General features: G+C 58.7%; 58 protein-coding genes (2 of these 58 running past the window's edge). 35 read left to right on the forward strand and 23 right to left on the reverse strand.

What is annotated here, in order from left to right:
* The 4 genes in view from ACFWW4_RS13165 to ACFWW4_RS13180 are tightly spaced (at most 30 nt apart) and all read left to right on the forward strand, a layout consistent with a single transcriptional unit that may run on beyond the window.
* A protein-coding gene (locus ACFWW4_RS13165; protein ID WP_411891271.1) for an aldehyde dehydrogenase family protein crosses the window boundary here: on the forward strand, positions 1-892 show its 3' portion. It extends 551 nt beyond the left edge of the window; 892 of the gene's 1443 nt are visible here — the last part of the coding sequence; the start codon falls outside the window, past its left edge; its stop codon occupies positions 890-892.
* Between the two features lie 30 nt (positions 893-922).
* Positions 923-1423 carry a hypothetical protein gene (locus ACFWW4_RS13170; protein ID WP_411891272.1) on the forward strand — a complete coding sequence of 167 codons (501 nt, stop codon included), beginning with the start codon at positions 923-925 and terminating at the stop codon, positions 1421-1423.
* Positions 1420-2157, forward strand: coding sequence for an SDR family oxidoreductase (locus ACFWW4_RS13175; RefSeq protein WP_411891273.1), 738 nt, complete (start codon positions 1420-1422; stop codon positions 2155-2157). The genes ACFWW4_RS13170 and ACFWW4_RS13175 overlap by 4 nt, the downstream gene beginning before the upstream one ends.
* Positions 2141-3160 carry a P1 family peptidase gene (locus ACFWW4_RS13180; RefSeq protein ID WP_411891274.1) on the forward strand — a complete coding sequence of 340 codons (1020 nt, stop codon included), beginning with the start codon at positions 2141-2143 and terminating at the stop codon, positions 3158-3160. Before ACFWW4_RS13175 ends, ACFWW4_RS13180 begins: the two co-directional genes overlap by 17 nt.
* On the opposite strand, the gene ACFWW4_RS13185 is transcribed toward ACFWW4_RS13180, so the two are convergent.
* Entirely contained in the window at positions 3155-3745 is a 591-nt protein-coding gene (locus ACFWW4_RS13185; RefSeq protein WP_411891275.1) for a TetR/AcrR family transcriptional regulator, read from the reverse strand. The two genes, ACFWW4_RS13180 and ACFWW4_RS13185, sit on opposite strands and share 6 nt — an antisense overlap.
* 118 nt (positions 3746-3863) lie before the next feature.
* Here ACFWW4_RS13185 and ACFWW4_RS13190 point away from each other — a divergent pair, with 118 nt between their 5' ends.
* A complete protein-coding gene (locus ACFWW4_RS13190) occupies positions 3864-4304 on the forward strand; it encodes an MAPEG family protein (RefSeq protein ID WP_411891276.1) in 441 nt (146 codons plus the stop codon).
* A gap of 89 nt (positions 4305-4393) precedes the next feature.
* Here ACFWW4_RS13190 and ACFWW4_RS13195 read toward each other — a convergent pair whose 3' ends face one another.
* The 8 genes from ACFWW4_RS13195 to ACFWW4_RS13230 form a co-directional block, all read right to left on the reverse strand.
* Entirely contained in the window at positions 4394-5266 is an 873-nt protein-coding gene (locus ACFWW4_RS13195) for a hypothetical protein (RefSeq protein WP_411891277.1), read from the reverse strand.
* Between the two features lie 127 nt (positions 5267-5393).
* The gene (locus tag ACFWW4_RS13200) at positions 5394-6386 is read right to left on the reverse strand and encodes an ABC transporter substrate-binding protein (RefSeq protein WP_393933504.1); all 993 of its coding nucleotides are present in this window, start codon (positions 6384-6386) and stop codon (positions 5394-5396) included.
* Positions 6387-6429: 43 nt separating this feature from the next.
* A complete protein-coding gene (locus ACFWW4_RS13205; RefSeq protein ID WP_411891278.1) occupies positions 6430-7281 on the reverse strand; it encodes an ABC transporter permease in 852 nt (283 codons plus the stop codon).
* Complete coding sequence (locus ACFWW4_RS13210) at positions 7278-8198, reverse strand: ABC transporter permease (protein ID WP_411891279.1); 921 nt, start codon at positions 8196-8198, stop codon at positions 7278-7280. Before ACFWW4_RS13210 ends, ACFWW4_RS13205 begins: the two co-directional genes overlap by 4 nt.
* Before the next feature lie 51 nt (positions 8199-8249).
* Positions 8250-9089, reverse strand: coding sequence for an ABC transporter ATP-binding protein (locus ACFWW4_RS13215; protein ID WP_411891280.1), 840 nt, complete (start codon positions 9087-9089; stop codon positions 8250-8252).
* 426 nt (positions 9090-9515) lie between these two features.
* Positions 9516-10970 carry a dihydropyrimidinase gene (hydA, locus tag ACFWW4_RS13220; protein WP_411891281.1) on the reverse strand — a complete coding sequence of 485 codons (1455 nt, stop codon included), beginning with the start codon at positions 10968-10970 and terminating at the stop codon, positions 9516-9518.
* A 45-nt stretch (positions 10971-11015) separates the two neighbouring features.
* Positions 11016-11306, reverse strand: coding sequence for a GIY-YIG nuclease family protein (locus ACFWW4_RS13225; RefSeq protein ID WP_411891282.1), 291 nt, complete (start codon positions 11304-11306; stop codon positions 11016-11018).
* 129 nt (positions 11307-11435) lie between these two features.
* Positions 11436-12686 carry a Zn-dependent hydrolase gene (locus ACFWW4_RS13230; RefSeq protein WP_411891283.1) on the reverse strand — a complete coding sequence of 417 codons (1251 nt, stop codon included), beginning with the start codon at positions 12684-12686 and terminating at the stop codon, positions 11436-11438.
* Positions 12687-12858: 172 nt separating this feature from the next.
* On the opposite strand from ACFWW4_RS13230, the gene ACFWW4_RS13235 reads away from it, so the two are divergent.
* From ACFWW4_RS13235 to ACFWW4_RS13255, 5 genes are all read left to right on the forward strand, one after another.
* Complete coding sequence (locus ACFWW4_RS13235; RefSeq protein ID WP_411891284.1) at positions 12859-13461, forward strand: TetR family transcriptional regulator C-terminal domain-containing protein; 603 nt, start codon at positions 12859-12861, stop codon at positions 13459-13461.
* 331 nt (positions 13462-13792) lie between these two features.
* Positions 13793-15133 carry an NAD(P)-dependent oxidoreductase gene (locus ACFWW4_RS13240; protein ID WP_411891285.1) on the forward strand — a complete coding sequence of 447 codons (1341 nt, stop codon included), beginning with the start codon at positions 13793-13795 and terminating at the stop codon, positions 15131-15133.
* A gap of 8 nt (positions 15134-15141) precedes the next feature.
* Positions 15142-16008, forward strand: a complete 867-nt coding sequence (locus ACFWW4_RS13245) for a class I SAM-dependent methyltransferase (protein ID WP_411891286.1) — start codon at positions 15142-15144, stop codon at positions 16006-16008.
* 23 nt (positions 16009-16031) lie between these two features.
* On the forward strand, positions 16032-17336 hold the full coding sequence (gene preA, locus ACFWW4_RS13250; protein ID WP_411891287.1) for an NAD-dependent dihydropyrimidine dehydrogenase subunit PreA: 1305 nt from the start codon (positions 16032-16034) through the stop codon (positions 17334-17336).
* 52 nt (positions 17337-17388) lie between these two features.
* A complete protein-coding gene (locus ACFWW4_RS13255; RefSeq protein ID WP_411891288.1) occupies positions 17389-17652 on the forward strand; it encodes a Rho termination factor N-terminal domain-containing protein in 264 nt (87 codons plus the stop codon).
* Positions 17653-17718: 66 nt separating this feature from the next.
* Here ACFWW4_RS13255 and ACFWW4_RS13260 read toward each other — a convergent pair whose 3' ends face one another.
* Positions 17719-17964 carry a hypothetical protein gene (locus tag ACFWW4_RS13260; RefSeq protein ID WP_411891289.1) on the reverse strand — a complete coding sequence of 82 codons (246 nt, stop codon included), beginning with the start codon at positions 17962-17964 and terminating at the stop codon, positions 17719-17721.
* A gap of 35 nt (positions 17965-17999) precedes the next feature.
* Positions 18000-18668, reverse strand: coding sequence for an FAD-binding oxidoreductase (locus ACFWW4_RS13265; RefSeq protein WP_411891290.1), 669 nt, complete (start codon positions 18666-18668; stop codon positions 18000-18002).
* A gap of 132 nt (positions 18669-18800) precedes the next feature.
* On the opposite strand from ACFWW4_RS13265, the gene ACFWW4_RS13270 reads away from it, so the two are divergent.
* From ACFWW4_RS13270 to ACFWW4_RS13310, 9 genes are all read left to right on the forward strand, one after another.
* Positions 18801-19760 carry an MBL fold metallo-hydrolase gene (locus ACFWW4_RS13270; protein WP_411891291.1) on the forward strand — a complete coding sequence of 320 codons (960 nt, stop codon included), beginning with the start codon at positions 18801-18803 and terminating at the stop codon, positions 19758-19760.
* A 190-nt stretch (positions 19761-19950) separates the two neighbouring features.
* Entirely contained in the window at positions 19951-20856 is a 906-nt protein-coding gene (gene truB / locus ACFWW4_RS13275) for a tRNA pseudouridine(55) synthase TruB (protein WP_411891292.1), read from the forward strand.
* Between the two features lie 42 nt (positions 20857-20898).
* Entirely contained in the window at positions 20899-21408 is a 510-nt protein-coding gene (locus ACFWW4_RS13280; RefSeq protein ID WP_411891293.1) for a DUF1643 domain-containing protein, read from the forward strand.
* Positions 21409-21499: 91 nt separating this feature from the next.
* Positions 21500-22342, forward strand: a complete 843-nt coding sequence (locus ACFWW4_RS13285; protein ID WP_411891294.1) for a calcium-binding protein — start codon at positions 21500-21502, stop codon at positions 22340-22342.
* A gap of 134 nt (positions 22343-22476) precedes the next feature.
* On the forward strand, positions 22477-22746 hold the full coding sequence (gene rpsO / locus ACFWW4_RS13290) for a 30S ribosomal protein S15 (protein ID WP_411891295.1): 270 nt from the start codon (positions 22477-22479) through the stop codon (positions 22744-22746).
* 230 nt (positions 22747-22976) lie between these two features.
* The gene (locus tag ACFWW4_RS13295) at positions 22977-24740 is read left to right on the forward strand and encodes an OmpA family protein (RefSeq protein ID WP_411891296.1); all 1764 of its coding nucleotides are present in this window, start codon (positions 22977-22979) and stop codon (positions 24738-24740) included.
* 25 nt (positions 24741-24765) lie between these two features.
* A complete protein-coding gene (locus ACFWW4_RS13300; RefSeq protein WP_411891297.1) occupies positions 24766-25014 on the forward strand; it encodes a hypothetical protein in 249 nt (82 codons plus the stop codon).
* Positions 25015-25374: 360 nt separating this feature from the next.
* Positions 25375-27510: a polyribonucleotide nucleotidyltransferase gene (gene pnp / locus ACFWW4_RS13305; protein WP_411891298.1), complete on the forward strand. Its 2136-nt coding sequence runs from the start codon at positions 25375-25377 to the stop codon at positions 27508-27510.
* A gap of 194 nt (positions 27511-27704) precedes the next feature.
* Positions 27705-28328 (forward strand): hypothetical protein, encoded by a 624-nt coding sequence (locus ACFWW4_RS13310; RefSeq protein WP_411891299.1) that lies wholly within the window; start codon positions 27705-27707, stop codon positions 28326-28328.
* 46 nt (positions 28329-28374) lie between these two features.
* On the opposite strand, the gene ACFWW4_RS13315 is transcribed toward ACFWW4_RS13310, so the two are convergent.
* Positions 28375-29028, reverse strand: coding sequence for a peroxiredoxin (locus ACFWW4_RS13315; RefSeq protein WP_411891300.1), 654 nt, complete (start codon positions 29026-29028; stop codon positions 28375-28377).
* Between the two features lie 126 nt (positions 29029-29154).
* Here ACFWW4_RS13315 and ACFWW4_RS13320 point away from each other — a divergent pair, with 126 nt between their 5' ends.
* The 4 genes from ACFWW4_RS13320 (at position 29155) to ACFWW4_RS13335 (ending at position 33344) form a co-directional block, all read left to right on the forward strand.
* The gene (locus ACFWW4_RS13320; protein ID WP_411891301.1) at positions 29155-30600 is read left to right on the forward strand and encodes an aldehyde dehydrogenase family protein; all 1446 of its coding nucleotides are present in this window, start codon (positions 29155-29157) and stop codon (positions 30598-30600) included.
* 69 nt (positions 30601-30669) lie between these two features.
* Complete coding sequence (locus ACFWW4_RS13325) at positions 30670-31710, forward strand: phosphotransferase (RefSeq protein WP_411891302.1); 1041 nt, start codon at positions 30670-30672, stop codon at positions 31708-31710.
* 106 nt (positions 31711-31816) lie between these two features.
* On the forward strand, positions 31817-32746 hold the full coding sequence (locus ACFWW4_RS13330; protein WP_411891303.1) for a VOC family protein: 930 nt from the start codon (positions 31817-31819) through the stop codon (positions 32744-32746).
* 1 nt (position 32747) lies between these two features.
* Positions 32748-33344: an alpha/beta hydrolase gene (locus ACFWW4_RS13335; RefSeq protein WP_411891304.1), complete on the forward strand. Its 597-nt coding sequence runs from the start codon at positions 32748-32750 to the stop codon at positions 33342-33344.
* On the opposite strand, the gene ACFWW4_RS13340 is transcribed toward ACFWW4_RS13335, so the two are convergent.
* Together ACFWW4_RS13340 and ACFWW4_RS13345 are read right to left on the reverse strand one after the other, a co-directional pair.
* Positions 33341-33988, reverse strand: coding sequence for an RluA family pseudouridine synthase (locus ACFWW4_RS13340; RefSeq protein WP_411891305.1), 648 nt, complete (start codon positions 33986-33988; stop codon positions 33341-33343). The two genes, ACFWW4_RS13335 and ACFWW4_RS13340, sit on opposite strands and share 4 nt — an antisense overlap.
* Positions 33985-34638 carry a YggS family pyridoxal phosphate-dependent enzyme gene (locus ACFWW4_RS13345; protein ID WP_411891306.1) on the reverse strand — a complete coding sequence of 218 codons (654 nt, stop codon included), beginning with the start codon at positions 34636-34638 and terminating at the stop codon, positions 33985-33987. The genes ACFWW4_RS13340 and ACFWW4_RS13345 overlap by 4 nt, the downstream gene beginning before the upstream one ends.
* 228 nt (positions 34639-34866) lie before the next feature.
* Here ACFWW4_RS13345 and ACFWW4_RS13350 point away from each other — a divergent pair, with 228 nt between their 5' ends.
* The 5 genes from ACFWW4_RS13350 (at position 34867) to holA (ending at position 40749) form a co-directional block, all read left to right on the forward strand.
* Complete coding sequence (locus ACFWW4_RS13350) at positions 34867-36081, forward strand: porin (protein ID WP_411891307.1); 1215 nt, start codon at positions 34867-34869, stop codon at positions 36079-36081.
* 157 nt (positions 36082-36238) lie between these two features.
* Positions 36239-36631, forward strand: coding sequence for a DUF3576 domain-containing protein (locus ACFWW4_RS13355; RefSeq protein WP_411891370.1), 393 nt, complete (start codon positions 36239-36241; stop codon positions 36629-36631).
* A gap of 74 nt (positions 36632-36705) precedes the next feature.
* Positions 36706-39255 carry a leucine--tRNA ligase gene (leuS, locus tag ACFWW4_RS13360; RefSeq protein ID WP_411891308.1) on the forward strand — a complete coding sequence of 850 codons (2550 nt, stop codon included), beginning with the start codon at positions 36706-36708 and terminating at the stop codon, positions 39253-39255.
* A complete protein-coding gene (gene lptE / locus ACFWW4_RS13365; protein WP_411891309.1) occupies positions 39245-39730 on the forward strand; it encodes an LPS assembly lipoprotein LptE in 486 nt (161 codons plus the stop codon). Before leuS ends, lptE begins: the two co-directional genes overlap by 11 nt.
* Positions 39727-40749, forward strand: coding sequence for a DNA polymerase III subunit delta (holA, locus tag ACFWW4_RS13370; protein ID WP_411891310.1), 1023 nt, complete (start codon positions 39727-39729; stop codon positions 40747-40749). Before lptE ends, holA begins: the two co-directional genes overlap by 4 nt.
* A gap of 4 nt (positions 40750-40753) precedes the next feature.
* Here holA and ACFWW4_RS13375 read toward each other — a convergent pair whose 3' ends face one another.
* The 5 genes from ACFWW4_RS13375 to ACFWW4_RS13395 all read right to left on the reverse strand — a co-directional run bounded on the left by ACFWW4_RS13375 (position 40754) and on the right by ACFWW4_RS13395 (position 44527).
* Complete coding sequence (locus ACFWW4_RS13375; RefSeq protein ID WP_411891311.1) at positions 40754-40891, reverse strand: hypothetical protein; 138 nt, start codon at positions 40889-40891, stop codon at positions 40754-40756.
* Between the two features lie 268 nt (positions 40892-41159).
* Complete coding sequence (locus ACFWW4_RS13380; RefSeq protein WP_393934081.1) at positions 41160-41372, reverse strand: hypothetical protein; 213 nt, start codon at positions 41370-41372, stop codon at positions 41160-41162.
* 68 nt (positions 41373-41440) lie between these two features.
* Complete coding sequence (locus ACFWW4_RS13385; protein WP_393934079.1) at positions 41441-41653, reverse strand: hypothetical protein; 213 nt, start codon at positions 41651-41653, stop codon at positions 41441-41443.
* A gap of 103 nt (positions 41654-41756) precedes the next feature.
* Positions 41757-42416 carry a YjbF family lipoprotein gene (locus tag ACFWW4_RS13390; RefSeq protein ID WP_411891312.1) on the reverse strand — a complete coding sequence of 220 codons (660 nt, stop codon included), beginning with the start codon at positions 42414-42416 and terminating at the stop codon, positions 41757-41759.
* Complete coding sequence (locus ACFWW4_RS13395; protein ID WP_411891313.1) at positions 42413-44527, reverse strand: YjbH domain-containing protein; 2115 nt, start codon at positions 44525-44527, stop codon at positions 42413-42415. Before ACFWW4_RS13395 ends, ACFWW4_RS13390 begins: the two co-directional genes overlap by 4 nt.
* A 296-nt stretch (positions 44528-44823) precedes the next feature.
* Here ACFWW4_RS13395 and ACFWW4_RS13400 point away from each other — a divergent pair, with 296 nt between their 5' ends.
* Positions 44824-45384: a hypothetical protein gene (locus ACFWW4_RS13400; RefSeq protein ID WP_411891314.1), complete on the forward strand. Its 561-nt coding sequence runs from the start codon at positions 44824-44826 to the stop codon at positions 45382-45384.
* Here ACFWW4_RS13400 and ACFWW4_RS13405 read toward each other — a convergent pair.
* Genes ACFWW4_RS13405 through ACFWW4_RS13420 form a run of 4 tightly spaced genes read right to left on the reverse strand, consistent with a single transcriptional unit; the run spans position 45366 to position 49221 of the window.
* Entirely contained in the window at positions 45366-46529 is a 1164-nt protein-coding gene (locus ACFWW4_RS13405) for a TIGR03862 family flavoprotein (RefSeq protein ID WP_411891315.1), read from the reverse strand. The two genes, ACFWW4_RS13400 and ACFWW4_RS13405, sit on opposite strands and share 19 nt — an antisense overlap.
* Positions 46526-47836 carry a mechanosensitive ion channel family protein gene (locus ACFWW4_RS13410; protein ID WP_411891316.1) on the reverse strand — a complete coding sequence of 437 codons (1311 nt, stop codon included), beginning with the start codon at positions 47834-47836 and terminating at the stop codon, positions 46526-46528. The genes ACFWW4_RS13405 and ACFWW4_RS13410 overlap by 4 nt, the downstream gene beginning before the upstream one ends.
* A gap of 24 nt (positions 47837-47860) precedes the next feature.
* Positions 47861-48475 (reverse strand): enoyl-CoA hydratase/isomerase family protein, encoded by a 615-nt coding sequence (locus ACFWW4_RS13415; RefSeq protein ID WP_411891317.1) that lies wholly within the window; start codon positions 48473-48475, stop codon positions 47861-47863.
* The gene (locus tag ACFWW4_RS13420) at positions 48472-49221 is read right to left on the reverse strand and encodes an SDR family oxidoreductase (protein ID WP_411891371.1); all 750 of its coding nucleotides are present in this window, start codon (positions 49219-49221) and stop codon (positions 48472-48474) included. The genes ACFWW4_RS13415 and ACFWW4_RS13420 overlap by 4 nt, the downstream gene beginning before the upstream one ends.
* Before the next feature lie 129 nt (positions 49222-49350).
* Between ACFWW4_RS13420 and ACFWW4_RS13425 the strand changes: the two genes are divergently transcribed.
* From ACFWW4_RS13425 to ACFWW4_RS13450, 6 genes are all read left to right on the forward strand, one after another.
* Complete coding sequence (locus ACFWW4_RS13425; RefSeq protein ID WP_411891318.1) at positions 49351-50853, forward strand: DUF2125 domain-containing protein; 1503 nt, start codon at positions 49351-49353, stop codon at positions 50851-50853.
* A gap of 70 nt (positions 50854-50923) precedes the next feature.
* Positions 50924-52441 carry a DUF2125 domain-containing protein gene (locus ACFWW4_RS13430; protein WP_411891319.1) on the forward strand — a complete coding sequence of 506 codons (1518 nt, stop codon included), beginning with the start codon at positions 50924-50926 and terminating at the stop codon, positions 52439-52441.
* Positions 52442-52493: 52 nt separating this feature from the next.
* Positions 52494-53840 (forward strand): TldD/PmbA family protein, encoded by a 1347-nt coding sequence (locus tag ACFWW4_RS13435; RefSeq protein ID WP_411891320.1) that lies wholly within the window; start codon positions 52494-52496, stop codon positions 53838-53840.
* Positions 53827-54615 carry a 3'(2'),5'-bisphosphate nucleotidase CysQ gene (locus ACFWW4_RS13440; RefSeq protein WP_411891321.1) on the forward strand — a complete coding sequence of 263 codons (789 nt, stop codon included), beginning with the start codon at positions 53827-53829 and terminating at the stop codon, positions 54613-54615. Before ACFWW4_RS13435 ends, ACFWW4_RS13440 begins: the two co-directional genes overlap by 14 nt.
* Positions 54616-54655: 40 nt before the next feature.
* A complete protein-coding gene (locus ACFWW4_RS13445; RefSeq protein ID WP_393934131.1) occupies positions 54656-54901 on the forward strand; it encodes a DUF4170 domain-containing protein in 246 nt (81 codons plus the stop codon).
* A 9-nt stretch (positions 54902-54910) separates the two neighbouring features.
* Positions 54911-55824, forward strand: partial view of a 3-deoxy-D-manno-octulosonic acid transferase gene (locus tag ACFWW4_RS13450; protein ID WP_411891322.1) — the 5' portion only. The gene runs 289 nt beyond the window's last position; only the first 914 of its 1203 coding nucleotides appear in the window; it begins with the start codon at positions 54911-54913; its stop codon lies beyond the right edge, outside the window.

Genomic DNA, 55824 nt, shown 5'->3' on the forward strand with positions numbered 1-55824 from the left:
TCTGACGGCACTGGCCTTTGCCGCGCTGGCAATGCAGGCGGGGCTGCCTGCCGGTGCGCTGAATGTCGTGACCGGGCTAGGGGCTGAGGCCGGGGCGGCGCTGGCCGCGCATCCCGGGGTGCAGCATATGTCGTTTACAGGGTCGGTCCGCACGGGGGAGGCGATACAGGCGGCGGCTGCGCGCAATGTGATCCCGGTCACGCTGGAATTGGGGGGCAAATCCCCGCAACTGGTGTTTGACGATGCCGATCTGGACCGAGCGCTGCCGTTTCTGGTGAATGCGGGCATCCAGAATGCGGGGCAGACCTGTTCGGCGTCGAGCCGGATTTTGGTGCAGCGCGGTGTGTATGATCAGGTGCGGGATCGGATGGCCGCCGCCTATCGCGATCTGAAGGTTGGCCCGGCGATGGACGACTTGAATGTCGGCCCGCTGATATCGGCCCGGCAGAAGGAGATTGTGGAGGGGTTTCTGGCGCGGGGCGCTGACCTGACCATCGCCGCAGAAGGACAGATCGTTACAGATGCGCCGGGGCATTATGTGCGCCCGACCCTGTTTGCGGATGTCCCGCCGGATCATGTGCTGGCGCGCGACGAAATCTTTGGCCCGGTGCAGATCATCATTCCGTTCGAGGATGAGGCTGAGGCGCTGCGCATTGCGAATGGCACAGACTACGGGCTGGTTGCATCCATCTGGACCCGCGATGGCGGACGCCAGATGCGACTGGCGAAGGCGCTGCGGTCGGGGCAGGTGTTCATCAATAATTACGGGGCCGGAGGTGGTGTGGAACTGCCTTTTGGCGGCGTCGGCAAATCGGGGCATGGGCGCGAAAAAGGGTTCGAGGCGCTTTACGGGTTTTCAACGCTCAAGACTGTCGCAGCCTGGCATGGGTGAGTCGCGTTGAAATGGGTTTTGTTTCCCCTCATGATCGTCATTGCCTGTCTGGCGGCGGGGCTTTACGGGGCCATGCATAATCAGATCAGCTATGCGGTTGCGCCGGAGTATTTTCACGTGCTGAAGTTCCCGCAATTCGGCATCCCTGCGGATCTGCACAACCGGCTAGGTGCAGCCGTGGTCGGCGCGGCAGCCAGTTGGTGGATGGGCTTGGTGATCGGGGTGCCGGTGATGGCGCTTGGGCTGCGCATTCAGGGCAATGCCCGGTACTTTCGGACCGGGATGCGCGCGATCGGGCTGGTCATCGGGATCTCGGCCATTTGTGCGATCACAACGCTTGGCCTGCTGACCCTGATCGCAACGCCGGAGCTTGCCGCGCAATTCAATCTACCGCCCGGTGTGACCGGCCGGGTTGCGTTCCTGCGGGCGGGGGCGATGCATGAGGGCAGCTATGCCGGTGGTCTGCTGGGCCTTTTGGCGGCGTTGTTCTACACTTATCGGGTCGGACGGAAAGCGGGGACGGGACAATGAGGTTGAACGAAAAGACGGCAATCGTCACAGGGGGCGGATCAGGCTTTGGCGCGGGCATCGCCCGCAAATTTGCTGCCGAAGGCGCGCAGGTGATTATCGCCGATATCAACGCCGATGGCGCACAGCATGTGGCGGATGAAATCGGCGGGCGCGCCCTGACCTGCGATGTGTCCGACGGCGCCTCGGTCAACTATCTGGCCAAGACTGTGCTGGGTTCCGGGCCGCTGGATATTCTGGTGAACAACGCTGGTGTCACGCATCTGCCCAGCCCGATGGAGGATATCAGTGAGGCGGATTTTGACAGGGTTTTCAATGTGAACATGAAATCGGTCTACCTGATGGCGCGCGCCTTTGTGCCTCATTTCAAGGAACGCGAGGCGGGGGCGATCCTGAATATCGCATCCACCGCCGGAGTGTCGCCGCGCCCTCGACTGAACTGGTACAATGCCTCCAAAGGTTGGATGATCACGGCGACCAAGGCGATGGCGGTGGAACTGGCCCCGCATGGCGTCCGCGTCAACGCGCTGAACCCGGTGGCGGGGGAGACGCCGTTGCTTGCGTCGTTCATGGGCGAGGACACGCCCGAGATGCGGGCGAAGTTTCTGGCGACTATTCCATTGGGCCGGTTTTCGACACCGGAGGATATGGGGAACGCGGCCTGTTTCCTGTGCTCGGACGAGGCCAGCATGATCACCGGCGTGGCGATGGAGGTGGACGGTGGGCGCTGTATCTAAAGGACCGCGGAACCTGATCACCGATGTGGCCGGGCTCCGCGTCGGGAATGCGCAGGACGATGGGTTGAAATCCGGCAGCACGGTGCTGGTGGGCGACAAACCGTTCGTGGCGAGTGTGCATGTGATGGGGGGGGCGCCGGGCACGCGCGAGACCGATTTGTTGGCCCCGGACAAGACCGTGGCGGCGGTGGATGCGCTGGTTCTGTCAGGCGGATCGGCCTTTGGGCTGGATGCCTGTTCCGGTGTGATGGATGGGTTGCGCGCAATGGGGCGCGGCTATGCCGTCGGGTCCATGCATATCCCCATTGTGCCGGGGGCTATTATCTTTGATCTGATCAATGGCGGTGACAAGGATTGGGACGAGAACCCCTATCGGGCCTTGGGTCGTGCCGCATTGGACGCGGCGGAAGATACATTTGCCTTGGGCTCTGTCGGGGCAGGCACCGGGGCCATGGCTGCGATGCAGAAGGGCGGATTGGGGTCCGCCTCGATGGTTTTGGCGGACGGAACCACGGTCGGCGCACTGGTGGCTTTGAATTCATTGGGCAGCGTGACAACGCCGGGGGATCGGCATTTCTGGGCGGCCCCGTTTGAGATGGAGGGCGAATTCGGCGGCATCGGCCCCGACCCGGCCGCAGGGCTGGTGACACCCCAACCCAGCCGCAAGGAGAAGGCGATGTTCATGCACGCGACCGGGCAGTTTGCGAATACAACAATCGCGATTGTCGCCACCGATGCCCCCTTGAGCAAATCGCAATGCCACCGCATGGCGGTCACGGCCCATGACGGGCTGGCGCGCGCGATTGTACCGGCGCACACCCCACTGGACGGGGACCTTGTGTTTGCCGCATCGACAGGAACGGGCGACATCGTTGACCACCAGGCCATGCGCGATATCGGGGCCGCTGCGGCGATCTGCCTGAGCCGGGCGATCTGCCGGGGGGTGTATGAGGCGACTGCCGCGGATGGGGATATCATCCCGACCTATCGCGAGATGCTATGAGGCCATACCAAGAGTTTCCAAGGCGGAGGTGCGGGCGGCAGTCCTGACCTCTTCCGACAATTCCGGGTCCCCGACCGTGCGGGCCAAGACCATGCCGCCAACGCATGTGGCCGCCAGTGACAAGGCTTTTTGCCGCTGCGAGCCTTTGTCCGAACCATTATGTTCAAAGAGCCAGACCATCGCGCGCAACAACTCGGTATAGGCATCCCGCACCTTGTCTGATGCACGGGCCGTATCAGATGGCAATGCGATCATCGGGCATTGACCATCAAGATCACCCAGATGCGCGGAGGACAGGTAGCTTTCGATCATGTCCCGGACGCTGCCTGCATCGGCATTCTGCGGATCAACCCCGGCTTCATCCCGCCACGCCTTGCCGCGCCCGTTCAGAAAGCTTGCAACGGCTTCAGCATAAAGCTGATCCTTGTTGCGAAAGTGGTTGTAAAAGCCACCACGAGTCAGTCCGGCCTCGTCCATGATCCGATCAATCGACACTTCCGAAAAGCCTTCGCGATTAAACAGGATGCGGGCGGTTTCGACGATTCGCTTGCGGGTTTCGGCCTTGTGAGCGGCGGTGTAGGGCATGATCGCGGTTCCTTTGGCATTCGGAAAAAAGGCATATCACAGTTTAAAATATGTTCTTTAACATATTTTGATTGCTGACATGGTGATGATCAAATAGTTCACCGCGAAAGGCCCTGACATGACCACACTCTTTGACACATTGCCTTATCTGGAGGCATATCGCCCCGCTTTGATGGTGCTTGCCATCCTCTCACTGATGACATTGATCCAGAACTTCCTGACCGCACCGCTCGCCTTTGTGAAGGAAGAACAGGTGCCGGGAATGCCATTGCGATTCGATCATACTAAACTCAGCTTCCGGGCGTTGCGCACATATCAGAACTCTGCCGAAAGCCTGCCAGCCTTCGTGGCGGCTCTGCTGGTGGCGATCATTGCGGGCAGTGCAGCGGTGGTGATTAACATTGCAGCAGGCGTTTATCTGGCGGCTCGGATCGCATTCTGGGCATTCTACTACGCCGGTGTAGGCAAGATCGCAGGTGGTCCGCGCACCCTGTCATTCGTGGTGTGCCTGCTCGCGAATATTGTCATCGCAACGGCGGCTTTGGTCGCGCTTCTTTGAACAGGAAGAAGACCCGAAGCCTTATCTGTATGAGGTATCGGGACAAGCCCCGTACGGGTTTCACGCTTTGCTCAACTTATAGCCCGTGATCACCTCGTTGATTTGTTCCCGCGCATGCGGGCACGGCGCAGCTCCCGGATATCCTTTGTGGTGAGATTGCTCTGTTCCCCTTGATGGCCGGGTTTGCCTTGCGGCACCTGCGCGTAACGTTCCCATGTCAGCACGGCGGTCGCGAAATACCAGCTGGATGCCCAGGCCATGATGAGCGTGCCGCGCAAGGCCGTGAACGGGGCAAAGTCCGTGTCCCATGGCAAGCTCTCACCTTCGACAATGGCCCATATCATGGTGACGATCAGGCCAAAGCCGGTCCAGATTTCGCCAAAGATCGAGAAGATATGGCCACTGAACAGCCAAACCGCCATGACGATCATCAGCCCGATTACGCCTTGGCCGCAACCTGCAAATGCCTTGTAATTCCAGCCGCCCGGGCCTGTCGATGCAGCGGCAGCCGTCAGGGGGACAGCAAAGGCGGCGGTGGTGAATGCGAGCGGCGCAAGGACTGCAAGGAGCGCCGCGCTCCAATAAGGTGAAACACCGAATAGCCCGGCAAACAGACCGAGCGGGTCAATCGTCAGCCCCGCCTGCTGTACCAGCCAGAATACCGCCGACATGAAGAGATTAAGGATGATCCCGACACCGAGGAAAATAACGCTGAAGTAAAGACAGACCGTCAACAGCGTTCCGCCGTCGATACCTTGGGTATAGCCGCGGGCCGCAAGGGCACAGCGCAGACCCATCACGGTCAACCAGACGCTGATCATCCCCGGTACCAGCCAACCGACGAAAGGGATTATGCTGGCGAAATGGAAAATGATCGAAACGATCGCCAGGAACGGCATCAGGATCAGATAGCGCCAGAAAGTGGAAAGTGAGAGCGGAAGCGATTGTATAAAAATGGGCATAGTAATTAGGTAAGTACTACTGCCATTTTTTCAAGAGACGGGCCCTAAGTCATTGAAAACACAAGCCGCGCAAATGACAGACAGGCGCCGCATATCGCAGCGCCCGCCCAAACCGTCGTTGGTCCGTTTAGTTCAGCGCCTGATCGGTGATCATGCTGGTCCACGCCCCTTCGGGCTGGGCCGTGATCACAGGGTCTGACCCGCCGGCCAGCAATGTGTCGACGGTCCGTTGGAAATCCGCCGGGTCAAGCGACCCGTTGGACCCCGCCGTCAGCTTGGCAATCTCGCCCATCATGCGGATCTGCGCAGCCTCTGACTGCGCCCCGGTTTCGTCATTGTCCAGAACGATGCCCGCGGCTTCTTCGGGGTTTTCCTCGGCCCATTTCCAGCCTTTCATCGATGCGCGCACAAAGCGGACCATCTTGTCCACGAACACGGGATCTTCGAGGTTCTCCTCGAGCACATAAATCCCGTCCTCAAGGGTGGCCACGCCCTGATCCTCGTATTTGAAGGTGATCAGTTCATCCTCGGACACGCCCGCATCCAACACCTGACCATATTCATTATAAGTCATGGTCGAAATGCAGTCGGCCTGTCGCTGCAGCAGCGGATCGACGTTGAAGCCTTGCTTAAGCACGGTCACGCCATCCTCGCCCCCGTCGGTCGGGATGCCGACCTGGCTCATCCAGCTCAGGAACGGGTATTCGTTGCCGAAGAACCAGACGCCGATGGTCTTGCCCCGGAAATCCTCAACCGTTTCGATGCCCGTGTCCTTCCAGCAGGTCAGCATCAGGCCCGATGTCTTGAACGGCTGGGCGATATTGACCACGGGCAGCCCCTTTTCACGGGCGGCGAGCGCGGAGGGCATCCAGTTCAGCATCACATCGGCACCGCCACCGGCCAGCACCTGAGGTGGGGCGATGTCGGGACCACCGGACAGGATGGTCACATTCAGCCCTTCCTCTTCGTAAAACCCCTGATCCTGGGCCACATAATAGCCCGCGAATTGGGATTGGGTCACCCATTGCAGTTGCAGCGTCACGTCATTGGCGTGCCCGTCCGCATGGGCTGTCCCGCCCAGACCTGCGGCAAGTGCTGCGGCAATCAGTAGTCTTTTCATATTGACCTCCAAGTCAGTTATGCGCCCACTTTACGGGGCTTGGTTATTTCCGTTGTGACGGGTGCCAGAATGTCACCCGGCTTTCGATCCATGCCATGGCCCCATAGAACGCGCTTCCGGCGATCGCCGCCACCACAATTTCGGCCCAGACCAGATCTAGCGCAAGCTGACCGACCGAGGTCGATATCCGAAAGCCCATACCGACGGTGGGTGAGCCAAAGAATTCAGCAACAATAGCCCCGATCAGGGCAAGCGTGGTCGCGATCTTCAGCCCGTTGAAGATGAAGGGCATGGCTGCGGGCAGGCGCAGCTTGACCAGGGTCGGCCAGTATCCGGCCCCATAGGTGCGCATCAGGTCGCGCTGCATCGCCGATGTGTCGCGCAGGCCGGCGATAACGTTCACGAAGATGGGGAAGAATACCATGACGCCAACAACGGCGGCCTTCGATTCCCAGTCGCTGCCCAGCCACTTTACGAAAATCGGGGCCGTGCCTACAATCGGCAGGGCGGCCATGAAGCCGCCGACCGGCAAAACACCCCTGATCCAGAATTCCGACCTGTCCGCAAGAATGGCGATACCAAGCGCCGCAAGCGCGCCAAGGACATAACCGGTCATCGCGCCCTTGATCACGGTCTGCTCGAAGTCGGCCCAAAGCAGGGGCAGTTCCTGCCCGAACCGTTCCGCGATGGCCGTGGGCGGGGGCAGAATGACCGGGCTGACCTCGAGCAGCCGAACCAGCATTTCCCACATGATCAGGATCGTCAGGCCGAAAATGGCGGGGACGAGCAGTTTGACCAAACGGGTCTGGGCCGCGGCAGAGTTGGCCAGCCGGCTGTTGATGAACCAACCAGCGCCCCAGACGGCCAGCGCCCCGATGATCGCCGTGCCCGTCATGTTGCCTGCATCCCCATGCGGCGCAGAGTCATGCGTTCAATCGCGCTGAAGAGGCCCACGAGTGCAGCCGCCGTGATTGCCGCCGCAAAAAGCGCCGCCCAAGTCACCAGCGGCTGCCCATACTGATCCCCCACCAGCATCCGCGCACCAAACCCGGCCCGCGCGCCCGTGGGCAGTTCAGCTACAATGGCGCCCACCAGTGACGCCGATATCCCGATCTTGAGCGATGCAAAGAGATACGGCACCGAGGCCGGCAGGCGCAGTTTCCAGAACCCCTGGGCGGAGCTGGCATTGTACGTCCGCAGCAGATCCATCTGCATCGCATCGGGGCTGCGCAACCCTTTGACCATGCCGACCACGACCGGAAAGAAACTCAAATAGGCGCTGATCACCGATTTCGGGAACAACCCCTGAATGCCAATCGCCCCCAGCATCACGATGATCATCGGGGCGAGTGCCAGAATGGGAATGGTCTGGCTGGCGATGGCCCAAGGCATGACGCTCATGTCCATTGCCTTGCTATAGACAATCCCGACGGCCAGCAGGATGCCCAGCGTCGTGCCAATGGCGAAACCCAGCAGCGTGGCGGATAGGGTGACCCAGCCGTGATAGACGAGGCTCCGGCGCGACGTGATCTTCTTGGCAAAGATCGTATCCCACATTTCCGCCCCGACCTGATGCGGTGACGGCAGGCGCGGACGTTCCAGCCCATAGGTCAAACCAATCAGCGACGGATTCTTCAAGGTCAGACCAAGCCCCGAATAGGTTTGCCGTTCCGCCGGGGTTTCTGGCGACACAACCAACCCGTCCCGTTGCGCTTGATCAGCTGTCAGATGCATGTTCATGGGCACCACGGCAACGACCCAAAACAGCAGGATCGCACCAATAACGGTCAGGATCGGCAGCAATGATTTCACGCAGGACCCCCGGCTTCTTCCGAGCCCAAATATCCCCGCCGGAGGCATCCCCTAGTCATCCACATGCCCCGCCCGCAGACCATCACGTACCCGATGCGCGATCTCGATGAATTCCGGCGTGTCCCGAATGTCCAAAGGTCGCTCTTTCGGCAGCGGGCTGTCGATCACGTCGGTGATCCGGCCCGGACGCGGGGACATGACGACAATCTTGGTGGACAGATACACCGCCTCGGGGATCGAATGGGTCACAAAGCCAATCGTCTTTTCGGTCCGCGCCCACAACTGGAGCAGTTGTTCATTCAGATGGTCACGCACAATCTCGTCCAGCGCGCCAAAGGGTTCGTCCATCAACAGGATATCCGCGTCAAAAGCCAGCGCGCGGGCTATCGAGGCGCGCTGCTGCATCCCGCCGGAAAGTTGCCACGGAAACTTCTTCTCGAACCCCGCCAGATCAACAAGGTCCAGCACGCGTTTGACCCGGTCCGCCTGCTCGGACTTGGAAAACCCCATAATCTCCAACGGCAGCTTGATATTCCCGCCAATCGTGCGCCACGGATAAAGCCCCGCCGCCTGAAACACATAGCCATAGGCCCGCGCCCGCCGCGCCTTGTCCGGGGTCATGCCGTTGACGGTGATCTCACCCCCGGTGGGAGCCTCGAGCCCCGCGATGCACCGCAGGAAAGTGGTCTTGCCGCAGCCCGAGGGACCGATGAAGCTGACGAAATCGCCTTTGTTGATCGCTAGGTTCACATCCTTGAGGGCATGAACCGGGCCATCGTTGGTCTGGAAGGTGAGATTGAGAGCACGCGCGGCAATCACTTGACTACCATGTGCTGCGTCGGGTGTCTCTGCACCAAGTGATTGTACGGCAAGTTCAGCAACAGTTGGCATAGGCAATCAAATCCTCGGAAGTTGCAAAACGGGTAGGGGCAGACATGGTTTCATCATATTGATGGGAACACGGGCAGCATTTTCCAACGGCGCCATGCAAGTAATGCCAGAATGACCGCGCCACTTGGCGCGGCGACAAACCCGTACACATAGCTTGCAAAGCCACCTTGCCCGTCGCATGCGTGTCTCACATACAGCTCACCAGAAAGCTCACCTGTCAGCGGAACTACAGTGGGCACTGCCGCGCAGTCGATCAGCGTCATCGCGGCAGAATAAACGAGGTAAGCCCCCCCGAGCATCACCAAGGCCAAGCCAATCTTTGGGTAACCCAGTCGCGCTGTAAGATGGGCAATCCCCAATACCAATCCGACAAATACCAATATGACGGCGGCAAGGATTATAATTATCCCAAGTGGTCCCAATCCGTCACACCCCCGTCGCGGGGATACCCGTCCGTTCCACAGGCCGTGGCGCGGTCAGTTCTTTCCACGTGCTCAGCGCCTTGTTGGTCGGCGTATTTGCCTCGCGCTTCACGAACTCGCCGTGGCCCTCCTGTGTGCGCACTTCGCCGTCATGGATGGCCACATGGCCGCGCGTCAGGGTGAACCGGGGCAGGCCCGTGACCTCTTTGCCTTCGAACACGTTGTAGTCGATGGCCGATTGCTGGCTGCCTGCCGTGATCGTCTTTGACTTCTCCGGGTCCCAGACCACCAGATCGGCGTCGGCCCCGACCAGAACCGCCCCCTTTCTGGGGTAGCAATTCAGCACCTTGGCGATATTGGTTGAGGTCACGGCGACAAATTCATTCATCGTCAGCCGCCCCGTTTTCACACCGTGGGTCCAGAGCATAGGCATCCGATCCTCAAGCCCGCCCGTCCCGTTCGGGATCTTCGTGAAATCACCCACGCCAAACCGTTTCTGTTCGGTCGTAAAGGCACAGTGATCCGTCGCCACGACCGACAATGACCCGGCCTGCAACCCGGCCCAGAGGCTATCCTGATGCTGCTTGTTCCGGAACGGGGGTGACATGACGCGGCGCGCGGCGTGGTCCCAGTCTTTGTTGAAATACTCAGATTCATCCAGCGTCAGGTGCTGAATCAACGGCTCACCCCAGACGCGCTTGCCTTGCTGACGGGCGCGCCGGATCGCCTCATGCGCCTCTTCACAGGACACATGCACGATATAAAGCGGCACGCCGGTCATGTCGGCAATCATGATGGCGCGGTTGGCCGCCTCGCCCTCGACCTGGGGCGGGCGGGAATAGGCGTGAGCCTCCGGGCCGGTATTGCCCTCAGCCAGCAGCTTGGCAGAGAGTTCGGCGACTACATCGCCATTTTCCGCATGGACCAGCGCAATCCCCCCAAGCGAGGCAAGGCGCGAAAAGGACGCATACATCTCGTCATCGTTCACCATCAGCGCGCCTTTATAGGCCATGAAATGCTTGAAGGTGTTGATGCCGCGATCCTTGATCACGCTTTCCATCTCGTTGAACACCTGCTCACCCCACCATGTCACAGCCATGTGGAAGGAATAATCGCAATTGGCGCGGCCCGATTTGTTGTCCCACATTTGCAGGGCGTCATGCAGGCCCTGGCCGGGACTGGGCAGGGCGAAATCGACGACCATCGTGGTGCCGCCGGACAAGGCGGCGCGGGTGCCGCTTTCGAAATCATCGCTGGAATAGGTGCCCATGAAAGGCATTTCCAGATGGGTATGCGGGTCGATCCCACCCGGCATGACATAACAGCCGGTCGCGTCGAGCTGTTCGTCGCCTTTCAGGTCCGGACCGATTTCAACGATCTTGCCACCGTCGATCAGGACGTCGGCCTTGTAGGTCAAATCATGCGTGACGATGGTGCCGTTTTTGATGACTTTGGTCATTGGTTTCTCCCTAGTGCAACGTAGTCCCGGACGTGATCCGGGACCTCAGAGAAACGAGACCTCCATGATCAGGTCGGACCAGTTCGGATTTTGTTCGTTGATCAGCGCGTCTTTCCAGTTGCGCCGCCAGCGTTTGAGTTTCTTTTCGCGCGAGATCGCATCGGGCAATGCTTCGTGCGTCTCGAAATACACCAATTTGCGAATGCGATACTTTGCTGTGTGCGTGCTGCCTAGCCCGAACTTGTGTTCGGACATGCGTTTGAGGAGATCGCCAGTCACGCCGATGTAGATCGCCGTATTGGATTTGCATGCCGCAATGTATGTGTAGAAAGCCATGCCTCGAATTGACGCAATCGCGGTTAACAAAGATGTAACGCAGTCCCGGACTTGATCCGGGACTTCTTGCGAAGTTGCCCATGAGGTCCCGGATCAAGTCCAGGACTGCGTCGGTTTTTGTTGCGACCTTCACCCCACAATCTCCGCCGTCTCGACCACCGCGTGGAACAGCACATCTGTCCCCGCCCGCGCCCATTCGGGGCTGATCTCCTCGGCCTCGTTGTGGCTCAGGCCGTCGACACAAGGACACATGACCATAGATGTTGGATACAGGTCGTTGATCCAGCAGGCGTCATGCCCAGCGCCCGAGACGATATCCATGTGGCTGTAGCCCAACCGCTCTGCCGCGTTGCGCACGGCCGCCACACAGCCTTCATCAAAGGCGGGCGGATCGAATTGGCCGACGATTTCAGCCTCAAACGTCACGCCAATATCCTCACACAGCTTCGGCGCCCGCTCCATCAGTTCGGCCACCATCGCGTTCAGCTTGTCCAACAGATGCGTGCGCATATCGACGGTGAAGACCACCTTGCCGGGGATGATGTTGCGGCTGTTGGGGTAGACGTCGATATGGCCGATGGCGCCAACCGCGTTGGGCTGGTTTTTCATTGCGATTTCATGCACCAGTTCGGTGATCAGGGCCAAACCACGCCCGGCATTCTTGCGCATATGCATCGGGGTAGACCCGGTGTGGCTCTCCTTGCCCGTCACCGTACATTCAATCCAGCGCAGGCCCTGCCCGTGGGTGACGACGCCAATATCCTTGCTTTCTGCCTCAAGGATTGGCCCCTGCTCGATATGTAGTTCGAAAAAGGCGTGCATCTTGCGGTCACCGACCTTTTCGGTGCCTTTCCAGCCGATGCGCTCCAACTCATCCCCGAACCGTTTGCCATCGGCATCAACGCGGTCATAGGCCCAGTCGAGTTCATGCTTGCCTGCAAAAACGCCCGAAGCAAGCATGGCCGGGGCATACCGCGTGCCCTCCTCATTCGTCCAGTTGGTCACGACAATCGGGTGTTTGGTCTTGATATCAAGGTCGTTCAGTGTGCGGATAATTTCCAGCCCGCCCAGCACACCCAGCACCCCATCATACTTGCCCCCTGTGGGCTGCGTATCCAGATGTGAGCCAACATAGACAGGCAGCGCATCCGGGTCGGTCCCTTCGCGCCGGGCGAACATATTGCCGATCTCGTCCACACCCATGGTGCAGCCCGCATCTTCGCACCATTTCTGAAACAGGTGGCGGCCTTCGCTGTCTTCGTCCGTCAGGGTCTGGCGGTTGTTGCCGCCCGCCACGCCGGGGCCGATCTTGGCCATCTCCATCAGGCTGTCCCACAGGCGTTCACCATTGATGCGCAGGTTCTCTCCGGGGGCGGCCATGGCTCTCTCCTCGTGGCTGGGGCAGTCTGGGTTTGACCAAACGGTCAAAACAACGCTAACAGAGGGGTGGCATCAGTCAAGTTCTCCGCACGACTTATAGGCAGATGCAACCAAAGAAAGCACAAACACCTCGCCGTCAGTCACGTCGCCCACATTTTGAGCAGAGATTTGCATGACCAAACCACCAACCCGTATTCAGCAGCGCAATCGGATGGCCATTCTCGATGCAGGGCTGGTGATTTTTTCGCAGTTCGGGTTCCGGGGATCGACGCTGGATCAGATTGCAGAGGCGGCGGGGCTGTCCAAACCCAACCTCCTCTATTACTTCCCCTCCAAAGAGGCGATCCACACCGCCCTGCTGGAGCGGCTGCTGGAAAACTGGCTTGATCCACTCAAGGCGCTGGATGGCGATGGCGACCCGGTGGAAGAGATCATGGGCTATGCCAGACGCAAACTGGCGATGAGCCGGGATTACCCCCGCGAAAGTCGCCTGTTTGCCAATGAAATCCTGCAAGGCGCGCCGCGGATCAAGGCCATCCTGCATACCGACCTGAAGGATATGGTCGATGAAAAAGCGGTGATTATCAAAGGGTGGGCGGATGCGGGCCTGATCGCGGATGTCGATCCGCACCATCTGATCTTTTCCATCTGGGCGCTGACCCAGCATTACGCCGATTTCGATGTGCAGGTGCGGGCGGTTCTGGGCACCGATGACCCGTTTTCGGGGGCCGGTCAGTTCCTTGACCATGTCATGCGCAGCATCCTGAGGGTGTAGGAACCATCCTTCAGGGGTCTGATCGCGGCTTCGTCCCTGATGCGCGAAAACCTTAACGGCGCGTTCATCATTAAGCCGCGCAGGTATTTAAGCCCCCCATTTCGACGGCAAAGGTCCGACGCAAGTCCGACGTTTTGCCGATGCGATGCCGACGGCTGTTTTTCCAATAAATGCGAGCCTTAACACTTCATTCGCCATTGTGATGATTGACCCGTGCTGCATCTCCCACCGAACGTTGCGTCAATTATTCATAAACTGCCAAAAATTTACCATTTGATAAAAAATGAAACTGTGGCAGGCTATAGATGACAAGCCACGACAGGAAGCAGCCATGTCCGACCGCCAGAACAGCCAGATGACCCCCGGTATCGCCGCTGCGCGTCTGCCAGCAGATACAATTGCTGAAAACTTCGCGGACCTGCACGCGCCCTATGCTGCGCATGAGGCCGCAGTGGCCTCGGATCGCTGCTATTTCTGCCATGATGCGCCTTGTGTGACCGCCTGCCCAACCGGGATCGACATCCCCTTGTTCATCCGCCAGATCAGTACCGGCACACCCGAGGCTGCGGCGAAAACCATCTTTGACAGCAATATCTTAGGCGGCATGTGTGCCCGCGTCTGTCCGACTGAGGATTTATGCGAACAGGCCTGCGTGCGTGAACTGGCCGAAGGCAAACCGGTTGAGATCGGTCGCCTGCAACGCCACGCGACCGATGCCCTGATGGCCAAACAAAGCCATCCCTATGAACGTGCGCCGTCTACCGGAAAATGCGTGGCCGTTGTTGGTGCGGGCCCTGCCGGGCTGGCGTGCGCGCATCGTCTGGCGATGCATGGGCATGACGTGAATATCTATGATGCGGCCGACAAGCCGGGCGGCCTGAATGAATTTGGCATCGCCGCTTATAAAACAACGGACAGTTTCGCCGCCCGTGAGGTGGACTGGCTTTTGGGCATTGGCGGAATTGACATCAAATATGGTCAGCGACTTGGCGAAAACCTGTCGCTCGATTCACTGGCCGAAGCCTATGACGCCGTGTTTCTTGGCCTTGGCCTCGGCGGTGTAAATGCCTTGCGCGCGGATGGCGAAGACAAGGATGGCGTGCGCGACGCCGTTGATTTTATTGCGGATTTGCGTCAATCCAGCGACTTGACAACCCTCCCTGTTGGGCGCGACGTGGTGGTGATCGGCGGCGGAATGACCGCCGTCGACGCCGCTGTGCAATCCAAACTGCTTGGCGCCCAGAACGTGACCATTGCCTATCGGCGCGGGCGTGACGCGATGAGCGCGAGCCGGTACGAACAGGACCTCGCCGCCTCCAAAGGCGTGCATCTGATGTTCAATGTGCAGCCCGTGGCGGTACATGGCAACGGGGCCGTGCGCGAGATTGAGTTGGAATACACCGCCGATGACGGATCGGGCCTGAAAGGCACGGGCGAGACGGTGCGACTGAGGGCAGATCAGGTGTTCAAGGCCATTGGTCAGTCCCTAGAAACCGATGCCGAACTGGCACTGGACGGGCGGAAAATCGCGGTGACGGGTGCTGGCCGCACCAGCCGCGATGGTGTCTGGGCCGGGGGTGATTGTGCCAGCGGTGGCGACGATCTGACAGTGACAGCCGTGGCCGAAGGGCGCGATGCGGCTGAGGATATCCACGCCGCGCTTTCCGCCTGATCTGTGCTATGCTGGATGCGGGACGAATAGCGCTGGAGGAAGAGATGGAGACGCTCGAAACGCGCGTGGCCGCACATTACACCACGCAAGACCTGCTTGATCGCATTGAAAAAGCCTTGAAAGAACAGGGTGTTGACGTAGCAACGGTGGATAACCTCAAACCGGTGGACGAATTCCACACCGGCGGTCTTGAGGCGACGGACGCGCTGTTGTCGCAGTTGGATATCACCCCGGACATGCGCGTTCTGGATGTCGGTTGCGGGTTGGGCGGCACTGCCCGACATATCGTGCACCGCTATGGCGCGCATGTGACGGGCATTGATCTGACGCCGCTTTATGTCGAGGTCGGGCAGGCCCTGAACACCCGCGTGCATCTGGACGAGGCCATTAACCTGCATGTTGCGTCTGCCACTGATCTGCCGATGGAAGATGCCAGCTTCGACCTGGCAACGATGTTTCATGTCGGCATGAATATCGCCGACAAGGAACATATGTTCGCGGAAATTGCCCGGGTCTTGAAACCCGGCGGACGCTTTGCCCTGTTCGACGTGATGCGCGATGACAGCCCCGATGATCTGCTGTTTCCCGTACCTTGGTCCGAAAAATCCGAGACCTCGTTCGTTGATCCCGCTTCGGTCTACCACAGCGCTGCCGAAGCCGTTGGTCTAACCTTGCACGGGCAACGGTATCGCCGCGATTTCACGCTGAGTTTCTTTGCGCATGTTTTTGAACGCATGGCAGAGGCTGGCGGCCCGCCGCCCTTGGGCATTCATCTGCTGATGGGTGACACCGCAGGTGTGAAGCTGAAAAACTACGTCGCGAATGTAGAGGCGCGCAGGCTTGCGCCGGTTGAGATGATATTTGACAAGCCCTGAGACGGGCGGGAAAGGAACATGTGATGGCCGATCTCACCACTGATTTTCTGGGGATCAAATCCCCCAACCCTTTCTGGCTGGCCTCTGCCCCGCCAACGGACAAGGAATACAACGTGCGCCGCGCGTTTGAGGCCGGGTGGGGCGGGGTCGTCTGGAAAACCCTGGGTTCCGAAGGGCCGCCTGTTGTTAACGTCAACGGGCCAAGATACGGCGCGATCTATGGTGCAGACCGGCGTCTGCTGGGTCTCAACAACATCGAGTTGATCACGGACCGCCCGCTTGAGGTCAATCTGGAAGAAATCGCACGGGTCAAGGCCGACTACCCCGACCGCGCCATGATTGTCAGCATCATGGTCCCCTGCGAGGAACAGGCGTGGAAAGATATCCTGCCCCGCGTGACCGAGACGGGTGCTGATGGGATCGAACTGAACTTCGGCTGCCCGCATGGGATGTCCGAACGGGGCATGGGCAGCGCCGTGGGGCAGGTGCCTGAATACATCGAAATGGTCACCCGCTGGTGCAAGCAGTATTACGACAAGCCGGTGATCGTGAAATTGACCCCCAACATCACCGATATCCGCAAACCCGCGGCGGCGGCCAAGCGGGGCGGGGCGGATGCGGTCAGCCTGATCAACACGATCAACTCGATTACTTCTGTCAACCTCGACACCATGTCGCCTGAACCGTCGATCGACGGCAAGGGCAGCCATGGCGGCTATTGCGGGCCGGCGGTCAAACCTATTGCGATGTCGATGGTGTCGGAAATCGCGCGGCACGAGGAAACCCGCGGCATGCCGATCAGCGGGATTGGTGGGATTACCACATGGCGCGACGCGGCGGAGTTCATCAGCCTGGGCTGCGGGAATGTGCAGGTCTGCACCGCGGCGATGACCTATGGTTTCAAGGTTGTGCAGGAAATGACTAGCGGTTTGTCACAGTGGATGGACGAAAAGGGCTATACCAGTGTTGAACAGGTCGTGGGCCGCGCCGTACCAAACGTCACCGACTGGCAGTATCTCAACCTCAACTATGTGGCCAAGGCGAAGATCAGTCAGGATGACTGCATCAAATGCGGACGCTGCTACGCGGCCTGCGAAGACACCAGCCATCAGGCGATTGCCATGTCAGAGGATCGCACCTTTACAGTGATTGATGAAGAATGCGTCGCCTGTAATCTTTGCGTCGATGTTTGCCCTGTCGAAAACTGCATCACGATGGAGCCGATGAAGCCCGGTGAAGTCGATCCGCGCACCGGTAAGGTGGTCCAGAAGGAATACGCCAACTGGACAACGCACCCCAACAACCCGGGTGCTGTTGCAGCGGAATAGACGGGAACCACGGAGCCCTTTCCTTTGTTGTGCAATGGAAAGGAGTTCCAATATGACCAAAGACCACGGCCCGTCGATCAAGGATGATGAGACCTACGAGGCGCTGCGCGAAGATGGTGCGTCGAAGGAGAAAGCGGCGCGCATCGCCAATGCAAAGGCGAGCGATGATCAGTCACCATCCGAAAAAGGTGGCAAGGCAACGCCGTATGAAGAATGGACCCGCGATGAGCTTTACCAGCGCGCGCAGGGGCTTGATATCGAGGGTCGGTCAGACATGAACAAGGATGAGCTGATCAGCGCGCTGCGTGATCATTAAGACGCAGACTTTTCGTGACGAAAAGTCTGACACGGAACAAAGTCTTCGTAACGAAGACTTGTTGGTTCAACGATGCACGGTCAGGTGATCTGGCGCACGGATAATAATGAACTGGCCCGCGCATTCGAGCAGATGAAACCCGCATTTTTCCACTTCAGCAATAATCGCGTCGCGCCCGACTTCGCGTTCCACATCGCGAACAGCGCGCCTGACGATACCGCCAGTGCGTGCAGCTTTCGCGCTGAACAGATGATGAAAGAAAGCGGGATTTTCGCCAACGAAGCGGGTTGTGCGAAGCTGTAACTGTCTCATCCCGCAACGCTAATGGCGATATGGTTTACAGACCCTTACCAGCCATCTTCGGTGTAAATTCGTCCTTCGGCGACACCAATCTCCTTCAGCGCGGTGCGGACATCGTCGACCATCCCGCTGGGGCCGCAAATGTAAAACGGTTGCTCTTTATCATCCACCATTTGTGACAGCATTGTCTTATCCAGCTTGCCTTTGACATGGGCAGTGTCATCCTGATCTGACACCACAAATGTGGTTTCGAGCCCACCCATTGACTGCCACATCTCCTGCAGAATGATGTCCTTGTCCGTCTTATTCGCAAAGATGAGGCGCGATCCGGTCGCTCCTTCTTCCTGTTGCTTGCGCAGGATTGAAATGAAAGGCGTGATGCCTGCCCCTCCGGCGATAAACACGCCTGGCCCATGGTCGGTGATGGCCCCAAAAGGATCGGCAACTTTCACCTGATCTGTCATCCCAAGTGTTGGGATCTGTTCGGTCACCCCGTCATGATCAGGATAGGATTTGATCACGAATTCCAGATGTTTGTCATTAGGCCGCGATGTCATGGTGAACGGGCGGCTTTCAGCCTTCCACCCTTCTTTTTGCAGGGTCAACTCGGTCGCCTGCCCTGCCTCAAACTCAAAATCCTCGGGGCGGTTGAAGGTCAACTGATAGGTGTCGTGCGTCACCGGGGCGATGTCTTGCAGGGTCAGTGTGTAGGTCATGTTATCGGTCCTTTTGTTGGATAGGTAACGCCCGAACCATCCGGTGGTTCCGTTGACGATTGCGTGTGTGATCTGGTTTGTGACGGTCACTGGGCGCATAGTCCCGGCATGCGTTCCTGAAAGAAGACCATAATGACCCTCGCCCCCAACCGCCGTTTTATCCTGAAAGCGCTGGGGGCCGCCGGGCTGATCAGCCTCAGCCCCTCGGGCCCGCTACGCGCCGATGGCATGATGCCGATGCGGGCGATCCGCCAGTTTCCGTTGGGCGCAATGACCGTCACCATCATCGATGATGGCAGTTTTTCCATGGGGGTCGGCATGTTTGCGGCCAATGCGGGCAAGACGGCGGCGGGCGACCTTTTGGCCAGCTATGGGCTGTCGCCCACCGTGGCGGAAATGCCGTTGCAGGTGATGCTGGTCGAAACCCAAGGGGTACGGGTGCTGATTGACACGGGCATGGGCGACATCACCTTTCATGGCAATGCGCCCGATAACGGGCGGTTGGTCCGCTCTTTACAGACGCTGGGCCTGGGCCCGTCGGATATTGATATCGTGCTGCTGACCCATGGTCATCCGGACCATGTGGGCGGGCTGACCGCCCAAGGCGAACAGGTCTTTGCAAATGCTGACCATCATTTGCCGGAAATCGAACTGGCATTCTGGACCCAGTCGCCCGACCGGGCACCGGCAGCCCTGCGCGAGATGATCATCGAATGTCGGCGGCATCTGTTGCCGGTGGCGCACCGCCTGCGATCCTACGATGATGGGACTGAAATTGCCCCCGGGATCACAACAATCGCAGCACCCGGTCACACCCATGGCCACCATGCGATCATGCTGGAAAGCGATGGGCGGCAATTGCTGCATCTTGTCGATACGGCAGTGCATTTCATCACCGGGCTGGAGCGGCCAGACTGGACGGTCGGCGCGGATATCGACAAACCGAAAGCCATCGAAACACGCAGGCGGCTGCTGGCGCGGGCCGCGGATGAGCAGTTGCTGATCGCCGGTTATCATTTCCCTTTTCCCGGCGTGGGACGGATCATGCGGATGGGTGACGCATATCGATACGTCCCGGTCCCGCTGGTTTGATCTTCAGGTTGGTTGACGTGGGAATCGCGGTTGCGGACAGCAAAGCGGATTTGGTTTGCGATGCACATGCAGATGCTTTGGCGTCCGTCCTTTCAGTAGCCTACTGCCACAGCGTAACTGCATCTTGCTGAACCTTGACCCTTTATGCAGACCCCTCTAGCAGTCGCGGCACTTGGGAATGGATATGGCAATGGCACGTAAACGCAAAGGGCGGGATGTTTCGGGGTGGCTGGTGGTGGACAAGCCCGCTGGTATCACGTCGACCGCTGTGGTCAACAAGGTCCGCTGGGCGCTGGAGGCGAAGAAGGCGGGCCATGCGGGCACGCTGGATCCTGAAGCGACCGGTGTTTTGGCGGTGGCACTGGGTGAGGCGACAAAGACCGTGCCTTACATCACCGATGCGCTGAAGGCCTATGTCTTTACTGTTCGCCTTGGGCAGGCCACCAATACTGACGATGCCGAGGGGGAGGTGATCGCCACAAGCGATCTGCGTCCGGATGACGATGCGATCAAGGCGGCCCTGGGCCGGTTTGTGGGTGACATCATGCAGGTACCACCGCAGTTTTCAGCCGTGAAAATCGATGGTCAGCGTGCCTATAAGAAGGCCCGTGACGGCGCGGAGATGGAACTGGCCGCCCGCCCGTTATGGGTGGAGGAATTGTTGCTGGTGGACCGCCCCGACCCGGACCATGTCATCCTCGAAATGACCTGTGGCAAGGGCGGTTATGTCCGGGCGATAGCCCGCGATCTGGGTGAGGCGCTGGACTGCAAGGCCCATGTCAAATCCTTGCGGCGTATCTGGTCCGGCCCGTTTCAGGCCGATGACGGGATCACGCTGGACCAGGTGGAAGCCCTGGCCGGAACGCCTGAACTGGACGCCCATCTGCAGGCGTTGGAGGTTGGGCTGTCGGATTTGCCAGAGGTCCGCTGTCTGGCAGAGAGCGTCGCGAAGCTGCGCAATGGCAACCCAGCGTCGGTCATCGCATCGAATGTTGAGTATGGCGAAGAGGTCTGGGCCTCTTATGAGGGCAAGGCCATCGCTGTCGGGACCTATCGCGGCGGTGAGATGCAGCCGGCCCGGGTGTTTGTGGGATAAGATGGGTCAAGACCCATCTTACGATGCAGCCTCTGCCCTGCCATGATCACTCGCACCCATATCAAGGATGATGCACCATCGACCGCCATCTATTCGGAGTGCGAACGTTATCGCTATGCCCTGACCCGCATTTGGGATCCTGCGGGCAAGCGGGTTTTGTTCATTATGCTCAACCCGTCCAAGGCGACCGAAATCCAGAATGATCCGACGGTTGAACGCTGCGAAAGGCGGGCACGGGCGCTGGGGTTCGGTGCCTTTCAGGTCACCAATATCTTTGCCTGGCGCGAAACCGATCCCCACAAGATGCGCAAGGCGGCGGACCCGGTGGGACCGGAGAATGACCGCGTGATCGCAGCCGGGGTGGACTGGGCCGATCAGATCATTGCAGCCTGGGGCACCCATGGCGCGCATCAGGACCGGGGCCCTGCGGTCACATCGCTGCTGCACGCGACTGGTCGTCCAATCCATACGCTGGGTCTGACCAAACACGGGCACCCCAAACACCCGCTTTACATCAGCTACGCCCAGACCCCGGTGCGCTGGGTCCGTTAACCCTAAGGTCAGTTTCCCGACCACGAACAGGCGGGGATATGTTAGAACGCAGGCTGACGGGTCGGGGGCGACCAGACATTACAGGTTTACCATGCTTGGGATTCTCGGACTGATGGGCGTTGCGCTATCCGCGTTTATGTTCAACGCCAGCGACGACAGTGATGATATTGAGGAAAAGCCTGCCAGAGAGCAGGATGATGAACCGTCCGTCGAAATCACCCCGCTGAATGAGCTGATCGACGCAAGTGATGATGACACAGTGATCTTTTCCGGTGACGGGGATGATACTGTGCAAACCGGGGCTGGTGACGATTACATCCATGGCGAAGATGGGAATGACCATTTGGCTGGCGGCGCGGGCGATGACGAATTGCATGGCGGGCGCGGCGATGACGTTCTGGACGGTGGGTCCGGCAATGATGAGCTTTATGCTCATGTGGGTGATGACATCATCGCCGGACGCGACGGCGACGACATCCTGAATGGCGGTGATGGCAGCGACGTGCTGATGGGCGGTGACGGTGACGACGCCTTGCATGGCTCGCTTGGCGATGACGTGCTGGTGGGCGGCGACGGGGCTGACACACTGCATGGCGGGTCCGGTGACGACCTGGTCTATGACCGGGGTGATAACATCCGCGATTTCCTGAATGGCGGGGCTGGCAATGATATCCTGAAGGGCGGCGCTGGCGACAACCTGCATGGTGGCACCGGGGCTGATACCTTTTCCCTCACTGCGGGCAATGACGCCATCGTTGAGGATTTTGATCCGGCCGAGGATATCATCGAAATCGACTATGACGGGGTCAAGCCAACGCTGTCGACGCAGCTTTCCGATGCGGGGCTGGTGCTGCTTGCGGATGGCGAGGTTGTGGCGACCTTTGCAAACCTGACGGATCTGGATCTGGACGCTGTGGCGCTTGTCGCGGCATAAACCCCTTTTCTTTTCGGCGAAATGCCCCTAAACGCACCCATCCGCGCGTGGAATCACCACGAACGGACCCTCCACGGGCCTTTCTGGACGACATCCCGGATCGCGCCATCACCCTTCAACCAAAGGAGACCCCGATGTCGATTACTGCTGAAGACAAAGCGAAGATCATGAAGGATTTTGCAAGCAAGGACGGCGACACCGGTTCGCCTGAAGTTCAGGTTGCCATTCTGTCCAGCCGCATCGCGACGCTGACGGAACACTTCAAGACACACAAGAAAGACAATCATGGCCGTCGTGGCCTGTTGAAGATGGTCGCCCAGCGCCGCAAGCTGCTGGACTACACCCGCAGCAAGGACGAGGCCCGTTATCAGGACCTGATCAAGCGTCTGGGTCTGCGCCGTTAATCGGCGGATCATCTGATCTGTTTTCTAGAACGCCCGCCAACTGGTGGGCGTTTTTGTGACGGAGGGTCAAAGTGGCCGGAATCCCCCATGGTCAGACAAGTGGCGATCTGTTGTCACATTATGGCCATAGTCGCCAAATAGAGCCGATTTGTTACGAAAACTGCGTGTTTCCCACACGCAACGCGATTTCGATTGTTTATGCGGACACAACTTATGCGAGGAATGTCTAAATGAGGTTACCACTCATTTTATTGGTTTTGATTTTAACCGGCTTGACCATGTTTTTTGCCAGCCGGACCGTCCCGAATGCGGTTGTGGACCAGACCAGCGCTGGCGCTTCCGCCGAACTGGACGCCGTGACGGCTGAGTTCGAAGCGTCGCGTGCCGCATCGGCCGAGGAAATTGCCACCCTGACGCAAACGATCGCTGATCTGCAGGCAGAGAGTCAGACACAGGCGAGCGACAGCGACACCGCGGTTGCCGAGCTTGAGCAGGCCCGCCAGCAGCTGGAAACGGCGCTGACCGAAGCCGAGGCGCTGAAAGGCGAAAACAGCGATCTGACCGAACTAGTCGCCGCAGCGCAATCTGATCTGGCTGATCGTGACGGTCAGTTGAGCCTGACCGAAACGGAGATCGCAACCCTGAACACCCAGATCGAGGAAGCGCGCGCGGAAATCGACGCGCGGGCTGCGCAAATCGCGGAGCTTGAAGCTGACCTTGCTGCTGGTGCTGCCCGGATCGCTGAACTCGAAAGCGGCGCGGCTGACCTGACTGCGGATGCAACGGCGAACGAAGCCGCGGACGCTGGTGAAGCTGTGGCCGAGGCCGAGGCGCGTATTGCCGAACTGGAAACGGAAATCAGCGACAAGACAGCCGCACTTGCAACGGCTGAGGAGCGCATGGCGGTATTGTCTGCAGAGGCCGCCGATCAGGAGCAGGTGACCACTGAACTTACCGGACAGGTCGCCGCACTCGATGGCCAGATTGCAGCACTCAAGGAAGATGTCGCAAATCTGGCAAACACATTGGTAGAGCGTAACCGGGTCATCACCGAGCTTCGCGCGGCAAACACTGCTGCGGCGCCCGCTGCTGAAGTTGCAGAAACTGCTGCCGCTACTGCCGAAGCGACAGCCGAGGCCGAGGTGGCCGAAGACGCTGCTGCGACCGAAGAACCGGCAATCGAGGCCGAAGTAGCTGAAGACGCTGCCGCGACCGAAGAAGCGGCAACCGCCGATGAGGTCGCCGCAACCGAGGAAACCGAAGGCACTGAGGTTACCGATGAGGCAGAGGCCACAGACGAGGCCGCCACAACTGAAGTGGCAGAGGCAACAGATGAGGCTGCCAGCACCGAAGCCGTAGAAGCCACAGAAGAGGCTGTCGCGACAGAAGAAGTAGACACCGCTGTTTCAGACGAGGCCGAAGTGGCTGAAGACGCCGCCGCGACGGAAGAGACCGGTGCTGCGGAAGTTGCTGAAGACGCATCTGGCACAGATGAGACTACGGAACCCGAAGCCACAGAAGAAACAGCTGCTGCTGAAGAAACTGCTGCAACGGACGATGCTGCGGACGCATCTGAGGTCGCAGAAGGTGGCGAGGAAGCCGATACTGAACTGTCGGCCATCGCCCAGTGTCAGAGCCGTTCCGATGCCGTGCTGGCCAGTGAAAAGATCAACTTTAACACAGGCACAACCACAGTCACCAACGCATCGGTTGCACCGCTGGAAGAACTGGCAGTGATCGCGGCGGAATGCAGCGCACAGGAACTAGCGCTTGAAATCGGCGGTCATACGGACAGCCAGGGCAGCGAGGACAACAATCAGCGGCTGAGTGAACGGCGTGCAACTGCGATTTTCGATTTCATGGTTGAACGCGATGTACCGGCAGAAGCGATGAATGTTGTTGGATATGGCGAAAGCAACCCTATCGCTGACAACGGCACCGCCGCTGGCCGCGCCGAAAACCGCCGTATCACGTTTGAATGGCAAGAGCGCTAAACAGCCCCCAAAGTCGGAGTTATCGATGTTTTCCTTTCTGACCCAAGTCCTCATCTACATGTCGTTCACCTTTCTTCTTGGTCTGGTGCTTGGCTGGTTGTTGTGGAAATTCGGCGGCTCAAAAGAAGCGGCCTCAATGGAATCTGAAATCAGTTTCTGGAAACAGAATCTGGAGCAGTCCCGGCTGGAGCGCGAGCAGGACCTGAACAAGATCGCGCGTCTGACTGAGGAGAAAGATATCCTTAAAAGACGGCTTGCATCGTTCAAGTCGTAAGGTCGTACCGGTCGACACATGACCAATTTAAGATCAGCCGCCCTTTGCAGGCGGTTGATCTTGTTTTGACGGATGAGTCCCCGGTATGGGCATGCGCCGTCGCAGGGCGCCAATATGCGTTCCGCATGCCGCCAAAAATCAATTCCTCTGCGTCAATACGCCAATTCAGGTGAAAACCGTCGCGACGGACACTGCTGCCGATGCGCGCACCCCCTTTCCAAAGCCCCTGTTTTCCGTTATGGCCCGCCAATCTTGAGAGACCGGCGCCCGCATTCCAGCGCCTGACAAAGAAGATACCGGAATGAGGGGGAATACGCCCCCTACGTAGGAAGGCCGAAAGCGGCCAAACAGGAAAACATGATGTTTAACGAAGTGAAAAAATCGATGCAGTGGGGCGAAGAAACGCTCACACTGGAAACGGGCAAGGTTGCCCGCCAAGCAGATGGCTCTGTCATCGCAACGCTGGGCGAAACCAGCGTTATGGCCAACGTGACATATGCACGTGCCAAAAAACCGGGTCAGGATTTCTTTCCGCTGACCGTCCACTATCAAGAGAAATACTATGCCGCCGGGAAAGTCCCAGGCGGCTTTTTCAAGCGTGAAGCACGTCCGACTGAGAAAGAGACGCTGACTGCCCGCCTGATCGACCGCCCCATTCGCCCGCTGTTCGTCCCCGGCTTCAAGAACGAAGTTCTGGTTATGTGCACGGTACTGTCGCATGATCTGGTCAATGACCCGGATATGGTTGCGATGATCGCGGCCTCTGCCGCGCTAACGATTTCCGGCGCACCGTTCATGGGTCCGATTGCGGCCTGCCGCGTGGGTTATGTGGATGGCGACTACATCCTGAACCCCGAAATCGACGACATGCATAACCTGCGCCTGAACCCCGAGCAGCGTCTGGACCTTGTTGTCGCTGGCACCAAAGACGCCGTGATGATGGTGGAATCGGAAGCCTACGAGCTGACCGAGGATGAGATGCTGGGCGCTGTCACCTTTGCCCATGAGCAGATCCAGCCTGTCATCGATCTGATCATCGATCTGGCCGAAGAAAGCGCCAAGGAGCCTTTCGATTTCCAGCCCGAGGATTATTCCGAACTGTTCGCAGCCGTCAAAGCCGCAGGCGAAGACAAGATGCGTGCCGCCTATGCGATCACTGACAAGCAGGAACGTACCGCTGCGGTATCTGCTGCGAAGGAAGAGATCGTTGCCACGCTGACCGAAGAACAGCAGGAAGACGGAAATCTGGGCGCTGCGCTGAAGAAACTGGAAAGCCAGGTTCTGCGCGGTGACGTTGTCAAGAATGGTCGCCGCATCGATGGCCGTGCCTTGGACCAAATCCGCCCCATCGTGTCTGAAACCGGCATCCTGCCACGGACCCATGGTTCGGCCCTGTTCACCCGTGGCGAGACCCAGGGTCTTGTCGTGACCACGCTGGGCACCGGCGATGATGAGCAGATGATCGACGCTCTGACCGGCATGTATAAATCCAACTTCATGCTGCATTATAACTTCCCGCCTTATTCGGTCGGTGAAGTGGGTCGCGTCGCTGGCCCCGGCCGCCGCGAGATCGGCCATGGCAAGCTGGCGTGGCGTGCGTTGCAGGCGGTTCTGCCTGCAGCAACGGATTTCCCCTACACAATCCGTGTTGTGTCAGAGATCACTGAATCGAACGGATCGTCATCGATGGCGTCTGTTTGTGGTGGTTCCTTGTCCATGATGGATGCTGGCGTGCCGCTGAAGGCTCCTGTGGCCGGTGTGGCCATGGGTCTGGTGATGGAAGATGACGGGTCTTATGCCGTGCTGTCCGATATTCTGGGCGATGAGGATCACCTTGGCGATATGGACTTCAAGGTGGCTGGTACCGAAAACGGGATCACGTCGCTTCAGATGGACATCAAGATCGCGGGTATTACGCCTGAGATCATGAAAAAGGCGCTGGAGCAGGCCAAGGCCGGTCGTTTGCATATTCTGGGCGAGATGGGCAAAGCCATCACTGGTGCTGCTGAATTCAGCGTGCATGCGCCGAAGATCGAAACGATGAACATCCCTGTCGACAAGATCCGTGAAGTCATTGGGTCGGGCGGCAAGGTCATTCGTGAGATCGTGGAAACATCCGGTGCGAAGGTCGACATCAACGATGATGGCGTGATCAAGCTGGCGTCGAACGATGCCGAGGCGATCAAGAAGGCCTATGACATGATCCATTCGATCGTGGCCGAGCCGGAAGAAGGCGTGATCTACAAAGGGACCGTGGTCAAACTGGTCGACTTCGGCGCTTTCGTGAACTTCTTTGGCAAACGCGATGGTTTGGTCCACGTGTCCCAGATCGAAAACCGCCGCCTGAACCATCCATCCGATGTGTTGAAGGAAGGTCAGGAAGTGTGGGTAAAACTGCTTGGCTTCGATGATCGCGGCAAGGTCCGTTTGGCCATGAAGATGGTCGATCAGGAAAGCGGCGAAGAGATCAAGAAAGAGGAAGCGGCTGAAAGCTGATATATCAGCCCTTTCGGTTCTAAACTAAAGGAAAGCCCCGCTGCATCATGCAGCGGGGCTTTTGTTTTCGCCGCTCGTTTTGCGCAACTGTGGCATGCCAATCACAACCCCAGATCGATCCATAGTTTGCCCATGTTTGGACACGTTTCGCACTATAGAGCGCTCAAGTGAATTCAACCAAGGAAACCACTCACATGAAGAACTTTCTCGCAATTGCGACACTTGCACTTTGTGCAAATGCTGCCAGCGCCCAAGACGCTGGCGATATCTCGGCCGGCGTCGGTTTCTCGTCACTTGGCGGAAATCTTGAAGCGGCTTACCGCATTGATCCTTCTTTTGGCGTGCGCGGCGTCTTTATCGGAGGCATCGACGAAAGCTATGAAGAGACCGACGACGAAGGAACCTTTGCTGGTTCTATTGAACTGGGCGGTCTGGCGATCATGGGTGACTACTATCCCAACCAAGGCGATTGGCGCATCTCTGGCGGTTTGCTGTTCTCCAACAACGAAATCAAGGCATCTGGCGAAGTTGAACTTGAAGACGGCGGCACTCCAGAAGCTGAACTGTCGGTCAAATTCGAAAACGAAATCGCGCCGATGATCACCACCGGTTACGAGTGGGGATTTGCTGACGGTTGGACGTTGACCCCAGAGGCGGGTCTGATCCTGACAGGCGGATTGGCCCTCGATTACACCGCGACTGCCTCAGGTGCGCAGGATGCCATTGACGACGATCCCGATGTTCAGGACGCCAAAAGCGATGCAGAAGACATTGTCGTTCTGCCCTATCTGGCCTTTACGGTCAGCTACCAGTTCTGATCCTGAAAAATCAGGGGCCGCGGATCATCACCGCGGCCCCTGTTATTTAGTCCGTCAGTTTGGTTGTCCGCAGATACGGCAGTACGGTTGTGAAATCGCCGAACTTGGCTTTTGCGTCTTCGTTGCTGACGGTCGCAGGGATGATCACGTCGTCGCCGACATTCCAGTTCGCCGGTGTCGCTACGCCTTTGCCAATTGATGTTTGCAGCCCGTCGAGTGCGCGCAGCACCTCAGCAAAGTTCCGGCCCACCGTCATCGGGTAGGTCATCGACAGTTTCAGCTGCTTGTCCGGTCCGATGATAAAGACCGACCGCACCGTTGCGCTGTCAGCCGGGGTGCGCCCGTCGGGCAGGTAAGCCTCGGCCGGGAGCATGTCGAACGCTTTGGAGACCTTGAGCCCATCATCGGCGATGATCGGGAAACCGGCAGGCGCGCCGCCGACCTTTTCGATGTCGCCTTTCCATTTCTTGTGATCCTCGACCCCGTCAACACTGACACCGATCACCTTGGTGCCGCGCTTTTCCCATTCGTCGGCCAGTTGGGCCACCGCGCCGAATTCGGTGGTGCAGACGGGCGTGAAATCCTTGGGGTGCGAAAACAGGATCGCCCAGCTATCGCCTATCCAGTCATGCAGTGCGAATGTTCCCTGATCCGTCTCGACCGTCAGATTGGGGATAGTATCGTTGATGCGCAGACCCATCGCGTTTCTCCTTTAAATGCGGTGTCTTTACGTCAATATAGGGAGAGACGACAGGTAGTACCACAGGCGCTTGCACTGCAACGGGGCGAGTGCCAATAGTTCCCCGAATTCATCAGGAGCATTCGCATGATCGAAAATCGCAATTTCTACATCAATGGCGCATGGGTTGCACCGGCCAAATCGCGCGATTTCGAGGTGATTGATCCGTCCACCGAAGATGTCTGTGCCGTGATTTCGCTGGGTGATCAGGCGGATACCGATGCTGCTGTTGGCGCGGCGACCGCAGCCTTTCCAGGGTGGGCGGCCACACCGCCTGCGGAACGCGCAAAATACGTGAGGGCCATTCTGGACCAGTATGAGGCCCGTAAGGAAGAAATGGCCAAGGCCATCAGTCTTGAAATGGGCGCACCTATCGACATGGCACGCGACAGCCAAGCGCCCTGTTTGCCCTGGCATCTGAAGGGTTTTCTGACCGCCTTTGACGAGATTGAATGGATCCGGCCCCTTGGCCCCCATGCCCCCAATGATCGCATCGCGATGGAGCCGATTGGCGTTGTTGGCCTGATCACCCCGTGGAACTGGCCGATGAACCAGGTCACGCTGAAGGTGATCCCCGCGCTTCTGGCCGGGTGCACGATTGTGTTGAAACCATCGGAGGAAGCCCCGCTATCGTCGCTGTTGTTTGCGGAATTCGTCCATGATGCTGGTGTACCGGCGGGTGTGTTCAATTTGGTCAATGGCGATGGTGCCGGTGTGGGCAGCCAATTGTCACGGCACGAGGATGTCGCCATGATCAGCTTCACCGGCTCGACCCGCGCTGGCAGGGCAATCTCGGCCGCTGCAGCAGAAACGCTGAAGCGTGTAACGCTGGAACTGGGCGGCAAGGGTGCCAATGTGATCTTTGCTGACGCCGATGAGAAGGCGATCAAGCGCGGTGTGATCCACTGCATGAACAACTCGGGCCAGTCCTGCAATGCCCCGACCCGGATGCTGGTCGAACGGTCAATCTACGATCAGGCGGTTGAGACGGCTGCCGAGGTTGCTGGCAAGATCGGTGTCGGTCCTGCGTCGGAACCCGGTCGGCATATCGGCCCGGTTGTCAACAAGTCCCAATGGGGCAAGATACAGGATATGATCGAGGTGGGCATCAAGGAAGGTGCCCGGTTGGTCGCCGGTGGCCCCGGCCTGCCAGAGGGGATGAACAAGGGCTATTATGTGCGTCCGACTGTCTTTGCTGATGTCGATAATCAGATGCGCATCGCCCGCGAGGAAATCTTTGGTCCGGTTCTGTCGATCATTCCGTTTGAGGATGAAAAACGGGCGGTCGAGATCGCCAATGATACACCATATGGCCTGACCAATTATGTCCAGTCGCAGGATGGCGCGAAGCGGAACCGTATGGCGCGCGCCCTACGGTCCGGCATGGTCGAGATGAATGGTCAGGCACGCGGCGCCGGGTCACCCTTTGGTGGCGTCAAGATGTCCGGGCGCGCCCGCGAAGGCGGTGTTTGGGGGATTGAGGAATTCCTAGAGGTCAAGGCCATTTCCGGCTGGTCCGGCGAAGCCAGCTAATCGGACGGTAGCAGCCGTTTTTATCAGTCGGTGCGGCATCGGTCCGCCCCGAGTATTCAGGTTTCGTTGATGATCGAACCGACGCAAAATCACACATTTGTGCCCGAAACAGTGCACAAGCGGGATGTCTTTTCCGAAACAATATCGGGACATCTGGCCGAGGATCCGCAATGCAAGGTCGTGTTGCGCAAGCTGGATGGCGTGCCCGTCTGGGTCCGCCCTGTTGCATGGTTTCTGGCGCGCAAAGAAATTCGCGGTTTGCGTGCTGTGGCGGGGATTGACGGTGTGCCGCAACTGCTTCGGGTGGATCAGGTGGGTCTGTTGCGTACCTGGACAGAAGGTACGCCATTGCAGCTTGCCAAGCCGGATGATCCGGAATGGTTCCGCGATGCCAAGCGGCTTCTTCGCGATATGCGTCGGCGCGGAGTCACCCACAATGACGTTGCCAAGCCGCAAAACTGGCTGCGCACGCCGGATGGCTTTGCGGCGGTGATTGATTTTCAACTGGCCAGTGTCCATCGCCGCAAGGGCAAGATGTTCCGCGTGATGGCGCGCGAGGATTTGCGCCATCTTCTCAAGCAGAAACGCGCCTTTGCGCCGCACCTGCTGACCGCCTCGGAAAAGGCTATGCTTGCGCGCAAGTCATTGCCCTCGCGGATCTGGATGGCGACGGGCAAGCGCCTGTATAACTTTGTCACGCGCCGGTTGATGAGTTGGTCTGATAGCGAGGGGCTTGAGGATCGACTGACAAAGGACGGGGCGGCTGTCGTTGAAACGTTGCAGGCGCATGAGGCGGTCACCGATGTCGTGCTTTGCGCTTATGCGCTTCCGGCCCAAGGTATCGGCATCTATGCTTTTGTCGAGACGGATCTGGGACCTGACGCGCTACGCGCGCTTGTCACGGAGAAACAGGCTGAACTTTTACAGCCGGTTACGTCACTTCCCCGGCGACCGGACGGAACGGTTCGGCAGGATGCGCTGCAACTGATCGCGACGAACAGGCTGGACGAGCTTGAACTCTTGACAGCGAATGACCCTGCATTGGCAGATGCGATGGCTCCCATTATCGCCAACCGCCTGAACCTGACGGATCGCGTTCTCAAGATCTGATACAGGGACCGTCATGTGCGCAGGTGCACCAAAGCGGTGCGCCTGTCGGCGTTTAGTGCGGTTTCATTTCCGCTATCTATCTATTCAAACAGATAGGAGTCTTGAGATGCTCAAACAAATCAAAGGTCTGCATCACGTCACATCGCTGGCCAGTGATGCTCGCGAAAACAATGCGTTTTTCACCAATGTGCTTGGCCTGCGTCGGGTCAAGAAAACGGTGAACTTTGACGCGCCCGATGTTTATCACCTGTATTATGGCGACGAAGCAGGATCGCCAGGTACGGTCATGACCTATTTCCCCTTCCCAAACGCAGGCCGTGGTAGGCATGGTGTTGGGGAAGTTGGCCGGACGTCATTCAGCATTCCGACCGGATCGGCCACAGCCTGGATGGACCGACTTGCAACATTTGATGTGCAGGGCCTGTCACAAGACACCCGGTTTGGCCAGAAGCGTGTATTGTTCGATGGCCCCGATGGCGACGCCTTTGCCTTGGTCGAAAGCGACGACGAGCGCGCGCCATGGACCGGCGGCGGTGTCAGCGATGCGATGGCAATCCGTGGCTTTCATTCTGCCGATATGCGTCTGCGTGACGGTTCGGTCAGTCAGGAACTGCTGCAGTTCATGGGGTACGAGAAATCCGAGACCGAGGGCAACATCACCCGGTTCATCGTGCCCGGTGGAAATGAAGCGAATGCCATTGACCTTGAAATCCTGCCTGATGCGCAGGCCGCTCTACAAGGTGCGGGATCGGTGCATCATATCGCCTTTGCAGTCGAGAACCGGGCGCGTCAGCTTGAAGTCCGCGAGGCTTTGATCGACACTGGGTATCAGGTGACCCCGGTCATTGATCGCGACTATTTCTATGCGATCTATTTCCGCAGCCCGGGTGGCGTCCTGTTCGAGGTGGCCACCAACGAACCAGGTTTTGATCGTGACGAGGATACCGCCCATCTGGGCGAGGCGTTGAAACTGCCCAGCCAGCACGAACATTTGCGGACCAGGTTAGAATCCATGCTGGAGCCGATCGAGGACTGACATGACCTATGTCGCACGACGCAGTACAGGGGCAGCGGGACAACCGCTGTTCCTGACATTTCATGGCACCGGCGGAACCGAGGACCAGTTTCACGGCTTTGCACGCCAACTGATGCCCACCGCGCATGTCACGTCGCCGCGCGGCGATGTGTCGGAACACGGGGCGCTGCGTTACTTTGCCCGTATGGCGGAGGGCCAGTACGATATGGATGATCTGGCAAAGCGTAGCACTGCGATGGCCAATTTCATTGCGGTTGAGCGGGAACGGTCAGAGCCGTCCCGCGTGATCGGGTTGGGCTATTCGAATGGTGCCAACATTCTGGCCTCTGTCGCATTGCAGGCCCCTGACCTGGTGGATGACCTGATCCTGATGCATCCGCTAATCCCGTGGAACCCGGCCCCGCAACCGGGCCTGGCTGGTCGCCGCATCCTGATAACTGCCGGGCAGGCTGATCCGATTTGTCCTGCCCCGCTGACTCAGGCGCTGGCGGATTACCTGCAGGCGCAGGGCGCCGATGTGGATCTGCATTGGCATCCGGGCGGGCATGAGATTGTGGAGAGTGAGGTCGAGGCCATTCAGAACTTCATCACCACTTAAAACGGGCATTTCGCAGTAATGCGCACGCCCTGACCACCATCGGGGTGCCGGAACTGCAGCGTTTCGGAATGCAGCATCAGCCGGGGATGGTCGCGCGTCGCCCCGGTCGCATAGAATGGATCGCCCAGGATCGGGTGACCGATTGCCAGCATATGCACCCGTAACTGATGCGACCTGCCCGTGCGGGGCATCAGCCTGACCCGCGTTTCGCCTGCTGTACTGCGAACAACGCGCCAGTCGGTGATGGCCTGTTTGCCGTTTTCATGATCGACCATCTGCTTTGGCCGGTTTGGCCAGTCGACAATCAGCGGCAGATCAACGGTGCCGGTCTTTTCCATCATCTGCCCCGCGACACGGGCGATATAGGTCTTTTTGGTTTGCCGCTTTTCGAATTGCAGCCCCAGATGCCGCTGCGCATGCGGTGTCAGCGCAAAGATCATCACGCCAGAGGTGTCACGATCCAACCGATGCACGAGCAATGCGGTCGGAAAGGCCGCTTGGACCCGCGTCAAAAGGCAATCGGCGAGGTCCGGACCCTTGCCCGGCACCGAAAGCAGCCCGCTGGGTTTATCTACGACGATCACCTGATGATCGTCGTGCAGGATTGTCAGCGGGTCTTGGGGTGGGTTGTAAGGTGTGCTCAATCGTAAACACGCTCACCAAAGATCGCAGATCCGACCCGGATATGTGTGGCCCCTAGCGCGATGGCGGTTTCGAAATCGCCACTCATCCCCATCGACAGGCCACGCAACCCATTGCGCTCCGCGATCTTGGCCAGGAGGGCGAAATGCAGTGCTGGTTCTTCCTCGACCGGCGGGATGCACATCAGGCCGACCAACGGCAGGTCCAGCGCGCGGACATCTGCGATGAACGCATCGGCCTCTTGCGGCAGAACGCCGGATTTCTGCGGCTCTTCTCCGGTATTGACCTGAATGAACAGATCCGGGCATGCCCCTGTGTCCTGTGCCAGCCGCGCGAGTGTATTGGCCAGCTTAGGCCGGTCGACCGTATGGATCGCTTGTGCAAGCTCCATCGCCTGTCGGGCCTTGTTGGTCTGCAGCGGGCCGATGAGGTGCAGGATGATGTCATCATATTGCTCGCGGAAGGCCGGCCATTTGCCAGCCGCCTCTTGCACCTTGTTTTCGCCAAAAATCCGGTGCCCTTCGTCGAGAATCGCCTGCACGCGGTCAAGCGGCTGCACCTTTGATACAGCGATTAACTCTACATCTTGGGTGTTACGCCCTGCGGCATCACAAGCGGCACTGATACGGGCCTGAATATCGGCGAGAGGCATGGGAGGCTCCGAAAAATAAGGATCACGCTGTGTTTCGGCCTGAAATAAGGCGATTTGCCCCTGTTGTCATGGCCGAAAACGCTGTGTGTCCTTGATGCATCATTTCCGGATCACAGGACATAAAGCCGCCCAAATTGCTTGAGTGTGCAGGCGGTAAGGCGCAGGTAGTCCGCAATGCTAGTAAATCTGGCATTCTTGGGAATGCAAAAAACACGAGGGAAAATATCCATGAAAAGCATCCTTCTTGCCACGACAGCTCTGGTCGCCTTCGCTGGTGCCGCTGCTGCTGATGGCCACACATCCATTACCTTCAGCGGTAACACAGAATTTGGTTTCAATGACAGCGATCCAAGCGCAACTGCGCTGGCAAATCCAGACTACAACGACGACGAGCAGGGTTTCTACTGGAACACTGACATCGACGTGACAATGTCCGCCACTCTGGACAACGGTCTGACTGCATCGACATCGTTTGAGATCGACATCGTGAACGACACAAACAACGGCAACATCAGCGCTGATGAGTGGGTTGCTTCGCTTGAGTCTGAAAACGCTGGTATCTTCATCGGCGACACATCCTTTGCTGCTGAAACTCACTGGGTTTCCGCTGGCGACATGGAAGGCGACAGCTTCTCCGAAGCTGACGGCGAAAACGCGGTCCGTGGTGACGTGAACATCGGCCCGGTATCGGCATCGGTCTCTTACGTCATCAGCGATTCGGACGGTACGATCATTTCAGACGATGCTGCGTACGACGACGATGTGGATCAGTTGTCATTTGGTATGTCTGCCGAGTTTGGTGTGGTTACTATTGCCGCAGCCTATCAGGAAGAGTCTACCTTCGATGCGGCAAACTTGCCCCCGGTAGCTATTCCAGGCAGCCCAACTGATGCAGAACAAGCAGCGCTTGACGCAGCTTACGACCCCACCGGCAACGGTGACTTCAACACCGACGAAGTCTTCGGTATCTCCGTTGCTGGTACTTTCGCAGGTGCAACTGTGACCGTTGCTTATGCTGAAGAGACCAACGCCGACGAGCAGTCGACTGGTGTCAAAATCGCATACCCATTTGGTCCTGTGACTGCGACTGCATATTACGTTTCTGAAGATGGCGCTGGCGATCCTGAAGATAACTACGGTCTGAATGTTGCCTACGCTGACGGTCCAATTGCTGTCACTGCTGACTACCAGGATGACCAGGGCACTGAAAAGTGGAGCCTGGAAGGGTCTTATGACGTTGGCAACGGTCTGTCCGTCTTTGCTGGTGTTCTGAATGACAACGAAGGCGACGAAGATTACTACGTTGCTGCGACCTACGACCTTGGTGGTGGTGCAGAGCTGCTCGTCTCTTATGCTGAAGACGACGATGGCGACAACGAAGACGAAATCGGTGCTGACGAGTACCAGGCCGGTACAACAGTCGAACTGTCCTTCGCATTCTAAGCGAACCATATATCGAACTTAGTCAGAGCGGTCCTTTGGGGCCGCTCTTTCTTTTTGGCGCATGGCCTTTTGCATATCCGCTTGTGACAGTGCCGCCCCTTCGCTACATATTCGGCCAACGTGAATTGATCCCGCAGGGGGAAATGCTTTGATTGCGATGATACGTCTTGCCCGTGCAAGCCTGTTGGTTCTGCTCATTGGTGCGCTGGCTGCCTGTGGTGGTGGCCCGGCCCCTACCCCGCGCGGTGCTGAAAACGTGGCCGTGAACCGCTATCTGTGGGCTGCGTCCCTTGATGTGCTTAGCTTCTTGCCGGTTCAGACGGCTGACCCGTTCACCGGCGTTATCTCAACTGGGTTTGGCACGCCCCCGGGCAGTGGCCGCGCCTACCGTGCGACAATCCAGGTGACCGATCCTGCATTGGACGCCCGTTCGCTGAACGTGGCCCTGCAGTCGCGTAACGGTCCTGTTGCGCTTGAGACGCAGCGCGCTATCGAGGATGCGATCCTATCGCGCGCGCGCCAGCTTCGCATTGCTGACGGTGCCCTATAGCCATCGGCAACCCGCCCGATTATGAATAACGCCGGGCCACCTCGCCCGGCGTTTCCCGTTTGAGAGATCATGATATGACCACTTACAATCCCGCCGAGATCGAGGCGAAATGGCAGGCCGCATGGGCCGGGGCCGAGACGTTCAAAGCTGTGCGCAGTGCGGACAAGCCGAAATACTACGTGCTGGAGATGTTCCCCTATCCGTCCGGCCGCATCCATATGGGACACGTACGCAACTATACGATGGGCGACGTGATTGCCCGCTACAAGCTGGCGACCGGCCACAACATCCTGCACCCAATGGGCTGGGACGCCTTTGGGATGCCGGCCGAAAATGCGGCCATGGCGAGCGGAGGTCATCCCAAGGACTGGACCTATCAGAACATCGCGGACATGAAAGCGCAGATGAAGCCGCTGGGCCTGTCGATTGACTGGTCCCGCGAATTCGCGACCTGTGATCCGGAATATTATGGCCAGCAGCAGGCGCTGTTCATCGACTTTCTGGAAAAGGGTCTGATCTATCGCAAGAAGGCGGTCGTGAACTGGGATCCGGTCGATATGACTGTGCTGGCCAATGAGCAGGTGATCGACGGCAAGGGCTGGCGGTCCGGAGCCGAGGTTGAGCGGCGCGAGCTGGTGCAGTGGTTCTTTAAGATCAGCGACTATTCCGAGGAATTGCTGACCGCCATTGATACGCTGGATAACTGGCCCGCCAAGGTCAAGCTGATGCAGTCGAACTGGATCGGTAAGTCGCGGGGGATCGAAATTCCGTTCCATCACACCGATGATGGCGACCCGATTTTGTGTTATTCGACCCGCCCCGACACGATGCGCGGTGCCAGCTTTGTTGCGATTTCACCGGAACACCCGGTGTCAGTTGCCATGGCTGAAGAGAACCCCGAACTGGCCGCGTTCATCGCAGAGACGCGGAAGATGGACACGACCGAGGCGGCGATGGAGAAGGCCGAGAAGAGAGGGATTGATACGGGCATTCGCGTCAAGCATCCGATTTATGCGGATCAGGAATTGCCGGTGTGGGTCGGGAACTTTGTTCTGATGGATTACGGCACCGGTGCCGTTTTCGGATGCCCTGCCCATGACCAGCGCGATCTGGATTTTGCCCGCAAATACGGTTTGCCGGTCCGTAACGCGTTCCATAGGCCCGGCGAAGATGTGGACGTCGCTGATGAGGCACTGGTGCCGCCGAAGACCGAAAAGGTGGTGTTCATCGACCATTTCGCCGGGATTTCCGAATGCACCAGCCAGGAGGCGATTGACGCGACCATCGATTACTTCGAGGCGCATGACCTGGGCACTGCCCAGGTCAAATACCGCCTGCGCGACTGGGGATTGTCCCGGCAGCGTTACTGGGGCTGTCCGATCCCTGTTGTCCATTGTGATGACTGTGGTGTGATCCCCGAGAAGAAGGAAAACTTACCGGTGGAGTTGCCTTACGATGTCAGTTTCGACATTCCGGGCAACCCGCTGGACCGCCATCCGACATGGCGCGATTGCGCCTGCCCGTCCTGCGGTAAGCCCGCCCGCCGCGAGACAGATACGATGGACACGTTCGTGGATAGCTCGTGGTACTTCGCGCGCTTTACGGCCCCCAATGCAGCGACGCCTACGGATCTGGAGGATGCGTCATACTGGATGAATGTGGACCAGTATATCGGGGGTATCGAACACGCCATTCTGCATCTGCTGTACAGCCGGTTCTTTGCCCGCGCGATGCAGATGACCGGGCATTTACCACAAGGCACGGAAGAGCCGTTCAATGCGCTGTTCACCCAAGGCATGGTGACGCATGAAATCTATGTCACCCGCGATGAACGGGACCGTCCGGTCTATCACCTGCCGGAGCATATCGAATGGACCGAAAGCGGTGCGCGGCTGGGTGCTACCGGCGAAGCTGTGGATGTCATCCCCTCCGCAAAGATGTCCAAATCCAAAAAGAATGTCGTCGATCCTGACAATATTTTGGCCAAGTACGGCGCAGACACCGCCCGTTGGTTCGTGCTGTCCGACAGCCCGCCGGAGCGGGATGTGGAATGGACTGCCTCCGGGGCTGAGGCGACGTACAAGCACTTGAACCGTGTCCATCGTATCGTGACCGAGATTGCGGACATGCCGGATGGAACCGCAGAGGGTGATGACGAATTGACCCGTGCGATGCATCGCACGATCCATGATGTGACGATGGGGATTGAGACGTTCGGCTTTAACGCCGCGATTGCCAAGCTTTACGCGTTTACCAATGTTCTGGCAAAGTCCAAGGGGGGTGGTACGGCGAAACGTGCCGCGGGAAAGGCACTGGCACAGATGATGTCGCCGATGACACCGCACCTGTCCGAGGAAATCTGGTCCATGCTGGGCGAAGAGGGGCTGATCACTACAGCGCCTTGGCCTGTCGCCGATCCTGCCATGCTGGTCGAAGATACAATCACCATGCCGATCCAGATCAACGGCAAACGGCGGGCGGAAATTCAGGTGGCACCGGACGCGAGCAAGGACGCGGTAGAACAGATTGTCATGGGGCTGGACGCCGTGCAGCGGGCGCTGGACGGGTCGCCGCCAAAGAAGCTGATCGTGGTGCCGGGGCGGATTGTGAACATTGTCATCTGATCGCATCACTCGCCGCGCTGCCGCTTTGGGTCTTTTGGCCCTGAGCGGTTGTGGCTTCGCGCCGGTCTATGGTGACGGGTCCGCACTGCGCGGTCTTGTGACATTTCAGACAGATGAAACCGTTGCCGGGTATCGTTTGCGTGAGCGATTGGAACAGCGTCTGGGTGTGCCGCAGAACGCCCGATACGAACTGCGTGTTGCGCTTTCCCAAAACAGCCAGCCCGCTGCGATCACCGCCGCAGGTGACACGGTCCGTTTCAACGTGGTGGGCCGTGCCGATTGGTCCCTGCGTGCAATTGCGACCGGTCAAATCGCAGCCGAGGGTAAATCTGAAAGCTTCACCAGCTATGCCGCAACCGGGACCACTGTGGCAACACAAGCCGCCAGGACCGATGCCACTGCCCGCCTGTCTGTTGCGCTGGCCGATATGATCGTCAGCCGCTTGCTGATCCTGTCCAACGATCTTTCACAATGAAACTGACCGGGAACGCCGCGACAGCCTATTTCCGCAAGCCTGATCCCGGGCATACGGGTCTGCTGATCTTTGGTGCTGATCCCATGCGCGTGGCTGACAAACGGCAAGAGGTGATCGCGACCCTTGTCGGGCCCCAAGGCGAAGAAGAGATGCGCCTGACCCGCATCAATGCGGCCGACCTGCGCAAGGACCCTGCATTGCTGGACGATGCGATCAAGGCGCAAGGGTTCTTTCCGGGGCACAGGGTCGCCTTTGTTGAGGATGCGACTGACGGGCTGACCAAGGTGCTTGATGCAGCGCTTCAGGATTGGAAGCCGGGCGATGCCCAGATCGTTGTCACGGCGGGGCAGTTGACGGCAAAGTCGGCGCTGCGCAAGGCCTTTGAAGGTCACAGCAATGCGGTGGCCATAGGGATCTACGACGACCCGCCCACCTTGGCGGATATTGAGCAGACGCTGGCGCAATCGGGCATCGACATGCCTGATCGCGATGTGATGGATGCCCTGATGTCCCTGGCCGGGTCGTTGGAACCCGGTGATTTCCGACAGACGATTGAGAAGGTCAGCCTTTACAAGCGTGGCGACGCGACGCCGTTGACCATTGCCGATGTGATGGCGAATGCCCCCCAATCGGCGGAGGTCGATGTGGACGACGTGTTGGAGGTCGTATCGCTTGGTCAAGCGGATCAGCTGGGGCCGGTGCTGCGCAATCTCTATGCACAGGGCGTCACACCGGTAACCTTATGCATCGGCGCGATGCGCCACTTCCGCAGGCTCCACACCGTAGCATCCGATCCTGGCGGACCTGCCGCCGGTGTCGGGCGGTTACGCCCGCCGGTTTTCGGCCCGCGGCGTGACAAGATCGCCAGGCAGGCTGGTCACTGGGGTCGCGACAGGCTGGAACGCGCATTGACGGCGCTGACGGATGTTGATTTGCAGCTGCGGTCCGCGAACACAGCGCCGCAAAGTGCGCTGATGGAGCGGACCCTTATTCGTCTTGCGATGATGGCGCGGCGTTAGGTGTCTATTGGCTCGCGGCAGCCAGTGCCGCCATCAGTGCAAACGCACCCAGCAGTAGATAGCCGCCATTCACCGATCCCTGTGGAGCATCAAAGGGCGCTGCGGGTGCGGCGACGGTTGGTTCTTCTACAGGAGTGGCCAAGCCACCAGCATGCGCCAATGACCCGTTTAGGCAAATAGATGCAGCCAATACTGTCGCTTTGAAGTTTCGCACTCTGTGTATCCCTGTCGAAAATAAGAACCGACGAATAATGAATAAGTTATCGGCGGTTGATTGGGGCGGCAATACTGAACCCGCAGCGGCGGCGAAATCTGCGGTGTTATTGGGGTATTGCGGGGATCATGCTGTCAGGCAGCCATAAGATCCGAATTGGAACTGGCGCAACCGCCAGCTCCAAGACAGTTTTCGCTTAGTCGTTTGCGTTCACCGCAGCTGCAATCAGCAGCGCGGCCAGAACGCCTACAATCAGGTATGTGCTGTTGATCGAGGAGCCTGCTGGTTCAGGCTCTTGAACGATCACTGGGGGTGGGTCCATGACAACGGGGTCAAGACCACCAGCCTGTGCGGCAAAACCGGAAACCGACAGTGCGGCGGCTGTAGCAAGTGTAGTTGCAAAGCGCATGTTTATTTTCCCTTGTTCCAAACGGCCGACATGTGCCGGCCGATCAATTGTTATTTTTGTTTTTCGACTTAGTCGTTTGCGTTCACGGCAGCTGCGATCAGCAGGGCAGCCAGAACACCAAGGATCAGGTAAGTGCTGTTGATCGAAGACCCGGCTGGTGCTGGTTCGTCAACGATGACGACAGGGGCTTCCATCACTTCAGGTGACATACCACCAGCGTTGGCGGCAAATCCAGAAACAGCCAGAGCGGCTGCGGCGGCGAGCGTAGTTGTAAGGCGCATGTCGGTACTCCATTAATGCACGGGTGGACGACGGCCTTTCGCCGCCCCACATTCGCGCATTAAATCAGCACAGTAGGCAAAATCCAAGATACCATGGAATAGTTTAGAAGATGTCGATTTGAAGGTATCCGGCATCGGGTGAAATGGCCTGAAGGCTGCGAATAATTGTCCCTGCGTCATTTACCCAATAAACATTGGCGAATTGCAGGTTTTCATTTCCGCATTTTTCTTCAAAACGGGTCGTATTCTGCTTGATTTGCAGCCTTTCGACGACTTCTCGACCTTGCGAAGCGATGCGGCACTGCAACAGTTCCGTCGAAATTCCGTCCATATTCGTCAGAAATTCATGCACACGCTGCGCTTCACCGCCGCCTGAGCGAATTGCCGCCCATGATTGCGATACGTCCGCTGCCATCAAATCGCGCACCAGACCGCGGGTCGCGACAACAATCCCGTTTTCGAATGTCACGCTGATGTTTGCACTATCGACCCAGGTCGCCCGGTTGGCATTGCTGCCAGCCTGCACGCTGGTGTCCCACCGGTTCAGGTCACGTATGTTGACCCTTATGTATTTACCCGGGTTGGACAAAATCTGGTCCTGCGGCACAGATGAACCTGATACCGGCTGTGTCTCTGCCCCAGTGACCCGCCCCATCACCAGACCACCCAGTTGCGATGCTGTGCTGCCTTCATTCAAGGGCCCGCAAGCGGATAGTCCGATAAAAACCGCACCGACAGCCATAAACCATTTGGACAGTGTCATCGCCAGAACCTCCCCCAGGTGTCGGACAGATCGGGCAGGTGACCGCCCCGCACAACGTCGTACAAGCGCCCATCGACCTGCAGCCGTGCCCCGCCATCGCCGACCCGTGTGCGGAACGTATTGCCGTAGCTGCCGCGCGTCGGTGTCCCGGTAAAGAAATCCTGTGGGATCGTGACCTGGACACCCTTGTTGTAGGATCCGCTGCCGAAATCCTCGTAAGACATATCCGTTTGGGTCACATAGGCCCCAATCACCCAGCCATTGTCGAATTCGCGATCAACCGAAACAGTTGCCCCCCAGTCGCCCGCCAGATAGCGACCCACATCCAGTTGCGTGTGATACCCGTTGCCAAGGTCGTAATAGGCCGACACATGTCCGGTGGTGACGTCATAGTCATATTCATCGAACCCAAAACCCATATCGGTGTCACGCTGTGCTACCTGATTGACCTCGATCCCCAGTCCGAAACTGCTTTCGACGGGCTTCCACAACAGCTCACCCGACACGCCGCCGAACATCCGTTCCAGATAGCCGACGCTGACCCGGCCATAGAGATTGGTGCCGGGGCGGGAGAAGTGGTTCAGCGTCAGGTTTGCCAGCACCGGCACGCCGTCATTGCCGTAAAGGCTGCCGTCAGACCGGACGTTTTGAATGTCCGGTGTCCGCTCCACGCCTGTCGGGTCATCTTCGGGGGGCACCACGCTTTGTTCGATGGCCCCGGACAGCACCAGATTAGGCCTGATCTGATAGACCCCACGCAGGCTGAGCCCCAGATCGACATCAACAGAGCCATCATTGCTGAACGGGTTGATCCGGAAGTAAGGGCCAAGACCCCAGGAAAAAGCGTTTTCGTCCGATGCCACGGCATCGAGCCCTTGCGAGCCGCCCGCATCGCCGAACCCGGACCGGTCGAGCATGGCCGCCGTGCCGCCTGCGCGATTTTCAAGTTGTTCGATATCCCTCCGCGAAATGGTGATGGCTGAGATTGGGATACCACGGCGTTCGGGTTCCAGAATGAACGTGTCGATGGAGGGCGGCATCACCTGCGTCATCATGCGGGCCGTGCGGCCTGCCGCCTGCGCCTCTGACCGGAAAGAGCTGTTGATATACCGGACCCGCGCGGTGGTATTGGTCAGCTCCAGCCCCGTCAGGGTGATGTTTTCGATTTCCAGCAATCCGCCCAACGCCCGGCGCAGTGCCCTGTCAGGCAAGGCGGTTCTGTCCCAGCTTTGCGCGGCCAGGCTATCGGCAGGCCGGACCTTGACCGGCGGGGGCGATTTATCCAGCCCGCTTCCGGTGGCCCGCGCGTTCGGGTTCAGTTCGAAGCTGCCCGAGACCCCAAGCTGCGTACCATAAAGATAAGACAGCCCCAATTGGACGCCGGGGCGCGGTCTGTAGGTCAGCCCGTAGTTGACCGGAGACTCTGTTTCGCGCACCACGCCAAAGGCGGTTTCGGTGTAGTCAATTGTCGAGTACTCGGCCTTGACGCCCCACCGGTCATTGATCTGATATTCCACTCCACCGAAAATCGCTGCATCGCCCCGAAACCACTGGTCGGACCCAAGTTGGCCGCCGGGCAGATCGGGGGCGGGGCGGACCTCAAAATCGCCACCAAGGGGGTTGGCGAACCCGTCACGCGTGCCCATCGCGCCCCAACCAACACCCGTCGTCACAATCAGATTGTCACCGAATGATTTCGATGCCACGACATATTCTGACTGGAACCGACCGGGGGTCAGAAAGTCGCGCAGGCCCACAGCGATGGCCGGTACATAGGTCGTTTCGTTGTTGAACCGGTATCGCAGGTCAAACCCACGTTCAACCTCGCGCTCTGTTCCGCTTTCAGGGGGGTCGTTGAACAGTTCGACATTTGCATAACGAAAGCTGGCCGAAAGGCGCTGATTGACCTGAAAGGTCAGGGCCACCTGCCCAAGCCCTTCTGTATATGAGAACGTGGCCGCCAACGCGTTTTCCGGCGCGCTTTGCGCTGTGGGCATTTCCAGCAGACCGGGTGTCCCGTAAAGCGAATAGGTCGCTGTTACCTCTTGACCGATGGCGCCTGTCGCAATTGCAGTTGCAACCGATGACACCAGACAAATGCCTTTTGGCATAACACGCTCCCCATTCGACGTAATGCCTAAGGTCTATCCTGATGCTGCGGGTTTGGGAATCCCGAATGCCAAACGTCAGTATTACCCATTTTTCAATACCCGCTATGCGTGTAAACTCTTTGTTAATCAATTTGCCATCAATTCAACCTATGTTAGTGTCACATCGTTACAAGTTTGTCCTGTTTCCGGACCCGTTAGGTACCTGCTCGTGGATTTCCCACGCGCTGCAACCTTGGCTCGACCAACCCATCCCATCAAACCGCCGAAATTGCAGCAAAACCTTGTTGCATCGCGATATGTCGCCTGCCGAGGCAGCACAGGCGTTTGACAGAATGGATTTCGCCTTTGAGGATTACACCCGGATTGCGGTCATCCGTAATCCATACGCGAAGATGGCCCAGCTTTATTATCGACTGGCGATCGCCGATCCCGTGTGGCGCGCGCGCCTTCACCTCGGGTTTGAACCGCCACGATTCAACCGTTGGCTGCGTGGAACCCGCACAAATGGCACCGGCGCGGGCTATCGCAGCAGCCCCGGATGGCGCCGATTTGGTGCGTGGTCAGCTGACGCGTGGTGCGGTGATCACATCACACATATGGTACGCGCCAGCAACGCGGCCGAGGAACTGACACCCATTTTCAACGGTCTGGGGATCAGCCCTGCATTCGGGCATCGTACTTGTCACGATCTGGGCCGCCAACGCCTTGCCCGGCTTTATGACAAGGCAAGCTGTGATCTGGTCCGTGAAAGATATGCCGCCGATCTCGCGCTTTATCAGCGCGATGCGCCGGAATTGCGTCTGATCGACGGCGGCAAGGTTCCAATGGACAAGCAGCGTTACCGCTTCGTCGCGTAGCGGACAGCCCCAGCGGCAGCCCGGCGCCCTGTCGCCAGACAACCTGTGATCAGGTAGCCGCCTGTCGGGGCCTCCCAATCCAGCATTTCGCCGACGCAGAAGACACCGGGGCGGTCCCGAAACATCAGATCATCTGTCAGCGCGTCAAAGCGGACCCCACCTGCTGTCGAAATCGCCTCGTCCATCGGGCGCGGGCCCTCGTGCCGTATCGGGAGCGCCTTGATCAATGGGGCAAGGTCATCGGGAAAGGGTCGCCCGAACTCTGACAACAGGGCGATATGCACGGGATCAAGCCGCAAGGCCTTGCGCAGATGATTGGTGAGCGTTTCTTTCTTTCGCCTGCGCGACAGGGCCGCGCGCAATCGATCCAACGTCCAGTCAGGTGCCAGATCCAGCGTCAGCGGCGCGCCGTCGCGGACGGCGGCTGAGACGGCATAGATCCCGCCACCCTCAATCCCTTTTGATGAGATGATGAATTCCCCACGCGATGTCAGCGCCCCCGCGCGCAGCATCGTCGATTTGACTGGTTGGCCCCAGAACTGCGTCATATGAGCTGACCAGGGCACGACGAAGCCCATGTTCGCCGGGGCAAACGGAGCAACAGCATCAGGCAGAAACCGCGCCCACGCGCCATCAGAGCCGAGCCGTGCCCAGCTTGCACCGCCCAAGGCCAAGACAGCGACTTTTGGATTGATAAGTCGGCGTCCGTCCGGCGTATCAAAGATGAACTGGTCACTATCCCAGCCCTGCCAGCGCCAGCGTGTTTTCAGGGTGACCCCCTGCCTATCCAGCCGCGCGAGCCAGGCGCGCAACAGCGGCGACGCCTTCATGGCCTTGGGAAAGACCCGTCCTGTCGATCCTGTGAATAAGGGCTGTCCCAGCCCTTCGGCCCAGCCCATCACGGCGTCGGGTCCAAAATCGGTCACGGTTTGTTTCAGGACATCTGGTGCGTCACCATAAGCGGCCAACACAGCCTCAATGGGTTCGGATTTGGTCAGGTTCAGCCCCGATTTTCCTGCCATCAGAAACTTGCGGCCCACCGACGGCATCGCGTCAGCCACAGTGACAGACAAGCCATCGCTCGCCATAACCTCTGCCGCCATCAACCCGGCAGGACCCGCCCCAATGACAAGTGCATCTGTCACGCAGGCAACGTGCCTTTCAATTCGACAACACGGTGTGGGTAGGGGATTTCGATATCGTTGTCTTTCAGTGCATTCCAGATCAGGAATAGCACGTCAGAGGCGTATTTGTTTTTGCCGTCATCGATTCCGTTGACCCAGAATTCGACGCCAAAGTCGATCCCGCTTTCGCCGAAGCCGCGCAGTTCGCAGTCGGGTCCCTCGGGATCGTCCAACACCTCGGGGTGGGTTGCAACGGCTGCTTCGATAATGGCCGGAACCTTGTTGATATCGGTGTCGTAGCTGACAGAAAACGCGACCTCCAGCCGGTTGGCCGATCCACTGTCGGAATAATTGACGACGCGGGTGGTGATGAAATCCTCGTTCGGGACGACAATCCAGCGACCGTCAAAGGTTTCCAGAATGGTGGCGCGAGCGGTCATTTTGATGATCGTGCCCGCCTCGCCGCCGTCCAGTTCGACGTAATCGCCGACGGTCGCCTGCCCTTCGACCAAGAGGATCACACCGGATATGAAGTTGGACGCGATTTTTTGCAGGCCAAAGCCAAGGCCGACACCCACAGCACCCCCGATAATCGCCAGTGAGCTGAGGCTGATCCCCATGATGTTCATCAAAAGCAGAAACGCGATGCCGAAAATCGCAAATTCGGCCACCTTGACGATCAATTGCCGGATGGCGGGCCGCATCGGCTGCCTTTCGATATAGGCGACCGATTGCGTGTTTGACCATTGCCCCAGCCAGAACAGCAGGCTGCCAGCGATGAGGCCACGGATGATGGCCAAAGCAGAGAAGCTGATATTGCCAAGGCTGACGACCGTTCCCTCCAGGGCGGTGATCACCTGATCCAAAAAGCCCAGCGCGTAGAGTGCGGCGACCGGCACGAGCACGTAGCGGGCCAGCAATTTCAGGAACGGGTCGCGAATGATGTGTTTGGCAAGCGCCCGGGCGGCAAGGAACAGGAACACACGCTTGCCAAAGGCGATCACGGCACCGGACCCGAACAGGGATCGCGTCACAACCTCGCCTATGGCCGTGAAACCATAAGCCAAAAGCGGCAACAGCAACGGCATGAAAATCAAAACAAAACGGCGGGCTTTGGCGATGATCGAGCTGTTGTCAGGCTCCGGCGTCAGAAGCCGGGTCACACGGGGTGCAATGATCCGATTTGCCAAGCGCGCGACCAGATAGGCCCCCACCAGCAGCGCGAATTGTGACCATGCGGCCGGTGACAGCAACCATTCCTGCGCCAGAATCAACCCTTGATCGAATGCCGCGCGGGCCTGATCCATCAGGCTATCTGCTTGTTCCATCACTCGTTCCCCCGGTACTGACCGTCAAACCCCTGCTATCATGCCTTTGATACCGGCCACATGGCTGTTTGTCGCCGCCAATACGTCCTGCGTCAGGCCGCCCGCCGATTGCATCAGGTCGCCGGGGTCTACAATCCGATCCACAAGTCCCCACGCCTGGGCTTCTGTCGCGCTGATTTTCTGACCAGCCATCAGCACCATTTTCGTACGGGACGGTCCGACCAGCCGCTCCATACGGATCGGATCAGATGGTTGGGGCAGGAACCCAAGTTTCATCACAGGATAGAAGAAATTCGCTTTGGGCACTGCGATGCGCAGGTCACAGGCGAGCACCATACCAAACGCCCCACCGGCCACGGTTCCGTTCAACGCGGCGATGGTCAGGCCAGACATCGCCGCGATTGCCGCTGACAACCGTTCCCAGACCGGATCAGTCGCCAAACCGGCCTTTGCTGCCTCGAGATCGGCCCCAGCGCTGAACACCGTGCCCGTTCCAGTCAGGATCAATGCCTTGGTCGATTGGGCGTCTTCCGCAATATCGGCCAATTCCAGCAACATGTCGCGGGTCAGCGCGCCTGCCTTGTCGGGCCTGTCGATGGTCACGATCCACAAATCGCCTTCGCGGTCGTGGCGGATCATACAAGCCCGACCTTTTCGCGGATGTCATCCTCGCGCAGGCTGATATCGGTGCCCAGATAGTTATCTGCCGCGTCCGTACACATCCATAACAGCGCCTGCGCCGGCCATTCTGCCGGAATATGTGTGGACCAGTCCAACTGGCTGACCGGGTTGATGCCGGACGCCTTGATTTCGCGCTGCATGTCCGTGGCAACGGTGCCGGGGGACAGGCCCATGATGCGCAGGCCCTTTTCGCGCGCTTCCTTGTCGCCCATGCGGGTCAGCATGTAGACCCCGGCCTTTGAACTGCAATAAGCCGACCAGCCTTCGACCGGACCGTGGGCCGCACCGGATGAGATATTGATGATCGTGCCGTGCCCCTGAGCGATCATGCCCGGCATCGCCGCCCGCATGCCGTACATGACCCCTCTGAGGTTGATATCGATCGTGCGCGCCCATGCTTCGACATCGGTCTCAGCCAGATGTCCGATGGGTTCGATCACACCCGCATTGTTGATTAGCACATCAAGACCACCAAATGTCCGGGCGGTCGCGTCGATTGCTGCCTCAACCTCTGCATGGCGGGACACGTCACAGGGAATCGCGAGCGCCTTTTCCCCGATTTCGCCCGCCAGTTCGGCAATGGCATCGGTTGTGCGGGCAACCAGTGCCACATTTGCCCCGGCATCGGCGAAAGCGCGGCCCGCCGCGGCCCCGATCCCACGGCTTGCACCGGTCACGAGTACGGTTTTCCCCACCATATTCATCTTTTTCACTGTTATCCCTTTCGATCCGCGCTTGGGGTGGCTACTTACTGAATCGTCAATTCCGCCCCTTGCCTTATACTACGAACGCTTGGATCGGTCCGAAAGATACATAACGAAAGGTAATTCTCAATGACCTACACCACTCAATTGCGCAGCGCGGCTTGCATCGCTGCCCTTGTCGTCGGCGGGGCCGCCAATGCTGATGTTACCGCAGCCCAAGTCTGGGAAGACTGGAAAGCGCAACTGAACATGTATGGTGAAAACAATGTCACCGTTGGCACCGAAGAGGCGTCGGGTGACACGCTGGTCGTGCGCGACATCACCACAACCATGGACGATGGCGAGGTTAAAGTTGTCACCAGCTTGGGCGATCTTACCTTTACAGAGCAGGGCGATGGCAGCGTCGTTGTGACGATGGCCGAAAGCTATCCGATTGTGATGACCGTTGAAGACGACGTCGTGATCACCGTTCTGGTTAGCCAATCAGATCTGGAAATGGTGGTCACCGGCGATGAGAACGTCAAGAATTACGATATCTCGTCTGATCAAATCACGATTGAGTTGCAGGATATTGTGGATGGCGACATCACGTTCACCGGCGATGTGAAGCTGACGGCGAACGATCTGGCAGGCACCTATAGCTCTGAGGTCGGTGATCTGCGCGAGCTGACTTATGATCTGGCGATGTCTTCGCTTGACCTGATTGTTGATATCGAGGTGCCGGGCGACGCAGGTGAATACGTCGTGGCCAGCGGCAAGATCGAAGGCATGTCCATGCAGGCCGATATGTCGATCCCGCTGGATGCCGATTTCGAAAATCCTGACAACCTGTTTGTCGATGGGTTTGCCGCGGCAGGGGGCTATGAGATTGAGCGTGGCAATTATGTCTTCGACATCAATGCTGACGGCGATCAGCTGGCCGGTTCTGTCAGCACCGGTACGGCGAAGCTGACGGGTGAGATCAACAGCCAGACAATCGTCTATGATACTGAAACCAACGATGTGGCTATCAATGTCACCAGTGGCGACTTTCCGTTCCCTGTTGAACTGGCGCTGGCTCAGTACGGCGTCGGGTTTGCGATGCCTGTCGGTAAAACTGAAGAACCCGCTGATTTTGGTCTGAGCGTCGATTTTATCGACCTGACAATCAATGACATGATCTGGAACATGTTTGATCCCGGCACCGTGTTGCCCCGCGATCCTGCCACTGTTCAGTTGGACGTGTCCGGTAAGGCCAAGCCTTTGTATGACATGTTTGACCCGGCACAGGCGGACGCCATGGCCAGCAGCGATATGCCAGTTGAATTGGACAGCTTGACGCTTAACAACCTGCGGGTTGCGTTGGCCGGTGCGCTTGTTACCGGGTCAGGCGCCTTCACCTTTGACAACAGTGATCTGGCGACGTTTGACGGCATGCCGCGCCCCGAAGGCGATGCAACGGTCGAGGTCACTGGTCTGAACAAGCTGATGGATAACCTTGTTGCAATGGGTCTGGTGCCTGAAGATCAGATCATGGGTGGCCGGATGATGCTGGGTATGTTTGCCCGCACCACGGGTGATGATCAGTTGGAAACAACACTGGAAGTGAATGGCGAAGGCCATGTTCTGGTGAACGGTCAGCGCATGCGCTAAACTGGCGGACAATCGGCGGCGCGGTGGGTGACTACCGCGCCGTTTTCTTTTGCAAAATAGGATTTTGATGATGCTGCGCCGTAACCTGCCCCCCGCCTTGATCCTGCTGGCCAGCCCGGCAATGGCCGATATCACGGCGGATGATGTCTGGACCAATACAGTTGCGTTCTATCAGGCCACAGGCGGGACGCTGACCGCAGAGTTGAACCGCGACGGCGATACGGTATTCGTGGACAATCCCGTCCTGAACTATCGCTTCCCTTTCGATGCGGGCAGCCTGCAGATCAGCATGCCGCCAATGACCATGGTCGAGCAATCTGACGGCAGCGTCACACAGAAGCTGCCAAAGAGTTTTGATCTGGCACTGGATCTGCAAACTCCGCCGATGATCATGGGTGATTTCAGCTTTGTCACTGTCGTCACGCAGGCGGACTTTGCGGCAACTGCGACGGGAACAGCCGGCGATATCACGTATAACCGTGATGCTGCGGCTTATGGGGCCACCATCGAATTTGATGTGGGCGAGGAAGAGTTCGGGGGGATCAGCATGGCCTTCGAAATCACCGGCGATGGCTACGCGCAAACGACCCGCGTCACTGAAGGCGATTTGATCGAAGTCGTCTCGGACAGCACAACAGAGCCGATGCGATACAGCTTTCGTAGCGACGAAGGCTATGGCTACAGGTCCGAGGGCAGTGGGACCTATGGCACGACCACTAGTCGGGTAAGGATGGCTTTGCCTCCGGCTGGTTTGGATTTCACCAATCTGGCTCCGGCCTTTGCTGCGGGAATGTTCGTTGAAGGCACCACCACCACAACCCGCAGCAGGGACGAAAGCGTGACCTATTTTGAGGACACAGTCGCAACACGTGAAGTCACCAGTGTGGGTCCGGGCCAATCGACGCTGCGTCTTTCTGCGGATGGTCTGGTCGGCAGCGGTGAGGTGCAGGACATCGCCGTGACGTTCGAGGAAAATACCTTCACAGGTCTGAATGTATCGGTAGATATCGATAACGGGTCCGCCAGCTACCGAGTGCCGTTCATGGCTGCAGACGATCCGCAAGACCTGAACCTGAACATGCTACTTACCGGGCTGATACTGAACGACGAAACCTGGGATCTGTTTAATCCCGATGGCACCATACCGCGGGACCCGGCCGATCTGCGCCTTGATTTGTCGAGCACTGTGAATCTTGGCGTTGATCTGCTTGATTTCATGGGGCTAGAGGCCGCATTCGCCGGCGCGGATGTTCCGATAAAGATCGAAACGCTGACACTTGATGTTTTCGACCTCGACGTCGCTGGCGTATCGGCCAATGGTACAGGCGCGTTTACTTTCGACAATGACGATCTGGAAACATTTGACGGCTTTCCCAGACCCGAAGGGAGCGGCACAATTGAAATCACTGGCGCGAATGGCCTGCTGGATAAGCTGATCGCCGCTGGCCTTGTCCCGCAAAGTGAGGCTGGGATGGGTCGCATGATGCTGGGGATGTTTACGCGCCCGACAGGTGACGACCAGCTGACCTCAACGTTGGAGGTCAATGCCGAAGGGCAGATCCTCGTCAATGGCGAGCGTATCAGATAGGCTTGCGGGCGGCGCTGACCCGCACTAGGTCATGGGCAACAAAGGACAATCCATGACGCAATCACTTTCTGATCTGACCCAACAATTGTTGGACGTGGCCCGCCGTGCCGGGGCTGATGCCGCCGACGCAATCGCTGTTGATGGCACATCTGTGTCGATCAACGTGCGCGCCGGTTCGCTGGAACAGGCCGACCGGTCGGAAGGCATTGAAATCGGCTTGCGGGTCCTGGTGGGCCAGCGACAGGCCTGCGTTTCATCCTCTGACACGAAACCCGACACGCTGGCGCAGATGGCTGAACGGGCCGTGGCCATGGCCCAGGAGGCGCCGGAGGACCCTTACGCCGGGTTGGCTGACCCGGCACAACTGGCCGCACAAACAGACAGCGCGACGCTGGAAATGTGCGACCCAAGCGAAGAGCCGGACCCTACCACCTTGCAGCAGGATGCGCTGCGGGCCGAGGCTGCGGCCTTGGCCAATGCGGGCGTCAGTCAGGTGCAGTCCGCCTCAGCCGGGTATAGCCGCCGTCGCATTCATCTGGCCGCAACCAACGGTTTTTCAGCCGGATATGCGCGATCCGAACGGGGCCTTTCCTGCGTTGCGATCAGTGGTACCGGGACCGGCATGGAGCGCGATTATGACTATGACAGCCGCATATTTCAGTCCGATCTCCGGGATGCTGACGATATCGGGCGGGCCGCTGCGGCACGGGCTGTTGAACGGGTTGGGGCCAGAAAGCCCGCAACCGGGGCGTTTCCGGTGTTGTTTGACGAGCGGGTTGCGAATGCGCTGATCGGCAGCCTGCTGCAGGCAACCAACGGCACTACCATCGCACGCGGTTCCGGCTGGTTGCGCGACAAGCTGGGCGAACAGGTATTGCCCAAGGGCTTATCATTGGTCGAGGATCCGCATCGCAAACGCACCTCTGGCTCGCGCCTTTTCGATGCGGAGGGTTTGCCGACGGCCAGACGCGCTATTGTCGATGATGGCGTGCTGACCGGCTGGACAATGGATTTGTCGACATCACGCCAGTTGGACATGGCCAGCACGGCTAACGCGGCGCGGGGCACAAGCGCACCACCTTCCCCCAGTGTGACCAATGTGGCGTTGACACAAGGCGACCAAAGCCGTGACGACCTGATCACGCAGATGGGCACGGGCCTGCTTGTCACCTCAATGATCGGATCGACGATCAACCCCAACACCGGGGATTATTCGCGCGGCGCATCGGGATTCTGGGTCGAGAACGGGGAAATCACCTATCCGGTCAACGAATGTACGGTTGCGGGCAATCTGCGCGATATGCTGCTGACGATCATTCCGGCCAATGATGCGCGCACCTATCTGTCGCGCGTCGTGCCATCGCTGCTGGTCGAGGGGCTGACACTTGCCGGTGACTGATCAGGCGCTGTTGGTGGCAGCGGCCCGGGCCTCGGGCGAGATCGCAAAAGAGTTCTTTCAGAAAAGCCCCGGCGTGACGGACAAGCCGGACGGTGCTGGCCCGGTGACAGAGGCTGATCTGGCAGTGAATACGATGCTGGAACGAATGCTGCGCGCCGCGCGCCCGGATTATGGCTGGTTGTCTGAGGAAACCGAAGACAGCGATGCCCGGCTGACAACACAGCGCCAGTTCGTGATTGATCCGATCGACGGCACCCGTGCGTTCATCGAAGGCAGCAAAGATTGGGCCCATTCGCTGGCTGTGGTTGAAGATGGGCAGGTGGTCGCAGCCGCTGTTTACATGCCGATCCGGGACCTGATGTTCGCGGCCAGACTTGGGGCGGGTGCCACGGTCAATGACCAACCGGCACGGGTGACAAGTGCGGGACTGGATGGTGCGACGGTCCTTGGTGCCAAACCCAACTTTGATCCCCGACTTTGGCAAGGCGGGACGCCACCGATCAAGCGCGTGTTCCGGTCATCGCTGGCCTATCGCCTGTGCCTTGTGGCCCAAGGGCGATTTGACGGCATGATGACTCTGCGGCCCAGCTGGGAATGGGACATCGCTGCCGGTGCCCTGATCGCTGCCGAAGCAGGTGGCCGCGTCACCGACCCGGCGGGGCAATCGCTGCAGTTCAATAACCCGCACCCGCAGGTTCCGGGTGTCATGGCCGCCGGACCCGAATTACATGAAGGGCTGACCCGGCGGCTTGAGCCGCAAGCCGCAAACCCCTAATGTGCAACGCAACACAGCCCTCAACAAAGGTTTTTTCTCAATGACTCAACGCCTGCACCTCGTCTTTGGCGGCGAATTGGTTGATCCAACCAAAAACGCATTCAAGGATGTCGACAAAATCGACGTGGTGGGAATGTTCCCGAACTACAAATCAGCTTATGACGCCTGGAAAAATGCGGCCCAGCGCACCGTTGACGATGCCCATATGCGTTATTTCATTGCCCATATCCATCGCCTGCGGGATGAGGAGACTGAAGCGTCCCCAACCGAAGAGCTTGGCAGCTAAGACGCAGGAATGGCGCGCTCACGGTCACTGTCAATTGCCGCCTTTCTGGCCGGTCGGGGGGAACCCTATCAGATCAAGCGGTTGGAAACCCAGCCGCCACGCCCCTTTGGCGTGGTCATCTGGGCCCGCTGTAGCCATCCTGACCAGCTGACCGCGATTGACACGCTGAACCGCAAGCTGACCGAAGATGGTGATCCGCTGCAGGTGATCGCCACCATGCGGGACTGGGACAAATCAATGTCGGACCGCGCCTTGGAAGAACCAAAAGGACGCGACAACATCAAGCTGTTTCTCCAGCATTGGCAGCCGGTCATGGCGATCTGGATTCGTGGTGATCTTGATCCGATCCTGCTGGATGAATGGCGCGAGGCCGCTATTCCCTGCATGCTGGTTGATGCAACAGCAGAGGGGTTGGAACAGGTCGCAGGCAGCTGGGTGCCGGGTGCCATGCGATCGCTGTTGTCCCAGTTCGAAGCCGTGCTTGCACTCGATCAGGCCGCGGCAGAAGGATTGATCCGGGCCGGTACCCCACAGGAGGTCGTGCGCATTACAGGGCCGATGGAAGACTGCGAGCCGCCCTTGCACTGCGAAGATTCTGAGCGACAGGAAATGGCCAGGGTCATCGGCACCCGCCCCGTTTGGCTGACAGCATCTGTCACACCCGATGACTGGGCCGACATTGCCGCAGCCCACAAGGTCGCCAGCCGCCAGGCCCATCGACTATTGCTGATTATTGTGCCCCGCGACCCGCTGGACGCCTACGATTGCGCAGCACAGATGGTATCGGAAGGGTTCTATGTCACGCTCCGCTCGGAAGAGGAGGAGCCGAGCGATGTCACCCAGGTCTATATCGCAGACACAGATGATGAGTTGGGCCTGTGGTACCGCATTGCCCCGATCACCTATGTCGGAGGCACCCTGCA

The organism is Yoonia sp. SDW83-1, from assembly GCF_046762885.1.
In the GTDB taxonomy this organism is placed as follows: Bacteria; Pseudomonadota; Alphaproteobacteria; order Rhodobacterales; family Rhodobacteraceae; genus Yoonia.

What these genes read in the sequence shown, in the direction of transcription:
- ACFWW4_RS13170 (WP_411891272.1), top strand. Translation starts at nt 923, where the DNA reads ATGATCGTCATTGCCTGTCTGGCGGCGGGGCTTTACGGGGCCATGCAT.
- ACFWW4_RS13175 (WP_411891273.1), top strand. Translation starts at nt 1,420, where the DNA reads ATGAGGTTGAACGAAAAGACGGCAATCGTCACAGGGGGCGGATCAGGC.
- ACFWW4_RS13185 (WP_411891275.1), bottom strand. Translation starts at nt 3,745, where the DNA reads ATGCCCTACACCGCCGCTCACAAGGCCGAAACCCGCAAGCGAATCGTC.
- ACFWW4_RS13190 (WP_411891276.1), top strand. Translation starts at nt 3,864, where the DNA reads ATGACCACACTCTTTGACACATTGCCTTATCTGGAGGCATATCGCCCC.
- ACFWW4_RS13195 (WP_411891277.1), bottom strand. Translation starts at nt 5,266, where the DNA reads ATGCCCATTTTTATACAATCGCTTCCGCTCTCACTTTCCACTTTCTGG.
- ACFWW4_RS13200 (WP_393933504.1), bottom strand. Translation starts at nt 6,386, where the DNA reads ATGAAAAGACTACTGATTGCCGCAGCACTTGCCGCAGGTCTGGGCGGG.
- ACFWW4_RS13205 (WP_411891278.1), bottom strand. Translation starts at nt 7,281, where the DNA reads ATGACGGGCACGGCGATCATCGGGGCGCTGGCCGTCTGGGGCGCTGGT.
- ACFWW4_RS13215 (WP_411891280.1), bottom strand. Translation starts at nt 9,089, where the DNA reads ATGCCAACTGTTGCTGAACTTGCCGTACAATCACTTGGTGCAGAGACA.
- hydA (WP_411891281.1), bottom strand. Translation starts at nt 10,970, where the DNA reads ATGACCAAAGTCATCAAAAACGGCACCATCGTCACGCATGATTTGACC.
- ACFWW4_RS13225 (WP_411891282.1), bottom strand. Translation starts at nt 11,306, where the DNA reads ATGGCTTTCTACACATACATTGCGGCATGCAAATCCAATACGGCGATC.
- ACFWW4_RS13230 (WP_411891283.1), bottom strand. Translation starts at nt 12,686, where the DNA reads ATGGCCGCCCCCGGAGAGAACCTGCGCATCAATGGTGAACGCCTGTGG.
- ACFWW4_RS13235 (WP_411891284.1), top strand. Translation starts at nt 12,859, where the DNA reads ATGACCAAACCACCAACCCGTATTCAGCAGCGCAATCGGATGGCCATT.
- ACFWW4_RS13240 (WP_411891285.1), top strand. Translation starts at nt 13,793, where the DNA reads ATGTCCGACCGCCAGAACAGCCAGATGACCCCCGGTATCGCCGCTGCG.
- ACFWW4_RS13245 (WP_411891286.1), top strand. Translation starts at nt 15,142, where the DNA reads ATGCTGGATGCGGGACGAATAGCGCTGGAGGAAGAGATGGAGACGCTC.
- preA (WP_411891287.1), top strand. Translation starts at nt 16,032, where the DNA reads ATGGCCGATCTCACCACTGATTTTCTGGGGATCAAATCCCCCAACCCT.
- ACFWW4_RS13255 (WP_411891288.1), top strand. Translation starts at nt 17,389, where the DNA reads ATGACCAAAGACCACGGCCCGTCGATCAAGGATGATGAGACCTACGAG.
- ACFWW4_RS13260 (WP_411891289.1), bottom strand. Translation starts at nt 17,964, where the DNA reads ATGAGACAGTTACAGCTTCGCACAACCCGCTTCGTTGGCGAAAATCCC.
- ACFWW4_RS13265 (WP_411891290.1), bottom strand. Translation starts at nt 18,668, where the DNA reads ATGACCTACACACTGACCCTGCAAGACATCGCCCCGGTGACGCACGAC.
- ACFWW4_RS13270 (WP_411891291.1), top strand. Translation starts at nt 18,801, where the DNA reads ATGACCCTCGCCCCCAACCGCCGTTTTATCCTGAAAGCGCTGGGGGCC.
- truB (WP_411891292.1), top strand. Translation starts at nt 19,951, where the DNA reads ATGGCACGTAAACGCAAAGGGCGGGATGTTTCGGGGTGGCTGGTGGTG.
- ACFWW4_RS13280 (WP_411891293.1), top strand. Translation starts at nt 20,899, where the DNA reads ATGATCACTCGCACCCATATCAAGGATGATGCACCATCGACCGCCATC.
- ACFWW4_RS13285 (WP_411891294.1), top strand. Translation starts at nt 21,500, where the DNA reads ATGCTTGGGATTCTCGGACTGATGGGCGTTGCGCTATCCGCGTTTATG.
- rpsO (WP_411891295.1), top strand. Translation starts at nt 22,477, where the DNA reads ATGTCGATTACTGCTGAAGACAAAGCGAAGATCATGAAGGATTTTGCA.
- ACFWW4_RS13295 (WP_411891296.1), top strand. Translation starts at nt 22,977, where the DNA reads ATGAGGTTACCACTCATTTTATTGGTTTTGATTTTAACCGGCTTGACC.
- ACFWW4_RS13300 (WP_411891297.1), top strand. Translation starts at nt 24,766, where the DNA reads ATGTTTTCCTTTCTGACCCAAGTCCTCATCTACATGTCGTTCACCTTT.
- pnp (WP_411891298.1), top strand. Translation starts at nt 25,375, where the DNA reads ATGTTTAACGAAGTGAAAAAATCGATGCAGTGGGGCGAAGAAACGCTC.
- ACFWW4_RS13310 (WP_411891299.1), top strand. Translation starts at nt 27,705, where the DNA reads ATGAAGAACTTTCTCGCAATTGCGACACTTGCACTTTGTGCAAATGCT.
- ACFWW4_RS13315 (WP_411891300.1), bottom strand. Translation starts at nt 29,028, where the DNA reads ATGGGTCTGCGCATCAACGATACTATCCCCAATCTGACGGTCGAGACG.
- ACFWW4_RS13320 (WP_411891301.1), top strand. Translation starts at nt 29,155, where the DNA reads ATGATCGAAAATCGCAATTTCTACATCAATGGCGCATGGGTTGCACCG.
- ACFWW4_RS13325 (WP_411891302.1), top strand. Translation starts at nt 30,670, where the DNA reads ATGATCGAACCGACGCAAAATCACACATTTGTGCCCGAAACAGTGCAC.
- ACFWW4_RS13330 (WP_411891303.1), top strand. Translation starts at nt 31,817, where the DNA reads ATGCTCAAACAAATCAAAGGTCTGCATCACGTCACATCGCTGGCCAGT.
- ACFWW4_RS13335 (WP_411891304.1), top strand. Translation starts at nt 32,748, where the DNA reads ATGACCTATGTCGCACGACGCAGTACAGGGGCAGCGGGACAACCGCTG.
- ACFWW4_RS13345 (WP_411891306.1), bottom strand. Translation starts at nt 34,638, where the DNA reads ATGCCTCTCGCCGATATTCAGGCCCGTATCAGTGCCGCTTGTGATGCC.
- ACFWW4_RS13350 (WP_411891307.1), top strand. Translation starts at nt 34,867, where the DNA reads ATGAAAAGCATCCTTCTTGCCACGACAGCTCTGGTCGCCTTCGCTGGT.
- ACFWW4_RS13355 (WP_411891370.1), top strand. Translation starts at nt 36,239, where the DNA reads ATGATACGTCTTGCCCGTGCAAGCCTGTTGGTTCTGCTCATTGGTGCG.
- leuS (WP_411891308.1), top strand. Translation starts at nt 36,706, where the DNA reads ATGACCACTTACAATCCCGCCGAGATCGAGGCGAAATGGCAGGCCGCA.
- holA (WP_411891310.1), top strand. Translation starts at nt 39,727, where the DNA reads ATGAAACTGACCGGGAACGCCGCGACAGCCTATTTCCGCAAGCCTGAT.
- ACFWW4_RS13380 (WP_393934081.1), bottom strand. Translation starts at nt 41,372, where the DNA reads ATGCGCTTTGCAACTACACTTGCTACAGCCGCCGCACTGTCGGTTTCC.
- ACFWW4_RS13385 (WP_393934079.1), bottom strand. Translation starts at nt 41,653, where the DNA reads ATGCGCCTTACAACTACGCTCGCCGCCGCAGCCGCTCTGGCTGTTTCT.
- ACFWW4_RS13390 (WP_411891312.1), bottom strand. Translation starts at nt 42,416, where the DNA reads ATGACACTGTCCAAATGGTTTATGGCTGTCGGTGCGGTTTTTATCGGA.
- ACFWW4_RS13395 (WP_411891313.1), bottom strand. Translation starts at nt 44,527, where the DNA reads ATGCCAAAAGGCATTTGTCTGGTGTCATCGGTTGCAACTGCAATTGCG.
- ACFWW4_RS13400 (WP_411891314.1), top strand. Translation starts at nt 44,824, where the DNA reads ATGTCGCCTGCCGAGGCAGCACAGGCGTTTGACAGAATGGATTTCGCC.
- ACFWW4_RS13410 (WP_411891316.1), bottom strand. Translation starts at nt 47,836, where the DNA reads ATGGAACAAGCAGATAGCCTGATGGATCAGGCCCGCGCGGCATTCGAT.
- ACFWW4_RS13415 (WP_411891317.1), bottom strand. Translation starts at nt 48,475, where the DNA reads ATGATCCGCCACGACCGCGAAGGCGATTTGTGGATCGTGACCATCGAC.
- ACFWW4_RS13420 (WP_411891371.1), bottom strand. Translation starts at nt 49,221, where the DNA reads ATGAATATGGTGGGGAAAACCGTACTCGTGACCGGTGCAAGCCGTGGG.
- ACFWW4_RS13425 (WP_411891318.1), top strand. Translation starts at nt 49,351, where the DNA reads ATGACCTACACCACTCAATTGCGCAGCGCGGCTTGCATCGCTGCCCTT.
- ACFWW4_RS13430 (WP_411891319.1), top strand. Translation starts at nt 50,924, where the DNA reads ATGCTGCGCCGTAACCTGCCCCCCGCCTTGATCCTGCTGGCCAGCCCG.
- ACFWW4_RS13435 (WP_411891320.1), top strand. Translation starts at nt 52,494, where the DNA reads ATGACGCAATCACTTTCTGATCTGACCCAACAATTGTTGGACGTGGCC.
- ACFWW4_RS13445 (WP_393934131.1), top strand. Translation starts at nt 54,656, where the DNA reads ATGACTCAACGCCTGCACCTCGTCTTTGGCGGCGAATTGGTTGATCCA.